General features: G+C 62.9%; 56 protein-coding genes and 1 pseudogene. 21 read left to right on the forward strand and 36 right to left on the reverse strand.

The annotated features are described in order from the left end of the window. A pseudogene (locus QQK95_RS26665) lies at window positions 1-753 on the reverse strand (peptigoglycan-binding protein LysM); the annotation flags it as partial. 142 nt (window positions 754-895) lie between these two features. Between QQK95_RS26665 and QQK95_RS26670 the strand changes: the two are divergent. Continuing rightward, window positions 896-1,507 carry an LOG family protein gene (locus QQK95_RS26670; RefSeq protein WP_284277391.1) on the forward strand — a complete coding sequence of 204 codons (612 nt, stop codon included), beginning with the start codon at window positions 896-898 and terminating at the stop codon, window positions 1,505-1,507. Window positions 1,508-1,542: 35 nt separating this feature from the next. Here the strand turns inward: QQK95_RS26670 and QQK95_RS26675 are convergent, their stop codons facing one another. Then, window positions 1,543-2,193, reverse strand: a complete 651-nt coding sequence (locus QQK95_RS26675) for a LysR family substrate-binding domain-containing protein (protein WP_284277392.1) — start codon at window positions 2,191-2,193, stop codon at window positions 1,543-1,545. A gap of 17 nt (window positions 2,194-2,210) precedes the next feature. Continuing rightward, window positions 2,211-2,426, reverse strand: a complete 216-nt coding sequence (locus tag QQK95_RS33555) for a LysR family transcriptional regulator (RefSeq protein ID WP_284277393.1) — start codon at window positions 2,424-2,426, stop codon at window positions 2,211-2,213. Window positions 2,427-2,536: 110 nt separating this feature from the next. On the opposite strand from QQK95_RS33555, the gene QQK95_RS26685 reads away from it, so the two are divergent. The 4 genes from QQK95_RS26685 to QQK95_RS26700 all read left to right on the forward strand — a co-directional run bounded on the left by QQK95_RS26685 (window position 2,537) and on the right by QQK95_RS26700 (window position 7,579). Continuing rightward, complete coding sequence (locus QQK95_RS26685; protein ID WP_284277394.1) at window positions 2,537-2,827, forward strand: muconolactone Delta-isomerase family protein; 291 nt, start codon at window positions 2,537-2,539, stop codon at window positions 2,825-2,827. A 144-nt stretch (window positions 2,828-2,971) separates the two neighbouring features. Beyond that, window positions 2,972-3,730 (forward strand): glycosyltransferase, encoded by a 759-nt coding sequence (locus QQK95_RS26690; RefSeq protein ID WP_284277395.1) that lies wholly within the window; start codon window positions 2,972-2,974, stop codon window positions 3,728-3,730. Further along, window positions 3,720-6,428 carry a class I SAM-dependent methyltransferase gene (locus QQK95_RS26695; RefSeq protein ID WP_284277396.1) on the forward strand — a complete coding sequence of 903 codons (2,709 nt, stop codon included), beginning with the start codon at window positions 3,720-3,722 and terminating at the stop codon, window positions 6,426-6,428. Before QQK95_RS26690 ends, QQK95_RS26695 begins: the two co-directional genes overlap by 11 nt. 152 nt (window positions 6,429-6,580) lie before the next feature. Beyond that, window positions 6,581-7,579 carry a transporter gene (locus QQK95_RS26700; RefSeq protein WP_284277398.1) on the forward strand — a complete coding sequence of 333 codons (999 nt, stop codon included), beginning with the start codon at window positions 6,581-6,583 and terminating at the stop codon, window positions 7,577-7,579. Here the strand turns inward: QQK95_RS26700 and rarD are convergent. From rarD to cysS, 7 genes are all read right to left on the reverse strand, one after another. Further along, window positions 7,557-8,489: an EamA family transporter RarD gene (gene rarD / locus QQK95_RS26705; RefSeq protein WP_284277399.1), complete on the reverse strand. Its 933-nt coding sequence runs from the start codon at window positions 8,487-8,489 to the stop codon at window positions 7,557-7,559. The two genes, QQK95_RS26700 and rarD, sit on opposite strands and share 23 nt — an antisense overlap. 83 nt (window positions 8,490-8,572) lie before the next feature. After that, the gene (gene cimA, locus QQK95_RS26710; protein ID WP_284277401.1) at window positions 8,573-10,195 is read right to left on the reverse strand and encodes a citramalate synthase; all 1,623 of its coding nucleotides are present in this window, start codon (window positions 10,193-10,195) and stop codon (window positions 8,573-8,575) included. Then, window positions 10,192-11,142, reverse strand: a complete 951-nt coding sequence (gene pip, locus QQK95_RS26715; protein WP_284277402.1) for a prolyl aminopeptidase — start codon at window positions 11,140-11,142, stop codon at window positions 10,192-10,194. Before pip ends, cimA begins: the two co-directional genes overlap by 4 nt. Continuing rightward, window positions 11,139-11,615, reverse strand: coding sequence for a GFA family protein (locus QQK95_RS26720; RefSeq protein ID WP_284277404.1), 477 nt, complete (start codon window positions 11,613-11,615; stop codon window positions 11,139-11,141). Before QQK95_RS26720 ends, pip begins: the two co-directional genes overlap by 4 nt. Continuing rightward, window positions 11,612-12,103: a GFA family protein gene (locus tag QQK95_RS26725; protein WP_284277406.1), complete on the reverse strand. Its 492-nt coding sequence runs from the start codon at window positions 12,101-12,103 to the stop codon at window positions 11,612-11,614. Before QQK95_RS26725 ends, QQK95_RS26720 begins: the two co-directional genes overlap by 4 nt. A 3-nt stretch (window positions 12,104-12,106) precedes the next feature. Continuing rightward, on the reverse strand, window positions 12,107-12,493 hold the full coding sequence (locus QQK95_RS26730) for a VOC family protein (RefSeq protein ID WP_284277407.1): 387 nt from the start codon (window positions 12,491-12,493) through the stop codon (window positions 12,107-12,109). After that, complete coding sequence (gene cysS / locus QQK95_RS26735; protein ID WP_284277408.1) at window positions 12,490-13,923, reverse strand: cysteine--tRNA ligase; 1,434 nt, start codon at window positions 13,921-13,923, stop codon at window positions 12,490-12,492. Before cysS ends, QQK95_RS26730 begins: the two co-directional genes overlap by 4 nt. A gap of 417 nt (window positions 13,924-14,340) precedes the next feature. Between cysS and QQK95_RS26740 the strand changes: the two genes are divergently transcribed. Beyond that, window positions 14,341-14,496 carry a hypothetical protein gene (locus QQK95_RS26740; protein WP_095203266.1) on the forward strand — a complete coding sequence of 52 codons (156 nt, stop codon included), beginning with the start codon at window positions 14,341-14,343 and terminating at the stop codon, window positions 14,494-14,496. Between the two features lie 124 nt (window positions 14,497-14,620). Here the strand turns inward: QQK95_RS26740 and QQK95_RS26745 are convergent, their stop codons facing one another. Beyond that, on the reverse strand, window positions 14,621-15,382 hold the full coding sequence (locus QQK95_RS26745) for an SOS response-associated peptidase (protein ID WP_284277409.1): 762 nt from the start codon (window positions 15,380-15,382) through the stop codon (window positions 14,621-14,623). A 126-nt stretch (window positions 15,383-15,508) separates the two neighbouring features. Here QQK95_RS26745 and QQK95_RS26750 point away from each other — a divergent pair, with 126 nt between their 5' ends. The 4 genes from QQK95_RS26750 to QQK95_RS26765 all read left to right on the forward strand — a co-directional run bounded on the left by QQK95_RS26750 (window position 15,509) and on the right by QQK95_RS26765 (window position 17,859). Then, the gene (locus tag QQK95_RS26750; RefSeq protein ID WP_284277410.1) at window positions 15,509-15,943 is read left to right on the forward strand and encodes an NUDIX hydrolase; all 435 of its coding nucleotides are present in this window, start codon (window positions 15,509-15,511) and stop codon (window positions 15,941-15,943) included. Window positions 15,944-16,005: 62 nt separating this feature from the next. Next, the gene (locus QQK95_RS26755; protein WP_284277411.1) at window positions 16,006-16,383 is read left to right on the forward strand and encodes a TIGR02301 family protein; all 378 of its coding nucleotides are present in this window, start codon (window positions 16,006-16,008) and stop codon (window positions 16,381-16,383) included. Between the two features lie 355 nt (window positions 16,384-16,738). Beyond that, on the forward strand, window positions 16,739-16,996 hold the full coding sequence (locus QQK95_RS26760; RefSeq protein ID WP_008874920.1) for a hypothetical protein: 258 nt from the start codon (window positions 16,739-16,741) through the stop codon (window positions 16,994-16,996). Between the two features lie 71 nt (window positions 16,997-17,067). Beyond that, window positions 17,068-17,859 (forward strand): hypothetical protein, encoded by a 792-nt coding sequence (locus tag QQK95_RS26765; protein ID WP_284277413.1) that lies wholly within the window; start codon window positions 17,068-17,070, stop codon window positions 17,857-17,859. Window positions 17,860-17,894: 35 nt separating this feature from the next. Here the strand turns inward: QQK95_RS26765 and QQK95_RS26770 are convergent, their stop codons facing one another. After that, the gene (locus tag QQK95_RS26770; protein WP_284277414.1) at window positions 17,895-19,226 is read right to left on the reverse strand and encodes a dihydroorotase; all 1,332 of its coding nucleotides are present in this window, start codon (window positions 19,224-19,226) and stop codon (window positions 17,895-17,897) included. A gap of 75 nt (window positions 19,227-19,301) precedes the next feature. On the opposite strand from QQK95_RS26770, the gene ygfZ reads away from it, so the two are divergent. From ygfZ to QQK95_RS26785, 3 genes are all read left to right on the forward strand, one after another. Next, window positions 19,302-20,162: a CAF17-like 4Fe-4S cluster assembly/insertion protein YgfZ gene (gene ygfZ, locus QQK95_RS26775; RefSeq protein ID WP_284277415.1), complete on the forward strand. Its 861-nt coding sequence runs from the start codon at window positions 19,302-19,304 to the stop codon at window positions 20,160-20,162. Continuing rightward, window positions 20,162-20,797 carry an HD family hydrolase gene (locus QQK95_RS26780; RefSeq protein WP_284277416.1) on the forward strand — a complete coding sequence of 212 codons (636 nt, stop codon included), beginning with the start codon at window positions 20,162-20,164 and terminating at the stop codon, window positions 20,795-20,797. The genes ygfZ and QQK95_RS26780 overlap by 1 nt, the downstream gene beginning before the upstream one ends. Before the next feature lie 65 nt (window positions 20,798-20,862). Next, window positions 20,863-23,004, forward strand: a complete 2,142-nt coding sequence (locus QQK95_RS26785) for a putative bifunctional diguanylate cyclase/phosphodiesterase (protein ID WP_284277417.1) — start codon at window positions 20,863-20,865, stop codon at window positions 23,002-23,004. Between the two features lie 40 nt (window positions 23,005-23,044). On the opposite strand, the gene QQK95_RS26790 is transcribed toward QQK95_RS26785, so the two are convergent. After that, complete coding sequence (locus QQK95_RS26790; RefSeq protein WP_284277418.1) at window positions 23,045-23,965, reverse strand: LysR family transcriptional regulator; 921 nt, start codon at window positions 23,963-23,965, stop codon at window positions 23,045-23,047. Between the two features lie 93 nt (window positions 23,966-24,058). On the opposite strand from QQK95_RS26790, the gene QQK95_RS26795 reads away from it, so the two are divergent. Next, a complete protein-coding gene (locus tag QQK95_RS26795) occupies window positions 24,059-24,814 on the forward strand; it encodes an SDR family oxidoreductase (protein WP_284277419.1) in 756 nt (251 codons plus the stop codon). A gap of 59 nt (window positions 24,815-24,873) precedes the next feature. Here the strand turns inward: QQK95_RS26795 and QQK95_RS26800 are convergent, their stop codons facing one another. Continuing rightward, a complete protein-coding gene (locus QQK95_RS26800) occupies window positions 24,874-25,764 on the reverse strand; it encodes a fatty acid desaturase family protein (RefSeq protein WP_284277420.1) in 891 nt (296 codons plus the stop codon). 113 nt (window positions 25,765-25,877) lie between these two features. Here QQK95_RS26800 and QQK95_RS26805 point away from each other — a divergent pair, with 113 nt between their 5' ends. Further along, complete coding sequence (locus tag QQK95_RS26805; protein WP_284277421.1) at window positions 25,878-26,795, forward strand: LysR substrate-binding domain-containing protein; 918 nt, start codon at window positions 25,878-25,880, stop codon at window positions 26,793-26,795. 18 nt (window positions 26,796-26,813) lie between these two features. On the opposite strand, the gene QQK95_RS26810 is transcribed toward QQK95_RS26805, so the two are convergent. The 9 genes from QQK95_RS26810 to QQK95_RS26850 all read right to left on the reverse strand — a co-directional run bounded on the left by QQK95_RS26810 (window position 26,814) and on the right by QQK95_RS26850 (window position 36,350). Next, window positions 26,814-27,086 (reverse strand): DUF3303 domain-containing protein, encoded by a 273-nt coding sequence (locus QQK95_RS26810; RefSeq protein ID WP_095786489.1) that lies wholly within the window; start codon window positions 27,084-27,086, stop codon window positions 26,814-26,816. Between the two features lie 80 nt (window positions 27,087-27,166). Next, the gene (locus QQK95_RS26815) at window positions 27,167-28,630 is read right to left on the reverse strand and encodes a RimK family protein (protein ID WP_284277422.1); all 1,464 of its coding nucleotides are present in this window, start codon (window positions 28,628-28,630) and stop codon (window positions 27,167-27,169) included. Further along, window positions 28,627-29,733: a GNAT family N-acetyltransferase/peptidase C39 family protein gene (locus QQK95_RS26820; RefSeq protein WP_284277423.1), complete on the reverse strand. Its 1,107-nt coding sequence runs from the start codon at window positions 29,731-29,733 to the stop codon at window positions 28,627-28,629. The genes QQK95_RS26815 and QQK95_RS26820 overlap by 4 nt, the downstream gene beginning before the upstream one ends. Window positions 29,734-29,941: 208 nt before the next feature. After that, the gene (locus QQK95_RS26825) at window positions 29,942-30,733 is read right to left on the reverse strand and encodes an anti-sigma factor family protein (RefSeq protein ID WP_284277424.1); all 792 of its coding nucleotides are present in this window, start codon (window positions 30,731-30,733) and stop codon (window positions 29,942-29,944) included. After that, window positions 30,730-31,248: an RNA polymerase sigma factor gene (locus tag QQK95_RS26830; protein WP_284277425.1), complete on the reverse strand. Its 519-nt coding sequence runs from the start codon at window positions 31,246-31,248 to the stop codon at window positions 30,730-30,732. Before QQK95_RS26830 ends, QQK95_RS26825 begins: the two co-directional genes overlap by 4 nt. Before the next feature lie 161 nt (window positions 31,249-31,409). Next, on the reverse strand, window positions 31,410-34,163 hold the full coding sequence (locus QQK95_RS26835) for a DUF2339 domain-containing protein (RefSeq protein WP_284277426.1): 2,754 nt from the start codon (window positions 34,161-34,163) through the stop codon (window positions 31,410-31,412). Window positions 34,164-34,206: 43 nt separating this feature from the next. Beyond that, a complete protein-coding gene (locus QQK95_RS26840) occupies window positions 34,207-34,365 on the reverse strand; it encodes a hypothetical protein (protein WP_284277427.1) in 159 nt (52 codons plus the stop codon). Continuing rightward, entirely contained in the window at window positions 34,362-35,123 is a 762-nt protein-coding gene (gene recO / locus QQK95_RS26845) for a DNA repair protein RecO (RefSeq protein WP_284277428.1), read from the reverse strand. The genes QQK95_RS26840 and recO overlap by 4 nt, the downstream gene beginning before the upstream one ends. Window positions 35,124-35,255: 132 nt before the next feature. Next, window positions 35,256-36,350 carry a porin gene (locus QQK95_RS26850; protein ID WP_284277429.1) on the reverse strand — a complete coding sequence of 365 codons (1,095 nt, stop codon included), beginning with the start codon at window positions 36,348-36,350 and terminating at the stop codon, window positions 35,256-35,258. 713 nt (window positions 36,351-37,063) lie between these two features. Between QQK95_RS26850 and QQK95_RS26855 the strand changes: the two genes are divergently transcribed. Next, entirely contained in the window at window positions 37,064-37,867 is an 804-nt protein-coding gene (locus QQK95_RS26855; RefSeq protein WP_284277430.1) for a CPBP family intramembrane glutamic endopeptidase, read from the forward strand. A gap of 126 nt (window positions 37,868-37,993) precedes the next feature. Then, entirely contained in the window at window positions 37,994-39,499 is a 1,506-nt protein-coding gene (locus tag QQK95_RS26860) for a winged helix-turn-helix domain-containing tetratricopeptide repeat protein (protein WP_284277431.1), read from the forward strand. 208 nt (window positions 39,500-39,707) lie between these two features. Here QQK95_RS26860 and era read toward each other — a convergent pair whose 3' ends face one another. The 9 genes from era to rpoZ form a co-directional block, all read right to left on the reverse strand. Further along, a complete protein-coding gene (gene era, locus QQK95_RS26865) occupies window positions 39,708-40,640 on the reverse strand; it encodes a GTPase Era (RefSeq protein ID WP_284277433.1) in 933 nt (310 codons plus the stop codon). Then, a complete protein-coding gene (gene rnc / locus QQK95_RS26870) occupies window positions 40,625-41,338 on the reverse strand; it encodes a ribonuclease III (protein WP_284277435.1) in 714 nt (237 codons plus the stop codon). The genes era and rnc overlap by 16 nt, the downstream gene beginning before the upstream one ends. A gap of 4 nt (window positions 41,339-41,342) precedes the next feature. Next, window positions 41,343-42,092, reverse strand: a complete 750-nt coding sequence (gene lepB, locus QQK95_RS26875) for a signal peptidase I (protein WP_284277437.1) — start codon at window positions 42,090-42,092, stop codon at window positions 41,343-41,345. A gap of 77 nt (window positions 42,093-42,169) precedes the next feature. After that, window positions 42,170-42,583 (reverse strand): holo-ACP synthase, encoded by a 414-nt coding sequence (gene acpS / locus QQK95_RS26880; RefSeq protein ID WP_284277439.1) that lies wholly within the window; start codon window positions 42,581-42,583, stop codon window positions 42,170-42,172. Further along, window positions 42,580-43,179, reverse strand: a complete 600-nt coding sequence (locus tag QQK95_RS26885) for a DUF2062 domain-containing protein (protein WP_284277441.1) — start codon at window positions 43,177-43,179, stop codon at window positions 42,580-42,582. Before QQK95_RS26885 ends, acpS begins: the two co-directional genes overlap by 4 nt. 263 nt (window positions 43,180-43,442) lie before the next feature. Beyond that, window positions 43,443-43,823, reverse strand: coding sequence for a VOC family protein (locus tag QQK95_RS26890; protein ID WP_284277443.1), 381 nt, complete (start codon window positions 43,821-43,823; stop codon window positions 43,443-43,445). Window positions 43,824-43,836: 13 nt separating this feature from the next. After that, window positions 43,837-44,415, reverse strand: a complete 579-nt coding sequence (pyrE, locus tag QQK95_RS26895) for an orotate phosphoribosyltransferase (protein ID WP_019857195.1) — start codon at window positions 44,413-44,415, stop codon at window positions 43,837-43,839. Between the two features lie 66 nt (window positions 44,416-44,481). Continuing rightward, on the reverse strand, window positions 44,482-46,710 hold the full coding sequence (locus tag QQK95_RS26900) for a RelA/SpoT family protein (protein WP_199642815.1): 2,229 nt from the start codon (window positions 46,708-46,710) through the stop codon (window positions 44,482-44,484). 128 nt (window positions 46,711-46,838) lie between these two features. Further along, window positions 46,839-47,240 (reverse strand): DNA-directed RNA polymerase subunit omega, encoded by a 402-nt coding sequence (gene rpoZ / locus QQK95_RS26905; RefSeq protein WP_284277446.1) that lies wholly within the window; start codon window positions 47,238-47,240, stop codon window positions 46,839-46,841. A 323-nt stretch (window positions 47,241-47,563) separates the two neighbouring features. Between rpoZ and QQK95_RS26910 the strand changes: the two genes are divergently transcribed. Then, complete coding sequence (locus QQK95_RS26910) at window positions 47,564-48,145, forward strand: LabA-like NYN domain-containing protein (RefSeq protein ID WP_010915096.1); 582 nt, start codon at window positions 47,564-47,566, stop codon at window positions 48,143-48,145. A gap of 11 nt (window positions 48,146-48,156) precedes the next feature. Then, window positions 48,157-48,813 carry a uracil-DNA glycosylase gene (locus tag QQK95_RS26915; RefSeq protein WP_284277449.1) on the forward strand — a complete coding sequence of 219 codons (657 nt, stop codon included), beginning with the start codon at window positions 48,157-48,159 and terminating at the stop codon, window positions 48,811-48,813. Between the two features lie 9 nt (window positions 48,814-48,822). Here the strand turns inward: QQK95_RS26915 and QQK95_RS26920 are convergent, their stop codons facing one another. The 3 genes from QQK95_RS26920 to dapA all read right to left on the reverse strand — a co-directional run bounded on the left by QQK95_RS26920 (window position 48,823) and on the right by dapA (window position 51,006). Beyond that, on the reverse strand, window positions 48,823-49,533 hold the full coding sequence (locus tag QQK95_RS26920) for a glycoside hydrolase family 25 protein (RefSeq protein ID WP_284277450.1): 711 nt from the start codon (window positions 49,531-49,533) through the stop codon (window positions 48,823-48,825). Window positions 49,534-49,619: 86 nt separating this feature from the next. Then, the gene (gene smpB / locus QQK95_RS26925) at window positions 49,620-50,099 is read right to left on the reverse strand and encodes an SsrA-binding protein SmpB (RefSeq protein WP_006202221.1); all 480 of its coding nucleotides are present in this window, start codon (window positions 50,097-50,099) and stop codon (window positions 49,620-49,622) included. Between the two features lie 25 nt (window positions 50,100-50,124). Next, window positions 50,125-51,006: a 4-hydroxy-tetrahydrodipicolinate synthase gene (dapA, locus tag QQK95_RS26930; RefSeq protein WP_284277451.1), complete on the reverse strand. Its 882-nt coding sequence runs from the start codon at window positions 51,004-51,006 to the stop codon at window positions 50,125-50,127. Window positions 51,007-51,426: 420 nt separating this feature from the next. Between dapA and QQK95_RS26935 the strand changes: the two genes are divergently transcribed. Together QQK95_RS26935 and QQK95_RS26940 are read left to right on the forward strand one after the other, a co-directional pair. Further along, entirely contained in the window at window positions 51,427-53,457 is a 2,031-nt protein-coding gene (locus QQK95_RS26935) for a lytic transglycosylase domain-containing protein (protein ID WP_284277452.1), read from the forward strand. Window positions 53,458-53,715: 258 nt separating this feature from the next. Beyond that, window positions 53,716-54,636 (forward strand): alpha/beta fold hydrolase, encoded by a 921-nt coding sequence (locus QQK95_RS26940; protein ID WP_284277453.1) that lies wholly within the window; start codon window positions 53,716-53,718, stop codon window positions 54,634-54,636. Between the two features lie 300 nt (window positions 54,637-54,936). On the opposite strand, the gene QQK95_RS26945 is transcribed toward QQK95_RS26940, so the two are convergent. Further along, complete coding sequence (locus QQK95_RS26945; RefSeq protein WP_284277454.1) at window positions 54,937-56,004, reverse strand: tyrosine-type recombinase/integrase; 1,068 nt, start codon at window positions 56,002-56,004, stop codon at window positions 54,937-54,939. Window positions 56,005-56,168: the final 164 nt, after the last annotated feature.

Raw genomic sequence — 56,168 nt, forward strand, 5'->3', positions numbered from 1 at the left:
CGGGGCAGCGGGCGCCGGAGCAGCAGTTGCGGGCGCCTGCGCGGCCGGAGCTGGCGCCGGTGCAGCCGGAGCGGCGGCCTGGTGGCCGGTGGCAGGTGCTGCCGGTTTGGTCTCGGGCGCGGGAACCGTCAGCAGTTCGGACGGCTTGCCCGGCTCTTCGACCATGGCCAGCACCTGGCCGGCGGTATCCTTGGGAACCGAAACGACTGCGGTCTGTACCGAGACGGTCACCACCGTGCCGACGGTCGAATGCAGGGTAATCGTATAGTCGCCAGGCTTCAGCGGATCGTCGAGCACGATGACGAAGGCACCATCGGCACCCGCCACCGTCGAGCCAAGCACCGTCGTGCCGCTCAGGATCTCGACCTTTGAATTGGGCGCCGCATTGCCGGCGATGACGATCGAGCCATTGCTCTCGACGCGCACGACATCGAAAGTCGGCGCGATCGGGCCGGTCGCTGCTGGTGCAGCCGGTACGGGCGCTGCCGGAGCCGTAGCCTCCGTCGCGGGCGCGGCTGGAGCGGTCGCCTGTGGTGCTGCGGCGGGAGCAGCCGGCACTGCCGGCGCTGGCAGCCGTCCTTCCGTGCCGGGATCAGCCGGTTTCGGCGCCTCGGGCGGCGTCAAGGCCGCGACCTTCGCCGGCGGCGTTGGATGAAGATACGGGTCGAGTGCGCCCGATACATAGGCGGTTCCCGCCGCCGCGACGGTCCCACCCGCCGCGAACAGGAACGCCTTCAATGGATTAATTGCCATATTTCCCTACCCCTTAGCCACCTAATGCCGGTCTAGCGTGTTTTGCCAATGCCGACAAGAAAAACGGGCCGTCAAGAAAAAGCCCGGCTTGTCAACCCTTAGGGCTTGACCACGCTTTCAGACCCAATCACCAATCATCCGCATGAACACGATTCGATCCGTCTGCGTCTATTGCGGCTCGTCTCCGGGCCGCAATGAAATCTATGCGAAGGCCGGGCACCTGCTCGGACGCTCGATTGCCAAAGCGGGCCTGCGGCTGGTCTATGGCGGCGGTACCAAAGGCATTATGGGCGCCGTCGCCGAAGGCGCGCTCAAGGCCGGCGGCAAGGTGACCGGCATCATTCCCCGCTTCCTGATCAACAGGGAAGCAACCGAAACCGCGCTCGACCGGCTCGACGAGTTGCTGATCACCGACAACATGCACGAGCGCAAACACAAGATGTTCGAGAAATCCGACGCCTTTGTGGCGCTGCCCGGCGGCATCGGCACAGTCGAGGAAATCGTCGAGATCATGACCTGGGCGCAACTCGGCCATCACCGCAAACCGATCGTCTTCGGCAATATCAACGGATTCTGGGACCCGATGACGGCGTTGCTTGATCACATGACGGCGGAGGGCTTCATCCATACCGCGCAACGGGTCAAGCCGCTGGTCGTCAACGACCCGGAGGCTATCGTCGCCGCCATCATGGTGGCAGGCTCCTCCGTCGACGCCCCGACCGAGGGCGTGCAGTCGGTGATAGACAAGATGTAGGGAATAGGGAATAGGCAGTAGGAAATAGGGCTTGCCTACTGCCCTACTGCCCTCCGCAAATCCCCGATCACCGCGCGCTCATCCTGCCGGCGCCAGGCGAGATAAATCGCCACGCTGCGCTTGAACCAGGGAAGATCGCGGAAGACGACTCCCGGCGGAGCGGCGCTTCGCAAGCTTTCCTGCACCGTCGCCAGGCCCAGTCCGGCGCTGACCAGGCCAAGCGAGGTCAAGGGATCGGCGGTCTCATAGGCGATGTCGGGCACGAAGCCAGCCTCGATGCAGGCGGCCAGGAACTGGCCACGGTTGGTGTCGGCGGGCTGGCGCACCACGGTGATCCATGGGCGTCCGTCGAGATGATGCGGGCCGATGTCGGCGACAGCCGTGAGCGCATCGCCCTCGGGTATCGCCAGGACCAACGGCTCGCGGCGGACCAGCATCGAGGCAATTTCGGGATAGTCGGCCGGTGGCGGCGAATAGACCAGGCCGAGATCGAGGGTGCGCTGGCGCAGGCTTTCCAACTGCGCGGCCGAGCGCAGGCTCATCAGACTGAGATGCAATTGCGGCCGAGCGCGGCGGAATTGCCTGAGCATATCAGCGACCAGGCCGGCATGCACGGCGCCCTCGACATAGCCGATGGCCAGCCGACCGACCGCGCCGCTGGCGAGGCTGCGGCCGAACTCCTCCACGCGCCGCGCATTGGCAATCAGTGCGCGGGCCTCGACGAGGAAGGCGCGGCCCTCGGCATTGAGATGAACCCGCTGCCTTGCCGTTCGAACAGGGTGACGCCGAGTTGCTCCTCGAGCTGCATGATCTGCCGGCTGAGCGGCGATTGCGAGATGTGCAGGATTTCGGCGGCGCGACCGACATTGCCGGTTTCGGCGACCGTGATGAAGTAGCGGAGCTGGCGCAGGTCGAACACTTTTTCTCCGACGGTTTAGTCCTTCTCAGTCTGAACTCTATCCCTAATCAGTCTTGGACAGTCTGACCAGCCGCAGGGATAGTCGGCCATCCCAACCAAAGGAGACCGACATGCAGTTCTTCGCCCTTCTCGCCCGCAACACCGCAAAGTTCAGCGACGCCGACTTTGCGCCGCTTCTGCCCGGCGAGGCCGAACAGCGCCGCACGCTCTACGCCGAGGGCGCGGTGCGCCAGGTCTGGAACCGTGGCGACATTCCCGGCAGCGGCATGATGTTCGAGGCGTCCGACGACGCCGAGGTACGCGGCCATCTCGCCACTTTGCCGCTGATCAAGGCCGGCATGATGGAGATCGCCGCGATCGTGCCGCTCAACCCCTATCCCGGATTTGGGCCGAAGCGCTGAACCGCATCGGACGGCGCGGGCGGCGGCGCTCTCCGCCGGCCGCCGGTCGAGCGGCGATCTGGAGACTGGGGACGCTCCGGCGATTTCCATTTGCGGCGAGTCTCCCGATTGGTTATCGGGGAGATGGGCAAAGGGGAGTTGACGGTGGCGGACAGAAATGGCGGCAATGCGGATCGCGTTCCACGCGCTTCCGCCGTCATGACCGTCTATAAGGACCAGCGCTTTCTCGACGCCGCGGTCAACAGCATCCTGACCCAGGAGTTCGACGATCTCGAGCTCATCGTTGTCGATGACGGAACCGGCCAGGACGCGGTCTTCTTCCGGGAGCTGGCGCTTCGCGATCGGCGCATCCGGCTGGTCATCAATCCGAACAATCTCGGCACCGCCGCCGCCAACCGGGGCATCGAGGCGGCCCGGGGCGAGCTCATCCTGCGCCTCGATACGGACGATATAGCCGAGCCCGCGCATGTCGGTCGACTGGTCGCGGCGCTAGACGAGGACCCCGAACTTGGCCTCGTCGGACATGCGGTGACGCTGATCGACGAGACCGACCGCGTCGTCGGTGTGCAGCACATGCCGGAGACGGATCTGGAGATCCGCCGGACGATCCTGTTACACAACCCCTTCTATCATTCCACGATTGCCTACCGCCGCAGTTGCTTCGAGGCCGCCGGGCACTACAGGATCGATGAACTGGTCTCGCAGGACCATTATCTTTGGTTCGACATGCTGCCTTTGTGGCGGGCGCGAAATCTTACCGAGCCGTTGACGCGCTACCGACTGAACACACTCGGGCTGACCGCGACAAACGCAACGAATGCCCGCAATCGCACGCATCCGATCCGCCAAGCATCATGGGAAGGTGCCGTGTCTGCCGCAAAGAGTGAGAATTATGGATCCTGACTATTCCGCGTGGTTTGCCGGCAAGAGCCTTTCGACCGACTGGGCTTCGCGCTTCTTTCCTGTCTGGGCCACACTGTTCCAGTCGCGACGCGACGAGGCCCTCGACGTTCTGGAAATCGGCTCCTGGGAGGGCCGCTCCGCTATCTTCTTTCTCAACTATTTCGGCAAATGCCGGCTCACCTGTATCGATACGTTCGGCGGCAGTCCTGAACACGCCCTGCGCCATAAATCGAGCGACCAGCTCGCGCATGTCGAGCAGCGCTTCGACAGCAATCTCGCCGCGTTCGGCGAACGGCTCGAGAAGATCAAAAGTCCCTCGTCCCAGGCGTTGGCCCGCCTGATCACAGACGAGCGGCGTTTCGACATCGTCTATGTCGATGGCAGCCATCACAGTGCCGACGTCCAGTCGGATGCCGTGTTCTCCTGGCCGATGGTGCGGGACGGCGGGATCGTCATTTTCGACGATTACGAATGGACGTTGCTTGCCGACGAGGTCGAGCGTCCAAAACTTGGAATCGACAGTTTCCTGTCGGTGCATGCCGGCCAATACCGCGAGCTGTACCGAGGAGAACAAATCATCATCCAGAAGATCGGCGTCGCCAGGAATGAACGCCCGGCAATTCCCTCTCGGTCATCTCCTGTCCCGCGCGAGGAACCCGTCGACAGACCCCAGGCCGAAAGCGACGTCGAGTTCGTACTCATTGCCGAAGCGGGCATTCTCGAAGCACAGGCCCTGCTGCTGTGCGAGAGCATAAGGTGCTTCGCCGGCTCCTATTCGCGATCCCCGATAACGGCGGTTTCGCCCCGAAGCAGCCGTCGTCCCTCGCCGTCGACGATAGAGCGGTTCGAGCAACTGGGCGTGGACTATCTGCCCGTCGAGATCGACAGCTGCTGTCCGCAATATGGTCCGTCGTACCAGATACATTCCCTGGCTCATGCCGAAAGACGGACCGGGCCGCCGATCATCATCCAGCTCGATAGCGATGCGGTATTCATCGCCGAGCCCGACTTTTCGTTAGGCACATTCTCCGCCGCCGCCCGCCCGGTGGACAGCAAGGGGATGTGCACGACAGGTCCTGATGACCCGTTCGACCCCTACTGGAGAGAGCTATGCGCCCTTGCCGGTGTCGACTACGAGCATCTACCCCTCGTGCGCACGAGCGTCACCGGCCAGGCTGTGCGCGCCAGCTACAATGGCGGGCTCGTGGCCGCAAAAAGGGCGAGTGGCCTCTTTCAGCGCACCGAGGACATCTTCAGGAAGCTGATTGCCGCCAATATGAAGCCATGGGCCGGCGCCGAGCCGACCTACAACACCGGGACCGGCATTTTGCAGGGAGAGGCCACCGCCTTCTGGGGCACGAGCCAGGCTGCCTTCTCGCTGGCGGCCGTTGCAGGGAACCATTCCGTGCGGCTTTTACCGGCAACCCATAATTTTCCGCTTCACAACTTCAACCCAGCCACGGCGCCAGACCCGGCCCGGCTGGTTCATATTCACTATCATGGACTGTTCGACGAGGGCTCCGCTGCAGCGAACCCGATCCTGGACGGAACGCTGGCGCTGCCCGCGGGAATACGCGAATGGCTCCGGGCCCGGTTGCCGTTGCGGGAGACCCCGCCTGCGGCCGCTTCGATACCGGGCCGCGCGCGCCATTCCCGGAGAAAAGCGATCCTCGTGCTTGGAATGCACCGCAGCGGGACCTCGATGCTTGCCGGCACCATAGCCGCATTGGGAGCGGCCCATCCCAAAAGGCCATTGCGCGCGGACGGCAACAATCCCAAGGGATACTGGGAAAGCACCCCGCTCAATTTCGCCAACGATGAGCTGCTCGCGGCGGCCGCCTCTTCGTGGCATGACTGGCGGCCACTCGATCCGCAATGGTTGCAATCGCTGGCGGCGGAGCGTCACCGCGACAAGATCAAGGCGATCCTTGCAAGCGAGTTCGGCGAAGAACCGCTGTTTTTCATCAAGGATCCCAGGATCTGCCGGTTCGTTCCGTTCATGTCGTCGATCCTTGCCGAGATCGAGGTCGACCCGGTGGCACTGCTTCCGCTCCGCAACCCCCTCGAGGTCGCTTACTCGCTGCAGCGGCGGGATGGTTTGCCGCTGGCAAAATCCCTTTTGCTCTGGCTCAGGCACGTGATCGAGGCGGAAGTTCATTCGCGACACATGCCACGTTGTTTCATTCGCCACGAACAATTCCTGATCGATTGGCGGCATCATGTCGACCGCGCGGCGGAGATGACCGGTATCGTCTGGCCGACACCCACCGACCTGGCGGAAGCCGAGATAGGGCGTTTCCTGACAGCGGACCTGCACCGTGAACGGGCGACAGTCGGGGAATTACAGAGCCATCCGGATGTGACACCGCTGATCCGCACAGCCTATGAGATTCTATGCGCCATGGCGGACGACGGCGACAGTCAGAAATTGCGCTCCGAGCTGGACCTGATGCGGGCGAGATTCGATGACGCCTGCGCTGTCGTGGGCGCAGCGGCGGCCGCCGAGTCCGACCATTTGCGCGGTGAGCGCGACGCGATCAGCGGCGCCTACCATGAGCTCGACCTCGAACGAAACGCGTTGGTGGATGATCGAGACAATCCCCCTGCCGGGCGCGCCGCACCACTCGCGTCGCGCAATTGGCGACGATTGACAGCCCCATTGCGGTGGCTGCAACGCCCATCCATGCGTCGAAGATGACGGCAGCCGGCGCATCGAGGCCTCTCCCTGCTCGACACACTATGACCGGCTGTCAAGAAACCGTCACACGGAACCGGGTTCGTGCGTGCTAGAAATTGCGATCAGGTGCCGCCGTGCGGCGCCGCGTTCGAAACCTGCATCTGGCACTGCCCATGGATACCGCCCTCGCCCCGGAAGGCACCGACCTGTCGCCTTACCTGCCCGATGAGCACGGGCTGTTTTTCACCTATCATTTCACCACCGAGGGCGTGCGGACCAAGGACGCCGGTGCCGCACACTGGACATGGCGCAGCTACCAGCTGTCGGACATGCGCGCCCGCCATGAGATCGGTGCCGATCAGGCCTTGCCGGCGCCGGTGCGCGAAGGCTTCCTGACCGCAAATCATGGATGCCACATCGACCTTGAGGATGACTGGCTCTATGGCGACCTGCCGGATCTGCGCCATGACTATTCGGCGGAAGCCGGGGGGCTTGGTCATTTCCGCTTCGCCCTCAACGACACCATGCTGGTCGGCGCCCGCAAGCAGCCGCTGCAGTCGGTGGACAACATCCGCAAAGCGATCGAGAACGGATCGCGCAAGTTCCGCTCGCCGGCCGAACTGATCGAGGCGGTCATCGGCCAATCGTTTGACGGCATGGCGGCGGAACTCGCGACAATGGGCGACACGCTCGACGGCATCGAGGATCGCATCGTCTGCGACGCATGGCACAATGAACGGCAGGCGCTGGTCGACGCGCGCCGTCACCTGGTGGTGATCCACCGGCAGATGGCGACGCTGACCAATCTGTTTCGCCATCTCGACCATTCGCATCGCAACGACCTGCCGGATTCGATCAACGACATGGCGGCGCGGCTGTCGCATCGCGCGCAGACGCTGCACTATGATGGCGAGCAGTTGCAGGCCCGCACCCGGCTGCTCCAGGACGAACTGATGGCCAAGCTGACGACGCAGTCGAACCGGCTGCTCTATGTGCTGTCGGTGATGACGGCGGTGTTGCTGCCGATGACCATCATCTCGGGCCTGTTCGGCATGAATGTCGGCGGCTTGCCCCTGGTCGATACGCCGATGGGGTTTTGGGTGGTGACGGCGGTCTCGCTGCTGATCGCCGGCGTGACGTACCTGTTCGTCAGGCGGCTCGGGCAGATGTAGCCGCCGCCCGTCGCGCGGTGACCAGCATCGACCAGGAATACATCGCCAGCGCCGTCCAGATCAGGGCAAAGGCAATGGCTTGCGCCGTGCCGAACGGCTCGTCGAAGATCAGAACCGCGATCAGGAACACCATGGTCGGCGCGATGTATTGCATGATGCCGATGGTGGAGAGGCGCAAAAGCTTGGCGCCGAACGCAAACAAAAGCAGTGGCACCGATGTGACCGGGCCGCAGCCGATCAGCAACGCCGTATCGGCGCCGGTGCTCGATACGATGTGGTCCTGGCCGGTCGCGATCAGGTAGACGATATAGCCGAGAGCCGGCACGGACAGCAAAAGCACTTCGAGCAGAAAGCCCTGGCTTGGGCCGATCGGCAGCGTCTTGCGGAAGAAGCCGTAGGCGGCGAAGGAAAACGCCAGCGCCAGCGACACCCACGGCAGCTTGCCGCCCTCGATCGTCAGCACCGTCACGGCAACCGTCGCCAGCACCACCGCCGCGATCTGCAACCGGTCAAGCTTTTCGCCCAGCAGCACCGCTCCGACCACGACCACCACCAGCGGGTTGATGTAATAGCCAAGCGCGGTCTCGACGGTGCGGTCGACGGCGATCGCCCAGACGTAGATGCCCCAGTTGACCGAAATCAGCGCCGCCGTCAGCGCCGCCATGGCGATGGTGCGAGACGAACGAATTGCCGCCTTGAAGTCCGCCGTGCGGCCGGCCCAGACCAGGACCGCGGCAGCGATCGGCACCGACCAGACGATGCGGTGGGCGATCACCTCGGCGAGCGGCAGATGCGCCACGGCCTTCATGTAGAAAGGCAGCACCCCCCACAAGAGATAGGCGCCCAGCGCCAGCAGAAAGCCGCGACGGGCCTTTGATTCTGCGTCCAGGGCAATTGCTTCGGTGACCATGGGCCAACGCTATGGCCCAGTAATCTTGGCAAGACCATCGCAAAGTTCTGATGGATCAATGGACTTCCGCTGATGGTTCAACCTTATTCGGCGGCAACGAGCCCGGCCATCTCACGGTTCTTCATCAGCTTGTAGATGATTGAATCCATAAGCGCCTGGAACGAGGCGTCGATGATGTTCTCGGAAACCCCGACCGTCCACCAGCGCGCACCAGTGCCGTCATGCGATTCGATCAGGACGCGGGTGATGGCCTCGGTGCCGCCATTGAGGATACGCACCTTGAAGTCGGCGAGCTCGAGGTCGACGATTTCGCTCTGGTATTTGCCGAGATCCTTGCGCAGCGCGATATCAAGCGCGTTGACCGGGCCATGCCCTTCCGCGACCGACATCTTCTCCTCGCCGTCGACCAGCACTTTGACAATCGCTTCGGAGACCGTTTTCAGCTGGCCATTGGCGTCGAAGCGGCGCTCGACCATGCAGCGGAACGAGGTGACGTTGAAGAACTCCGGCAGGCCGTGCAGCATCTTGCGCGCCAACAGCTCGAAGGACGCATCGGCGCCCTCATAGGCATAGCCTTCGGCCTCGCGCTCCTTGACGACGGATATCAGCGCATCGAGCCGGTGATCGTCCCTGGGTACCTCGATGCCGCGCCGTTTCAACTCGGCGAGGAAATTGGCCTTGCCGCCCTGGTCGGAGACCATGACGCGGCGGCGGTTGCCGACGGATTCCGGCGGCACATGCTCATAGGTCGCCGGCTCCTTGGCCAGCGCGGAGGCATGGATGCCGGCCTTGGTGGCGAAAGCCGAGGCGCCGACATAGGGCGCCTGTGCTTCCGGCGCGCGGTTCAGCAATTCATCGAAGGCGCGCGACAGGCGCGAAATGCCGGTCAGCGCCTCGGCCGAAATGCCAGTCTCGAAGCGATCGGCGAAGGCCGGCTTCAGCGCCAGTGTCGGCACGATCGAGATCAAGTTGGCGTTGCCGCAGCGCTCGCCTATGCCGTTCAGCGTGCCCTGGATCTGGCGCACGCCGGCCTCGACGGCGGCAAGAGAATTCGCCACGGCCTGACCCGTGTCGTCATGGGCGTGGATACCCAGATGATCGCCGGGAATGCCTGATGCGACGACCTTGGCGACGATGGCGCGGACTTCCGACGGCTGCGTGCCGCCATTGGTGTCGCACAACACCACCCAGCGCGCTCCGGCATCGTAGGCCGTCTTGGCGCAGGCCAGCGCATAGTCCGGATTGGCTTTGAAGCCATCGAAGAAATGCTCGCAGTCGACCAGTGCTTCCTTGCCAGAAGCGACAGCGGTTTCCACCGAAGTCCTGATCGACTCCAGATTCTCTTCATTGGTGCAGCCGAGCGCGACGCGGACATGATAGTCCCAGCTCTTGGCGACGAAGCAGACGGCGTCGGATTTCGACTGCACAAGCGCCGCAAGGCCGGGGTCGTTAGATGCCGACACCCCTGCCCGCTTGGTCATGCCGAAGGCAACGAACTTGGCGCTTGCCGTGCGTTTCTGCTGGAAGAAGGCCGTGTCGGTCGGATTGGCGCCGGGATAACCGCCCTCGACATAGTCCATGCCGAATTGGTCGAGCAGTTTTGCAATCGCGATCTTGTCCTCGACGGAAAAGTCGATGCCCGGCGTTTGCTGGCCATCGCGCAATGTGGTGTCGAAGAGATAGAGGCGCTCGCGGGTCATGGTCATTTGCCTGCAAATTTGTCCGTCGCGCGGATCAGCCGGTCGAGGATGCCGGGCTCCGAATAGGCATGGCCGGCGCCTTCGATCAGGTGGAAGTCGGCCTTCGGCCAGGCCTTGTGCAGCGCCCAGGCATAGCGCGCCGGACACGGCATGTCGTAGCGGCCATGGACGATGGTGCCGGGGATATCCTTGAGCTTCCAGGCATCGCGCAGAAGCTGCCCCTCCTCCAGCCAGCCGGCGTGGACGAAAAAATGGTTCTCGATGCGGGCGAAGGCGACGGCATAGTCGTCCTCGCCAAACTTGCCGCTGGTTTCCGGTTCCGGCAACAGCGTGATGGTTTCGCCTTCCCACAGGCTCCAGGCGCGCGCCGCTTCCAGCTGCGCCTTGCGGTCCGTGCCGACCAGCCGCTTGCGATAGGCCGCCATCATGTCGCCGCGCTCGGCCTGCGGGATCGGCGCCACGAAACGCTCCCACTTGTCGGGGAACATCTCGGAGACGCCGAACTGATAATACCATTCGAGCTCGGCGCGGGTCAGCGTGTAGATGCCGCGCACCACCAGTTCGCTGACGCGATCAGGATGCGTCTCGGCATAGGCGAGCGCCAGCGTCGAGCCCCAGGAGCCGCCGAACACCAGCCATGTGTCGAAGCCGGCCATTTCGCGCAGCCGCTCGATATCGGCGACGAGATGCCAGGTGGTGTTGGCCTCCAACGAGGCGTTCGGCGTCGATTTTCCGCAGCCGCGCTGATCGAACAGGATGACGTCGTAGAGTTTTGGGTCGAACAGCCGCCGGTGTTTTGGCGAGATGGTGCCGCCCGGCCCGCCATGCAGGAACACGGCCGGCTTGGCGCCCCTGGTGCCGGAACGCTCCCAATAGACCTGATGGCCATCGCCGACGTCGAGCATGCCCGATTCGAACGGTTCGATCTCCGGATAAAGGGTGCGCAAGCTCATAGTTTCAGGCCCTGTTGCGGCCAATTGGCCGTTTCGTGATCGGGGTGCTGGAAGGAGATGATCTGCTCCTGCCTTGCGTAGTAGTCGGGATCGTCGTGGACCGGCGCCTCGAAGATTTTTTCCACCCAGGGCAGCCGGGATGCGTAATTAACCTGGATTTGCGGTGCCAGGTCCGAGCGGTCGTCGAAGGCGCCGATGGCGATCTCCAGCCCGCCAGGCTGGCGGTAGGTCAGCGGCGTGCCGCAGCGGGCGCAAAAACCGCGATCGATGTTGACCGACGACTGGAAATAGCTTGGTTCCTCACGCGTCCATTCGACACCGTCCCTGGGCACCGTCACCAGCGCACCGAAGAACGAGCCGAACTGTTTCTGGCACATGCGGCAATGGCAGATGGACGGGCGCCCGAGCGCCCCCTTGATGCGGAAGCGCACGGCGCCGCACTGGCAGCCGCCGGTTCGGACAGTCTCGGTCATGGTCTTTCCTCCGGCGGCCATTGGTCTGTGTCGTGATCGGGATGCTGATAGGAGACTAGCTCGGCGAGATAGGGAGCAGAACCCATGTCCGCCATCGTATCCTCGCCCGGCAGTTGCGGGATGGAATCCACATAAGGCAGTTTTGCCTCCGTGCCCCACTGGATGGTCGGTGCGATACCAGCCGGATCGTCGAAGGCGGCGATCGCCAGCGCCATGCCGTCGGGCGCCTCGAAGGTCAGCGGCGTGCCGCATTCGGCGCAGAAGCCGCGCCAGGCGGCATTGGAGGAACGAAAACGCTTGGGCTCGCTGCGTGTCCAGTCAACCCTGGCGCCGCGCACCGAGACCAACGGCAGGTAAAAATTGCCGCTCGCCTTCTGGCACATGCGGCAGTGGCAGATCGAGGCGTCACCAAGCGCGCCTTCGACACGGAAGCGCACCGCGCCGCACTGGCAGCCGCCTGTGTAGACCGGCCGGTTGTCAAGGCTCATGGCTCACTCCGCGTCATGGCAGACGGCCTCGACATTGTTGCCGTCGGGATCGAAGACGAAGGCCCCATAATAGTTCGGATGATAGTGCGGGCGCAGGCCCGGCGCGCCATTGTCCTTGCCGCCGGCGGCAAGGGCAGCGGCATGGAAGGCATCGACCTCGGCGCGACTGCGCGCGGTGAAGGCGACGTGCTGATGGGCCTTTTGACCCCCCTTGCCTTCCTGCAGCCAGAACACCGGCCGATCACGGCCGTAGCCACCGACCTTGGCGCCGCCGGTGTATTCCAGCGGCACCATGTACAGCAACGAGCCCCCCAGAGGCGCCATCGCCTTGTCGTAGAAAGCCTTCGAAGCGTCGAAATCGGCAACATCGATGCCGAGATGGTCGATCATCTCTTTACCTCCCAGGTGGTGATGCGTTCGCCGGTGGCCGGATCCTTGCCGTCCTTCAGCTGTACGCCTTGCGCCAGAAGCTCGTCGCGGATGCGGTCGGCTTCGGCCCAGTTCTTGGCTGCGATAAAGGCGAGGCGATCGGCGATCGCCTTGGCAATTTTGTCTACGTCGACCTTGGCGGAGGCGACATCGAAGCCGAGGAACAGCAGTGACGCCTTCAGCGCAGCAGCGGCCTCGTTGCCCTCTTGTGCCTCGCCGGCCAACTGGGTCAGCACCTGGAAGGCGGCATAGGTGGCGAGATCGTCCGACAAGGCATTGATGACCTCCACCGGCAACTGCCCTGCCGCGGGCGCCAGATCCGCAGCGCGTTTCCACTTGCGCAGCGTGTTCTCCGCCTCCTCCAGCTTGCGCACGGAGAAGTCGATCGGCTCGCGGTAGTGCGTCATCAGCATCGCCAGCCGCAGCACCTCGCCCGGCCAGCTGCGGCCGCCGAAGGTCTCGGTCTCCAGCAGCTCATGGATCGAGTAGAAGTTGCCGAGGCTCTTCGACATCTTCTGACCCTCGACCTGCAGGAAGCCATTGTGCATCCAGACATTGGCCATGACCGACGTGCCGTGGGCGCAGCGCGACTGGGCGATCTCGTTCTCATGATGCGGGAAGATGAGGTCGAGGCCACCGCCGTGGATGTCGAACACCTCGCCGAGATAGGCCGCCGACATCGCCGAGCATTCGATGTGCCAGCCCGGCCGGCCCCTGCCCCATGGGCTCTGCCAGCCCGGCTCTTCCGGCGATGACAGCTTCCACAGCACGAAATCGCCGGGGTTCTTCTTGTGCGCATCGACGGCGATGCGCGCGCCGGCCTGCTGCTCGTCGAGATTGCGCTTCGACAATTGCCCGTAGTCCGGCATCGAGGCGGTGTCGAACAGAACTTCGCCTGCCGCGACATAGGCATGGCCACGTTTGATCAGGCTTTGAATCAAGGTGATCATGTCGGCCTTGCCGTCGGCGCGTGGCGCGACGAATTCGGTGGCGCGCGGTTCGACCGTCGGCTCCAGGCAGCCTAGCGTGGCGACATCCCTGTGGAACTGGTCGGCAGTCTTTTCGGTCACTCGCCGAATCGCTTCGTTGAGCGACAGCTTTCCGGCGGAAATTTCGCCGCCGAAATCGCGCAGCGCACGCGCGTTGATCTTGTCGTCGACGTCGGTGATGTTGCGCACATAGGTAACATGCGCCTCGCCATAGAAATGGCGTAGCAGGCGAAACAGTACGTCGAAGACGATGACCGGCCTGGCATTACCGATATGGGCGAAGTCGTAGACGGTCGGGCCGCAGACATACATGCGCACGTTGAGCGCATCGATCGGAACGAAATCCTCTTTCGTGCGCGTCAGCGTGTTGTAGAGGCGCAGGCCCTGCGATGCGTCGGACATTCCATGCCTTCCCGGTTCAGAACTTTTCATCTGGATGGAGCCAGTCCCGCGCCGAAGCGCAAATCAGACTCCAGCCTGCTGGCCGGGGCGTTTGTCCAATCTGGGGAAAGATGAGGCGAAAACGTCCGGACCAGCGCGAGGCTAGCCAATAATGCAAATGCCACAAATGGCGAAAGACGTTTTCATGGGCGGCTTTATCGCCTTGGTCAGTGTTGCCGTCAAGCCGCTGATCCCGAGAAAAGCGCCGTAAAGATTGTCAAACGCGTCGCTCGATCACGCGGAATCAGGCAGTGAAACATTTTATTAAACATGTCGGCACAGTCATGAAACATTCGCCGGCTAGATCACCACGTGTCACGATTTGGTCGGATTCAACGGTCAAACGCGAACACGAAAACGTTATCTGGGAAGAGAAACATGCCTCGAAGCAAGCAGGAAGCCACCCGCGCCAAGCAACCGGCGCTGGCCAGCCACTATCGTGCCATCGGCCCGGCCGCGATCGTCGCCGCCCTTCTTCACACCGCGAAGAAAAAGAAGCCGGCACCGAAGATCGTATCACCCCGCGCTGCCTAAGCAGCACGCGGCCGGCGCCAAAGGGCGCCGGGCATGAGGCGTATGGTCCTCCAGATAGAAGCTTCGATCTCTTGTCTGAGCGTGATCTTTCCCGAAAACCGGGGCCACTTTTCAGGATCGTGCTCTAAAACAACGTCATCTGACTGTCGTCCGCGCCGGACTTCTGGCGCCTGGCCTTCTCGGGCTCCGGCCCGATCTCGCCCCTCTGCTGAATCTCCGGACCGGTGTTGGCGACCTTGTTGACGAGGTCGGAGATGGGAACCGCCTCGAAGACATCGAGTTGCGCCGGCCGCAGCAAGTCGGCGACATCGCGCGGCTCCAGCGTGCGGCAATCCAGCCAGCGGGCGAAATCCCCGGGATCGATGACCACCGGCATCCGATCGTGGATATGGGCGATGTCGGCATTGGCGTTGACCGTCAGGATGGCGCCGGTGTCCATTTCCGAGCCGCCTGGCTCGGCATAGGTCTCGATCAGGCCGGCAAAGGCGATCAGCCCGCCATGCCTGGGCCGGATCCAGTAGGGTTGCCCCTTCTTGCCTCCGCTCTGCCGCCATTCGTAGAAGCCCGACGCTGGCACCAACGCGCGGCGATGGCGCATGGCGGCCTTGAACGAAGCCTTTTCGATTGCCCCTTCCGAGCGCGCGTTGAACAGCAGCGGAAACTCCCTCGTATCCTTGACCCAGGCGGGAATGAGCCCCCAGCGCACCAGCATCGGCTGGCGATCCGGCAAATTGGACCCCGGCGCGCGCGGCACACCGGCGGTCGCCATAAGCACCGGCTGCGTCGGCGCGATGTTGTAGCGCGCCGGAAAATCCTCCAGCTCGGCCAGGCCCAGGAAGGCAGCGGTCTGATCCGGCGTCGCGGTCAAGGCAAAACGTCCGCACATGATCGATTGCTCCTGCCTTTGATGGTTCCGCCAGAACGTGGCGATGGAACAGCCGCACTGCAACCGCTAAAGCTGTCCGATGCTGACCGTCCACAGCGGGCTGCGGCGGTCGAACGGTTGGGAGCCATGAACGATAAACGAAAGATACTGCCAGCAGTCTCGGTGGCCGTGGTGCGTGGTGACACCGTGCTGTTGGTCAAGCGGGCACGGCAACCTTCACAGGGTCTCTACGCCTTTCCCGGCGGCAAGGTCGAGGCCGGCGAGACACTGGAGGATGCCGCCAGGCGCGAGCTGCTGGAAGAGACCGGTTTGCGTGCCACCGGTTTTCGCCCGCTTCGGGAAATCCATATCGACGGCAGGGACGATTCCCACCCGGTCGATTACCGCCTCACGGTCTTCGGCGCTGCCTATGCCGGCGGCGAGGCCGTGGCCAGCGACGATGCCGAGACCGCCGACTTCTACACGCTCCGCGAGATGGCGGCGCTGCCGCTTGCCGGTTCGGTGTTCGCGGTGGCGGAAGATCTGCTTGGCCGACCTGCCGGTTCCCCTGAAAGCCGTTGAATTCCCCAATCGTCCCGCCGGAAACGCCTTGCAGGCGACAAATTGTTTGGCCACATAGACTTATGAGCCGCGCACCTTTTCTTGTCGCTTTGTGCCTTGCCGTCAGTACGTCCCTGGCTGTGCGGCCGGCGTTCAGCGCCGAGTCGCCGTTCGAACCGGGGCTGATGCGGCTGGCGGAGGTGCTGGGCTCGCTGCATTTCCTGCGCAATCTGTGCGGAGAGAAGGGCGACCAGTGGCGTGGCGAAATGGAAAAACTGCTCGATTCGGAAAATCCGGATCCGGAGCGTCGTGCCCGCTTCATCGCCAGCTTCAATCGCGGCTATCGTTCCTTCGGCGGCACCTATACGCAGTGCACCGCTTCAGCCACGGAAGCCATCAGCCGCTACATGAAGGAAGGTGAGACGCTGTCGCGCGATATCGCCTCGCGCTACGGTAACTAGGCGTCCATCAACAGATATCCGAGCGGTCGCTGGTCCTATCAGACAAATCCGGCTTGTAGCGGCCTGTGTCTTGGTGCAATCCTGATGTTGCACTTCTGCAACAACGTTAATCAAACGTTACCGCGAGAATGCGAAATTAACTCAAACTGAAGGTTTTCGCCCCGCAGGCCGGCCTAATCGGCTAAGTTTGATCCGGGTTGAAACGCAGCTTCGCCAGACACAGCCGTCCGCTGTAAAAGACGATCAAAAAAATGTCGTATTTACAGATACTTACTTAGGGCTGCGTGTAAACGGAACAGATCAAGCCTGATCCGCGCTACTGACGGATCGCTGCTTGAAAGGGTGGACATCGCTTATGGAACATGGTGTCAACGACATCGACGCGCTGGTCAGGGAAGAAAAACGCCTGACGGCGGTGGAAAGCCACAGCGAAGCCTGGGCCGAAGGACTTTCGGCCGGCATCGAGCCCGAGATCATTGCCGAGGCGGCGCTTGAGACCGCATTTGGTGAAATGCTGCGCGCCAACGGCGAGACATCAGCCCTTGCCCTGCTCGACCGCATGCGTGAAAAGGTGATTGCTGGCGCCTTCGAACCCGAGCGGCTGCGGCACTGAACCGACATACGGTTCTTTGACGATCGAGTGCCGTTTGGGCATCATGCCCGGGAGCCAAGGAGATACGGGCAGTGAATTTTCCGATGTCAGGCGGGCCGATGGGCTTGGTCCTCTACATCCGTCTCGCCGCTTGCTGTGCCGCGATTGCCTTTGTGACGTGCCTGGCAAGCAGCCGGGCCTATGCGCTGAGCGAGATCCAACGCGAAGAGCTTCCCTCGCCTGTCATACCGTCAGCGGATGATGACGGGTCGTCGCCCGGTGGCGCGATTCCCCTGCCCGACCCGGTGGGAACACCGCCTTCGACCGGCCAGCAGCCGGCCGCTCCGGACGCGGCGGAGCCCGACAGTCCAGCGGATGGCGGCACCAACAGGCCGCGTGTCGATCCCGAGGCGCCCTTGCCCGAGGTGGTCTACGACCTCAGCAAGCTGCCCGAGCCCGTGCGGCGCATGCATGATCTGATCATCGAGGCTTGCAAGAGCGGCGACATTGAGAAGCTCCGGCCCCTGATCGGCAAGGGCGACAGCATGACCCAGCTTTCGCTGGCCGACATCGACGGCGACGCCATCGCCTTCCTCAAAGGACTGTCCGGCGACCCCGACGGCCAGGAGATCCTGGCCATACTGGAGGAAGTGCTCAGCGCCGGCTATGTCCATGTCGACGCCGGAACAGCGCAGGAACTCTATGTCTGGCCGTATTTCTTCGCGCTGCCGCTGGACAAGCTCGACGCCAAGCAGCGGGTCGAACTGTTCAAGATCGTCACCGCCGGCGACTTCGACGACATGAAGCAGTTCGGCGCCTATATCTTCTATCGCGTCGGCATCACGCCCGCCGGCCAGTGGACATTTTTTGTTGCGGGCGATTGAGCGGCTTCCCCTCCCGCAAGGGAGAGTAAGGAAGGCTAAGCAGGCAACGCCTCGGAAAACTCTACCGCCTTGCCCTGCCCGGGCGTCACGATTTCGCCTTCCCACATGACTCGGCGACCGCGAATGATGGTGCCGACCGGCCAGCCGGTAACTTGCCTGCCATCATAAGGCGTCCAGCCTGCCTTCGAGCCGGCCTGCGCATTGGTGATGGTCTCGCGCCGTTTCATGTCGACGATGGTGAAGTCGGCGTCGTAGCCGGCGGCGATGCGGCCTTTTCTGGCCATGCCGAAGATGCGCTGCGGGCCGTGGCTGGAGAGATCGACGAAACGCTGCAGGGTCAGCCGGCCTGCGTTGACGTGGTCGAGCATGATCGGCACCAGCGTCTGCACACCGGTCATGCCCGAGGGCGAGGCTGGATAGGGTTTTGCCTTTTCGGCCAGCGTGTGCGGCGCGTGGTCGGAGCCGAGCACGTCGACGATGCCTTGCGCGATGCCGTGCCAGACGCCATCGCGGTGGCGGGAGGCGCGCACCGGCGGGTTCATCTGGATTAGCGTGCCGAGCCTGAGATAATCGTCGGCGCTCAGCGTCAGATGGTGCGGCGTCGCCTCGCAGGTCGCGACGTCCTTGTGCTGTTCGAGGAACAATATCTCCTCGGCGGTCGAAATGTGCAGGACATGGATGCAGGCGCGAACGTCGCGCGCAATGCGCACCAGCCGTTCGGTGCAACGCAAGGCGGCGATCTCGTCGCGCCAGATCGGATGCGATGACGGGTCGCCCTCGATGCGTTCGCCAAGGCGCTCACGCAGCCGGAATTCGTCCTCGGAATGAAAGGCCGCACGGCGGCGGGTGTTCCGCAGGATCGAGGCGACGCCTTCATCATCCTCGACCAGCAGGTCGCCGGTCGACGAACCCATGAAGACCTTTATGCCCGCGGCGCCCGGCAGCCGCTCGAGTTCGCCGACATCCCTGGCGTTGTCGCGGGTACCGCCGACCCAGAACGCGAAGTCGCAATGCATGCGCCCGCTGCCGCGCCGGACCTTGTCGGCGAGCGTAGCCTCGCTGGTGGTCAATGGGTTGGTGTTGGGCATCTCGAACACCGCGGTGACGCCGCCAAGCACCGCCGCCCGCGAGCCGGTTTCCAGATCTTCCTTGTGCTCCAGTCCCGGCTCGCGAAAATGTACCTGGCTGTCGATGACACCAGGCAGGATGTGCAGGCCGCGGCAGTCGATCGTCTCGCCGGCCGACGCTCGTGAAAGATCGCCGATGGCGGCGACACGCCCACCCTTGACACCTATGTCACGCTGGCCCTCACCATCATGGTTGACCACTGTGCCGCCTGTCAGGATGAGGTCGTAGGTCATGGCCATGCTCTCTTGCGGGGGGAGTGTCAGCGGCTTACGTAATGGCCAACCGTTTTGCAAGATCAGGCTTTTATCCTCCCCATGCCCTTTGCCCTGCTGAAAGACCGCGCGCTCATCTCCGTCTCCGGCCCGGATGCCGAGCACTTTTTGCAAAACATCCTGACCACTGATCTCGATACGCTCGGCGCTGGCGAAGCCAAGCCGGGCGCGCTGTTGACACCGCAAGGCAAGATCCTGTTCGACTTCCTGATCTCGCGTGCCGGCGAAAACGCCTTCCGGTTGGAATGCCGGGCCGACATTTCAGATGATTTCATTCGCCGGCTGATGCTCTACAAGCTTCGCGCCAAGGTCGAGATTGCCAAGTCGGAACAGTCGCTTGTCGCTGTTGCGTGGGGAAAAGAGTCAATCGGCTCAGAAAATGATTCAACCGCGTTTGCCGACAAGCGCTTTGCCAAGGAAAGTGTCACACGCACCTATGCCGGCCTTTCGGACGCCGGCGACATCGCAGCATGGCAAGCCTTCCGCATCGGCCAAGGCATCGCGGAGAGCGGTGCCGATTATGCGTTGGGCGACGCCTTCCCGCATGACGTGCTTCTCGACGAGACCGGCGGCGTCGGCTTCAGGAAAGGCTGCTATGTCGGCCAGGAAGTGGTCTCGCGCATGCAGCATCGCGGCACGGCAAGGCGGCGCGTGCTGATCGTGCAGGCTGGGCTTGCCCTGCCCGCCTCCGGCACCGAACTCACCGTCGAGGGCCGGCCGGTCGGCACGCTCGGCTCGAGCGCCGGCAACATCGGGCTTGCCATTGCCCGCATCGACAGGGTCAAGGCGGCGCTCGACGCCGGCCAGCCGATCCTGGCCGGCGACGTGCCGGTGACGATGGCCATTCCTGCCTGGGCCAAATTCAGTTTTCCGCAGGAAACCGTCAGCGCGGAGGAGGCCTGATGGCGGCGGACCGCGCCGGTGCGCCGCCGCGCGCCTGGCAGCGCATGCTGTCCGGCCGCCGGCTCGACCTGCTCGACCCCTCGCCGCTCGACATCGAGATTTCGGACATTGCCCATGGTCTCGCCCGCGTCGCCCGCTGGAACGGCCAGACCAGCGGCGAGCATGCATTCTCGGTTGCTCAGCATTCGCTGCTGGTCGAAGCCCTGTTCAGCGATCTGGTGCCGCAAGCTTCGGCCACCGATCGGCTCGCGGCGCTGCTGCACGATGCGCCCGAATATGTAATCGGCGACATGATCTCGCCGTTCAAGTCGGTGATGGGCGGCAGCTACAAGGACTGCGAATTGCGCTTGCAGCGCGCCATCCATCTGCGCTTTTCGCTGCCTCCCGAACCGGCCGCGGCGTTGCGCAGGGATATCAAGCGCGCCGACCAGATCGCCGCCTATTTCGAGGCAACGTTGCTTGCCGGCTTCTCGACCGCCGAGGCGACCGAATTCTTCGGCCGTCCGCGCGGTTTCTCCGCCGAGCGTTTCGATTTCACACCACGCTCGGTGACCTGGGCGCAGGATGCCTTCCTGAAGCGGTTTTCGGCACTTGAGAAGTCGCGGCATCCCGTTGCGACGTCGGCGGTAGGGTAGAGAACGCTAAATTAACCGGAAACGGCAACAGTGTGGTGTTCGATCACGCACCGCAGGCGCGCCTCATGCCCGTCGTGGATGTCAAGGATGGTTCGATCCTCCCGGAGCGGGTGGCCGAAGGCGTGGAGCGCTCTCGTCGCATGGAAGATGAGTTGCGCGAACAGAACGAACGCTTTTCAGCCGCTGTCGAGAACATGTCGCACGGGCTGTGCATGTTCGATGCCGATGAACGCATGATCATCTGCAACGGCAACTACATCAACATCTTCTGCCTCGACGCCAAGCTGGTACGACCGGGCATCCGCTTCATCGACATCCTGCGGCACAGCGTCGACATCGGCATCGCCTCGCAAAGCGCCGACGAGCTCTATGCCATCCGCAAACCCTATATCGACCAGGCGAAACCCTCGACCTACGAAGAGACGCTGTCGGATGGTCGCATCATCAACATCTCGCACCGCCCGCTGGCCCTGGGCGGCTGGGTCTCGATCTACGAGGACATCACCGAACAGCGGCGCGCCGAGCAGGACCTGAAGGAGCAGCATCGCCGTTTCGATGCCGCACTCGCCAACATGTCGCAAGGCCTGCTGATGTACGACGCCGATGGCAAGATGATCGTGCGCAACCGGCGTTTTCTGGAGCTCTACAACGTTGCCGCGGCGGACTTTCCGCTTGGAACGACGCATCGCGACGCGCTCGAAAAACTGCTGGAACTCGGCATCTATCAGAAGATCGACGTCGACAGCGAAGTCGCCAAGACCGAGGCCTGCCTGGCGGCGGCAAAAATGCACGAGGCCTACCGTTATCTAACCGACGGGAGGACGATTCTGGTCACGCGCCAGCCGATGAGCGGCGGTGGCTGGGTGGTGACTTTCGACGACGTCACCGAACGTCGACGCACCGAAGAGCGCATGATCCATCTTGCGCATCACGACACGCTGACCGGACTGCCCAACCGCTCGATGTTTCGCGAACGGCTCGACCTGGCGCTGGCGGATGCGGCGGCACCGCCATTGGCGATCTTCTCGCTCGATCTCGACCGCTTCAAGGCGGTCAACGACACCTGGGGACATCCCGCCGGCGACTGGCTGTTGAAATGTGTCGCCGAGAGGCTGCAGCGTTGCCTGCGCAATGAGACAGACGTCGTCGCCCGCTTCGGCGGCGACGAGTTCGTCGTCATGCAGTTCAATTCCAGGGGCATTGCCGATGCTGAAAAACTGGCGAAGCGCATCGTCGAGGCCATCGCAAAACCGTTTCGCGACAAGATCCGGGATATGCATATCGGCATCAGCCTGGGCATTGCTGTTTTCCCCGAAGATGGCAAGGACGCCGATACGCTGCTGAAAAACGCCGATACGGCGCTCTATCGGGCCAAGAGCGAAGGGAGAAACCTCCATCGCTTCTTCGAGCCCGCGATGGACGCCATCGTGCAGGCCCGGCGGGCGCTCGAAGTCGACCTCGAGACGGCGCTGCCGCGCCAGGAGTTCGATCTCGATTTCCAGCCCATCATGAACATCGCCTCCGGCGAGATCATCGGCGCGGAGGCCCTGATGCGCTGGCATTCCCCGGCGCGCGGCACTGTCGCGCCTGACGCGTTCATCCCCGTCGCCGAAGAGACCGGACTGATCGTACCGCTCGGCGAATGGGCGCTCAGGAAGGCCTGCGCGGCAGCGGCCAGCTGGCCTCACGGTATGCGCATCGCGGTCAATGTCTCGGCCGTGCAGCTCAAGAGCGGCGGGTTTGCCCGCAGTGTCATCTCGGCGTTGGCTTTTTCCGGCGTGCCGGCCAGACAACTGGAGCTGGAAATCACCGAAACAGTGCTGATGGACGAGAGCAAAACCGTGTTGAAGACGCTGCGGCAGTTGCGCGATCTTGGCATCCGCATCGCGCTGGACGATTTCGGCACCGGCTATTCCTCGCTCGGGTATCTCAGGCGTTTCCCGGTCGACAAGATCAAGATCGATCGCTCTTTCATCCGCGACATCGGCAATCGCGACACGGCGGCGATCGTCCGTACCATTATCGGGCTCGGCAACGAGCTTGGCATTGTCGTCACCGCCGAGGGCGTCGAGACCGAGGTGCAACTCGACTTGCTGCGCGACAATGGCTGTGAAGAGGCGCAAGGCTATCTGATCGGCGTGCCCTCGAAGGCAGCGGACATCCAGCGTCTGTTGAAGGCGCGTGCGCTACACAGCCAGACCGGCTGATCTATTCGGGGGCAGATCGTCGCGCTCCACGCCGTGCCCTCTATGGATTGATCGGTTGCCAGCTCGGTCTTGACAGGTGGGCAGCCATGAAACCCGCGACGGCTTCGACCTTCGCGGGGCGCGCGCGGGCCGACGGCGTTACGAAATACAGTGCGCCTTTCGGCAAAGTCCAGTCGGTCAGGATCGCTTGCAAACGCCCATCGGCAAGATACTCGCTGGCAATGAACTCCGGCAGCTCGGCGATCGCGATTCCGGCCAGCACGGTCGGAACAAGGGCGTCGGAATTGGTGACCCGCAATGGTCCTGACGGCGTGACAACCTCTTCGTCGCCGGCGGCATTGCTGAAATGCCAGACATCCTGTCGCGGCCGATAGGCATAGCCAAGACAATGATGTGCGTCGAGGTCGCGTGGCGTGCCCGGCCTGCCATGCCTGGCGAGATAGGACGGTGCCGCAACGATGAACGGCGCAATGTTGCACAAGCGCCGGGCAACCAGCGAGGAATCCGGCAATACGGCAATCCGCAGTGCTGCGTCGAACCCCTCGCCGATCAAGTCGACGACGTCGTCACTCAGATGCATATCGATCGACACGTCAGGATAGAGCCTGAAGAATTCAGGAAGCAACGGCGCCACCCACCGCAACCCGAAAGCCATCGGCACTGCCAGACGAACAACGCCGCGCGGACTGGCCGACAGTTCGCGGGCCGCATTCTCGGCGTCCTCCGCATCGCGGTAGAGACGGGACGCACGCTCGGCGAGCCGATGACCGAAATCGGTAAGTGCCAGGCGCCGCGACGTCCGGTTGAAAAGCCGCGCGCCAAGCCGCTCCTCCAGGCGGCTGACACCACGTGACACCGTCGCCACCGACAGGCCGAGCACGCGCGCGGCGGCAGCAAAGGAACGCTCCTCCGCGACCTTGGCGAACATGGCCAAACCTTCAAAATCCGGGGCTTTCGACATCACCAATCTTGCAACGATTGTTTGCAAGCATTGCTATTTCGAAATGATCAACCTGTCCATATGTCTCTGTCACCCACAACAGGAGTGACGAAAATGACAAATAAACTCGAAGGAAAGATCGCCGTGGTTACCGGCGGCAGCAGCGGTATCGGCCTTGGCATTGCCAAGCGCTTCGCCGCCGAAGGCGCGTATGTCTACATCACCGGGCGGCGACAGGGCGAGATCGACAAGGCTGTCGCGGCAATCGGCAAAAACGCCACCGGCATCCAGGCCGACTCGACCAGTTTCACTGATCTTGACCGTCTCTACGCCCAGGTGAAAGCGCATAGCGGCCGGATCGATGTGCTCTCGGTCAATGCCGGCGGCGGCTCCATGCTACCGCTCGGCCAGATAACCGAACAGCACTTTGACGAAACCTTCGACCGCAACGTCAAGGCCGTGCTGTTCACGGTGCAGAAGGCGCTCGCGCTGTTGGCCGACGGTGCCTCGGTGATCCTGACCGGTTCGACCGCCGGCTCAACCGGCGCCGCGGCGTTCAGCGTCTATGGCGCGTCGAAGGCGGCGCTGCGTAATTTTGCCCGCAGCTGGATAATCGACCTGAAGGAACGGCACATCCGCGTCAACATCCTCAGCCCCGGTCCGACCCGTACGACAGGCCTCGCCGAACTTGCCGGACCCGAAGCCGAACAGCAGAAGGGTTTGCTTGATTTCCTTGCCACCCAGGTGCCGATGGGTCGGCTCGGCGACCCTGACGAGATCGGCAAGGCGGCAGTGTTCCTGGCCTCGGAGGATTCCAGCTTTGTCACCGGAGCCGAGCTGTTCGTCGACGGCGGCACCGCACAGGTCTAGCCCGTCATGCCGGTCGCGTCCTCAAGCGGGCGCGACCGGTTGCCGACCGCGCATCATGATCAACGCAGCGTTTCCAGGTACTTCTCATGGAAGCTGACATAGCCGGGCTCGACCACCTTCAGATGCCGCTCGATCAGCGCGTGAAACTGCGGCAGTTGGTGAAACGGCACGCCGGGATAGGCATGATGCTCGGCATGGAACGGCATGTTCCACGCCAGCTTGCGCACCACCCAATTGGTCAGCGTGGTCCTGGTATTCTCCAGCATGTTGGCAACGAACGGACAGCGGCCATGCTCGGCGAGCAGATAGAGGCGCAGAAAGGGCTGACCAAGCAGCGCGGGAATGATCCAGACATAGAAAAGCACGGTGAGCCGGAAAAAGACGGCGAGCAGAATGACGGCCGCATAGAAGGCAATCATGGCGCGCGCCTCGGCCCGCACCTTGGGTCGGCCTTTCGGCGGCACATAGCTCTCCTCGCTGCCGCCAACCGCATTGGCGTAGAGCGTCTTGAGATGGCCCCACCACAGCGGGATGCCGGAAACATGCACGAGGTACTGCCGCAGCGTTTCCGGCTTGGGAAACGCCAGCTCCGGATCGTTTTCGGGGTCCTGGGTGAAGCGGTGATGAGCGAAATGGAAATAGCGGAACCAGTCGGCCGGCAGCCCGAGCGCCAGGCTGCATACCCGCGCCACGGCATCGTTCAGCCACTGCGTGTCGAAGGCCGTGCGATGAACCGTCTCATGCAGCAGCGTGAACAGGAAGACGATCAGGATGCCTTGCGGCAGCATCAGCAACGGCCAAAATGGTACCTTCGCGGCGATCAGCGATCCATTGATCACAATCGCCCCCCAATGGGCGCCGAGCTGAACGAGACCCGCGACGTCGGACTTGGCGGTCAGCCGACTGCGCTCTTCCGGAGTTAGTGACGCGATGACGTCGCGATGGTCCATCGGTTTCGATCCAGGCTGGCGATTTGACGAGCCCCACTCTAGTCGGTGAAAAAGCTTTCCAAAAACGACGATTCCTGCGATTTGGATAAGCTTGTCTTATCTATATGGCGATCATGGTCACATCTCCATCGCTCAAAGGACTTCAGGCTTTCGAGGCTGCGGCGCGCACAGGCAGCTTTGCCGCGGCGGCGGAAGAGCTTTCGGTCTCGGCCGCCGCCGTCAGCCAGCTCATCCGCACCGTCGAGGAACAGATGGGCCGCAAGCTGTTTCATCGGGTCAACCGCAGAGTTGTCCTCACCGAGGCCGGCGTGGAAATGCTGCCGCGGCTGACCATGGCCTTCCAGGAAATCGGCAGTGTCTCGCGCGAACTGGGCGGTGATGCCTTCCGCCCGCGCCTGGTGGTGTCGGTGCCGCCATCCATGGCCATGGGTTGGCTTTCGCAGCGTCTCGCCGGCTTCGTTGCCAGTCATGGCGCGGCCGATATATCGCTGCGCGGCGATGACGACCCGGTGCCGTTCGACCGTGAGCTGATCGACATCAGGCTCTCCTACGGTCCGCATTATCGCGAGCACCCGACCGAGGACATTATCCGGGACGCCGTCTATCCCGTCTGCGCGCCAAGGCTTGCCGGCGCGACCAAGGCGGATGGCGGTCCGCTGCCTGGGCTGCCGCTGATCCAAACCGACTGGGGACCGACCGGCGCCTCGTTTCCGTCCTGGCGCAACTGGTTCGAGGCGGAAGGTGTCCAGCCCGGCCGGGCGGCGCAGCGGGGCCTGTCGGCCAACTCGTCGCGCGCCGCCCTCGACCTTGCCATTTCGGGGCTCGGCGTGGCGCTGGCGCAAGGGATCTATTGTGCCGAAGCGGTGGAGGACGGCAGGCTGGTCCGGCCTGCCGCCGGCGCGATCGCGCTGCGCCAGCCCTATTGCCTGACCACTCCGGAGCGCAGTGCCAGGCGCGATGTGGTGGCGGCGTTCCGCGCTTGGCTGATCGAGGAATGCCGTCGCGCGGTGGGCTCGCCGGCGCTGCGTTGAGCCGTCAAGCTCCCGTGGTCAGAGGTGCCCGCTCAGGGCTGCCACCATGTCCTTGTTCGTCGCCACCGGAACGATCTCGAATTCGACCAGATCAGCCCATTCGATCACCCAGCGCTGCAGCAGCGTGACGTCGTCCGTCTCCACCAGCAGGAAGCAGCGGCTCATATCCGCGGCGATCCAGCTGTGGTGAACGACAAGCTCCTCCGGCTTCAGGCGGCCCCGATCGCGGAAGCGGCGGTATATATCCTTGCGGTCGCAGCCGGTGAAATCCTCGATCACGATGAACTGCATATCTTCCCCCAGTGCAATTCCAGGAAAAGTGTGAAGCGGTTTTCCGCCCGGAATTGCTTCAAAACAAAGAGACGGAACTGTTATCGCCCCGGCCGGTCGAGCCGCTCCAGGAACCACTGTGTCAGCCGCACCCAGACCTCGTCCTTCTCGCCGGAATCTTCCCAGCCATGGTCGAGATTGGGGTTGTCGTTGACCTCGATGACAAAGACGCCGTCCTTGGTCTCCTTGAGGTCGACGCCGTAGAGGCCGTCGCCGATGCAGCGCGCCGCCTTGACCGCGGTCTCGACGACATGCGGCGGCGTTTCCTTCAGCGTGAAGGTCTTGATGCCGCCCTGGTCGGGCTTGCCATTGGCCTTGTGGTTGACAATCTGCCAGTGCTTCTTGGCCATCAGGTAGTGCACGGCAAACAACGGCTGGCCGCCGAGCACGCCGACGCGCCAGTCATATTCGGTCGGAATGAATTTCTGCGCGATGAGGAGGTCGGAATCCTCCAGCCACTCGGTCGCAAGCCGTGTCAGCTCCTCGAGATTCTCGCATTTCTTGACACCGCGCGAGAAGGACGAATCCGGGATCTTCAGCACCAGCGGGAAGCCCAGCGTCTGTGCGGCCAGTTCGAAGTCCGAGGTGCCGGCGATCATCACGGTCGGCGGTACCGGCACCTTGTTGTAGGCCATCAGCTCGTTGAGATAGACCTTGTTGGTGCAACGGATCATCGACAGCGGATCGTCGATGACGGGCATGCCTTCCTGCTGGGCGCGGCGGGCGAAACGATAGGTGTGGTTGGAGATCGAGGTGGTCTCGCGGATGAACAGCGCATCGTAGTTCGCGAGCTTGGCGAGATCCTTCCTGGTGATCGGCTCGATTTCGACCCCCATCTTTTCGGCGATCTTGGCCCAGTAGCGCAGCGAGGAGATTTCCGACGGCGGCAATTCCTCATGCGGATCGACCAGCGTGGCGAAGGTGTAGCGCGCCGGCGTGCGCCCCTTGGTGTCGCGCCATTCGCGGTTGGTATAGGTCTCCAGGCACTGGATGAAGCTCTTTTCCTCGTCCTCGGTCATGCGCGCCAGCGGATGGAAGCCGATCTTGCGGATCGAAGCCCATTCGGCGGTGTCCTTGATATGGACCTCGAGCGCCGGCGCCCGGAACCAGTCGAACAACAGCTTGGCGAAGCGGTCCCAGACCTTGGAGGGGCCGATGCCGAAGAAAATGCACACCTTGGCCGGAAAGGCGCCGCCGAGGTCCTTGCGGCATTTGTTGAGCGCCAGTTCCAGTTCCGGCAGCGCATGCTCGTAGAGTTTGCGTTCGGACAGGTCGATCATCGTCTCGACGGTCGGGATGACCTTGTGGCCGCGCGAGCTCGCCAGCAGCGAGGCATAGTAGCCGCGGCTCTGGTAGCCGTAATTGTTCGACAGGTTGATGACCTTCGGCCGCTGGCCGCGGAACAGCGACGGATGCGCGAGATAGTCGCGATTGGTGATGATCTTGTGCGGTGTCGCCACCTGGTCGAGATCGCTCTGCCTGCCGGTAAGGATGACCCAGGTCATTGTGTGTCGCGCTTCCCCAGAGTGATGGCGGCACGCAGTCCGTCGCGGCCGAACTGCGCCATGTTCATGAAGATGCCGTAGGGCACGGGAATGTTGGCGGCATCAAGGATGGTTTCCTGCCTTTCGTCCTCGACCCAAGGGTCGTGGATCAGAATATGATCGCCGTCATCGCCGATGGCCAGCACCCAATGCGGCACCTTCTTGCCGAACATCAGGAAACCGCTGATCAGCACCAGCACCAGTTTGCCTGCGGCGATCGCAGTTCTGATGTCGTCGATGGTGAACGGGCGATAATTCACCGGGATGCCGTATTGTTCCGCGCGGCGGCGAAAGTCGACCTGGGCCAGTTCCATCACCCGGCGCTTGTCCTCGCTGCGCACCGACTGCAGGAACAGCGCGCCATAGAAGGAAACGAAGATCTCCGCCGCGAGGCCGCTTTCATATCCCGAGACAGCCAGGCCGAATGGTTCGCAGCCGCCCGGCCCCGACATCATGAAGACGGTCGTCGCCTCGCGCCAGAGGCGGATTTCCATCACCGGATCGGGCACGAAGTTCCGGTCGAAATTGGCCATGGCCATCATCAGGCAGCATGGGCCGCAGGTGAACTCGCAGGTCTGCTGGTAGAACGGCACCCTGGTGGCGACCGGAAGGTCGCCGCGCAGGGTTTTCTCATAACGAAGCGCGGTCGCGCCGTCCTCGTAATAGCCAGGCTCGCGGCCAATCTTGCGGTAGCCGGCCTGCTCATAGATGCGGATGGCGCGGCCGTTGTCCTCGCGCACTTCGAGACGCAGCATCATGCGGTCGTGCTCGAAGGCTGCCTCCTCCGCCGCAGTCAAAAGCTGGCGCCCGATGCCGAGCGCGCCGAAAAATGGGCCGACGGCTATGGAATAGAGCCGCGCCACACCACTGCCCTTGCGAAACAGCACGATCGCGTAGCCGGCCACGCGGCCGTCGAGTTCGGCGACCAGCGTCTCGGCGGTCTCGCGCTCGATGAACAGACGAAAGGAGCGACGGGAAATGCGATCGCTCGAAAAAACGGCTTTCTCGATGGCGGCGAGATCATCGACGTCAGACGCGCGGGCCCTACGGATCTCGGCAGGCATGCGACTTGAGAAAACCTCGATTGCGTTGCGGAAACGGCCCCGGTCAAAAGCGTCGCAAACACCAGCCGAAGCGCCGGTATTCATCAAGCGCTATCGCTCCTTGATTAGGGCCGAATTGTGACAGTTTCCGCGCCGGCAAGGAAGCTCGCGGGCTTTGAACAGGATCGCTGTTTGATAGGCCACCGGCTGCGAAACAATTGCGGCCAACTCAGCTTGCGAGACCTGCCAGAAGCTGGCCATAGGCATTCTTGGCCACAACCGCCAATTGCTCGCGCGGCAACGAGCCGACGACGGCACAGCCATAGCCCTTGTCCAGCCAGTAGACGGCCTGAGGGCCGTCCTGCGCCGAAGCATAGGTACCCTTGGCATTCTCCACCGATTCCGCGGTGACGAAGAGGGATATGCGCTCGCCCTTGTCGTCCTCGTAGAGCAGCATCGCGGCCTTGCTGTCGCCGGCCGGCAGCAAGCGGCCGCCAACCAGTTGGAAGCCGTTCGCGGTCAGGTCCGGCGCCACCAGCTTCAGCCCGACCCGGTTGGACAGCCAGGTCTGCAAATGGTCCTTGTCGCTGGCCGGCACTTCCACCGCATGCCGCTTCTCGGCGGCGTATATGACATGGGCGGCAATCGCCTGTTCGGCGAGCCGGTCTTCCGCCGGATCCTCCTGTGCGATGCCGTCAATGCCGGCAAAATAACCGCCAAATCCACCCGTGGCCAAAAGCACCGCCGCGGCAGCGGCAAGCCACCAGCGCGAGCGCGGCACCGCAGCCTTAACCGGCGCTTCGCCGAGCACTACCTTGCGCAAGCGCGCGGGAACAGGTTCATCCAGCACGCCGGCAAAGGCCGAGCGCAACGCCTCCCGGTCGGCTGTGAAGCGGGCGCTCCTGGCCTTCATCTCGGGATTGGCATCGAGCCAGGCATCATAGGCGGCGCGCTCGTCGGGCGGCAGTTCGCCGTCGAGCGCCATATGGATGTCACGTTCTGAAAAATCGCGGCGGATCATTTCTCGACGATCCTTATCGCGCGGCGGCGCGCCGTGTCATCCAGCAAGCCGCGCAGTTCCTCACGCCCGCGCGCGATGCGCGACATCAGCGTGCCGGCGGGCACGCCCAGCATGTTGGCGGCCTCGGCATAGGAAAAGCCTTCGATGGCGACCATCACAAGGGCCGCACGGCGATCGGGGCTGATTGCCTGCAGCGCGTCGATGATCTCACGCGAGGCGATGCCGTCCAACTGCTCTGCCGGCTGGGCAACCGCCTCGCCTGCTTCCAGGGGGAGCATCGCCGCTTCGCCGCGACGATTCACCTTGCGCATCTGGTCGATGAACAAATGATGCATGATCGTAAACAGCCACCTCCTGGGGCTTTCTCCCGTCTGCCAGTTGTCGAGCCGCATGAGTGCGCGCTCGAGGCAGTCCTGGACAAGGTCGTCGGCAGAATCCCGGTCGCGCAAGAGCGAGCGTGCGTAGCGGCGCAGGCGCGGTATCTCGCCAAGGATTGCTGCCTTCTTTTCGTCCATGACCGCTGGTTCTGAAATCGCCCTTGTTGATCCCGATTCAACGCGCCTTCCGGGCGCGACGCAAGCGGCCAGCGCGAAGCGGTCCACCGCCCCGGTCACCCAAGCAATGAGATAACGCTGGCGGGTGCCGGTTTATTCCCGGCTTGATTGAATTCCTGCCGTCATTGTTCGACGACCGGTATCTTCTCCCTCGCGGCCCTGGTCAAAAGTCGCTGGTAGAATAGGCCAATACCGATGAGCACGGCGCCCAGGCCGATGAAGGACAGTGCTCGCAGCACGCCCTCCAGTTCCGACATGTCGAAGAGGAAGACCTTCACCACGGCGATTGCGATCAACGCCGCCGAGGCAATGCGCAGCACCTGCGACTTCAGCCAGACGCCAGCGGTGAGCAATGCCACGCCGATCACCAGCCAGAGCGCCGAATAGGTGTAGGTCTCCAACTGGCCAAGCCCACTCCACAGGCCGATGAACTCACCCTTGAACAGCCGCCTGACTGACAGGGTGGCATAGGCCAGGGCAAGCACGGCCGCCACCACCGCCAACATCTGCGCATACCATTTCGGACGCTTGCCCCTGACATAGAGCGCCAGTCCGCCGGCGGCGACGGCTGGCAGGAGATAGGCGAGGAACAGCAGGTTGAAGATCGGAATCCGGCCAGTCGATTCGTCCGTAAACAGCGGATTGAGCACCACGAAATGCCGGACGGCGATGAGGGCGACCGAAACCACGCCGGCGGCCATCGAACCATAGCGCAGCACCGAGCTTGGCGAGCGCATGTCGATGGCGACCAGGATGGCGCCGGCGCCGATGGCGATCAGCGTGTAGATCGCCTGTTCGGCGAGCGTCATCGCGCCCGTGTCGATGACGCCACCATGCATGGCGTGGCGCACCAGCATGGCAACGGCAAGCAGCGCAAACAGCGCCGCCGCCGCTTCCATGGCGAGGCGCGGCCGGCCATTGGTGGTGCGGGCGAGCTGCCAGGCGGCGAAGCCGAAGGCGAGCGCCGGGACGCCATAGCCCGGCAGCAGCCAGTTGAACACCGGTGTCGTCGACAGGAACTCGGCGCCGACGATGGTCGGATCGAAGGCGACGCGGCCAAGCACGGCGATCACAGCGCCAACCGAAATCCAGCCGAGCACCGGGTAGGAGCGCCAACGCGTGGCCAGCGCGGGCACAATGGCCGCGGCACCAAGCAGAATGGTGGTCCAGCCGGAGTTGAAAGCCATGTGCAGCATCAAGAGGCCGGCGAGCGCCGCACCGACCAGGGCAAAAGACACTGCCACCCCGCCCTTGAGCGAAGGCTCTTCGGCGCGCGCTATCCACTCGCTGCCGGCAGCGAAAACCACGACCAGCAGCGCAGCGACGGCAGCGTAGACAAAGTCGCGGTCGAGATTGCCGAAGGTGAACCAGAGCGCCAGCAGGATGACCAGCGGCACGACGACACCCCATGCCGCCCATGAGGCGGACCGAAGCGAGGAAGATGCCGCGAATTTGCGGGCGGCCCACAGGCCCGCGCCGATGAAGACCAGGCCGAGCGCGATACCGATGCGCGAGGTCAAGGCATTGGACGTGGCCACCGGCAAACCATCGACGCCGAGAGCCCCGGCCGAAAAGTCGGATGCGATCGAGGTTGGCGGGATGATGCCGAGATAGATCATGACCGTCGCCAGTCCGGCGGCATAAAGCAGTGGCAGCGCCTGCGGGCGATAAAGCGCGACGGCCACCATCGCCGCGAGGATCGCGGCGCCTGGCAAGGCGTAGCCGGCCGCGGCGAAGGCCGGGTCGACCGACAGGCCCAGCGCCGAGAAGGCAACGAACAGGCCAGGCACGATGGACGGCCAGTCGAAAGCCCTGGCCGCGATGGATTCATGACGGCGACCGAGCCAGACAAAAGCCAGCACGGCCAGGGTGACGGCGTCGATGAACAGGATGGCTGAGAGGTTCGCGCCCGGCGCATCGGTCATGTAAAGGATGTTCCAGATGCCGGTGCCGAAAAAGGCCGCCGCCATCAGCGCTTTCCAGTCGCGCATGCGGGCGATGACGCCGGTGGCGGCGAGCACGATGGCGAGGTAGCCGAACAACGCCCAGGGATTGGGAGCCTGCGAGGCGATCAACACCGGCGTCACCATGGCGCCGACGAGGCCGATGCCGGCCAGCGCCAGGCCATGAACCAGGGCCGCCGCAATCGTCGCCACGCCGATGGCCCCAAGCAGCGTGAAGGCAAGCGCCGGGCCGATGAAGCCGTAAATGCCATGGGCGGCATAGACCGTGCCGAACAGGATGAAGGCGCCTGCCGCCGTCACGATCGCCGGAATATAGGCGCCGGCAACGCCTTGCACCGGCACTTTGAAGCCGGTGCGGCGAATGAACTCGCCGCCGGCGACCAGCACCAGCCCGAGCACCGCCGCCATGGTGAGCCGGACGCCGGGACCGAAGATGCCGGCCTCGATGGTGTAGCGGATCAGGAACAGGCCACCCAGCGCCAGCGCGATGCCGCCGACCCAGACCGCCCAGCGCGTGCCGAGCGCCGTCTCTATATCCGGCTTGCCGGGAGCCTTTGGGGGCGCAACCGGCTCGACAGGTTCTGCTGCCTTCGGAGCCTCGCCCGCGGACCAGGGGCCGGGCACGGCCTCGGCGGCCGGAGCTTCCGTTTCTGTAGCCGGCGCCTGTGCGACCGGTTCGCTCACCGCCGGCGAGGCGATATCGGCCGCTGCCGCGGGCATCGGCACCGCGTCAACCTTGCCATCGGCCGCCATCTGTTCTGCAGGCTTGGCCACCGCCGGCACGGCACCTGACAGGACGAGACTGCGCAGCGCGCCAAGCTCGCGCTCGACAAGGCCGATGCGGCTCTGCTGACGCGAAATGATGACGAACAAGGCGATGATGGCGACAAGGCCGATCAGGCTTTCAAACATGGCGGTTCCCCCAAACCAGGCCAGTTTTCACTGACGTTTCATCTCACTGACATTCAAATGCGGCGGCCAAACGGCTGGAAAACTCAATGTGCCGCCAGATCGGCGGCTGGAAATATCGAACATGTCGGTGCTGAAAGCCAGCAGCTTGCCTCCAAGGCGGAGCGGCGAGACCAACCCAGCCTGCATAGACGACTTCGCTCATGCGGCATTGTCTCCGGCGATGGCCTTGCGCGTCGCATGATGCTTTCGCAAAGCGGCGAGAAAGCCGGCGCGGGCGTCGGGTTGTTCGATACCGCGCGGCTCATAGACATGCCGGGTAAAGAAGAAGCCGGTGAGCCGGAAGGCATCCTCGATCGCAGCCGGATCGCCGCGCAGGCCGGAGCCGCGCTGCAAAAAGGCCGGTAGCGCCAGCATCTTGTCGCGCCATGGCAAGCCTGCTTCGCGCGACACCGCGCGGCCCGACTTCGGCGAGACATAGGCCAGATCCTGCCTTGAGCCGGTGGCGGCGCATTGGCTGAGATCGAGGCCGAAGCCGAGTTCATCGAGGATCAGAAGCTCGAAGCGCGCCACCAGTTCGCCGGCAGCATCGGCGTCGCCGAGATGGACGATCATCACGGCGAGCGCTTCGTAAAGGCCGCCATGGGCGTCACGCTCGGGCAACAGGCGCAAATGCGCGGCCATGGTCTGCAGGCCGTAGACGGCGACGGCGCTGTCCATCAGCCTGGCGGCATTCATTTCGATCGCCTCGGCCTGGAATGTGCCGAGATGCTCGTCAAGGCGCGCCCGCCACAAGAGATCGACGCGATTGCCGGGCTGGAGAACGGGTTGCTGCTTGCGCGAACGGCCGCCGCGCACGAGACCGAGATGGCGGCCATGCGCACGGGTCATCACCTCGAGGATGGCGCTGGTTTCGCCATGCTTGCGGGTGCCGAGAATGATTCCCTCGTCGCGCCATTCCATGCTCTCAGCTTTTCACCGATCGGGCGGCGAAATCAAGGTATGGCCTGGCGCCTGGGCCGGCTCTCGCACCAACGCATAAAAAAACCACCCGCAGCATATGCTGCGGGCGGCCTGGTAAGGTCATTCGATCGGTTAGAACGAGCGCTGGAAGCGGACGATGCCGCCGACGCCATCCTTGAACTTGTCGTCGAAATTTTTGAAGTAATCGACTTCGGCCGTGATCGTGTAGCCGGGGACGATGGTGTAGGCAACGTTCGCGGCAACCGCGAAGTCTTTGAAGTCAGTATAGGAGACCTGGGCGTTGAGCTGGACCTTCTTGTTGACGTTGTAGCTGCCGCCGCCCCAAACGGCGAAATTGCCCGTCCACGGCTTGTAGAAGTTGGTCGCCTTGTTGTCGTCGGTGCCGTAGCCGCCCATAACGAAGAGCGTCAGGTCCGAAGTCGCCTTGACATCAAGGCGTACCTTGCCGGCCCATTCTTCCCAATTGCTGTTGTAGGCGCCAACCGCGGTGATCGCACCCCAGTCGCCCTTGTACTTCAGGCCGCCCACGACATGCGGAACGTAGCTGTCGATGGTCTCGGAGCCCGAACCTTCTTCAAGCGAGGCCACCGCCGAGAAGCCGTTGCCAGCATCGAAGTAGTAGCTGATCAGGTTGGTGTCCTTGAGGCCGTAAGGAATGATCGTGTCCTGGACGACGTTGCCTGCGTAGCCGATGAACGAGTCATAGACCGTTTCGTCCTTACCGACGCGCAAACCACCGAGCTGGATCCAGGCGAAATGCAGATCGGCAGCCTTGTTGCCGGCCTCGCTGTCAATGGCGAAGCCATCGGCGCCCTTGGCCGTGGTTACGCTGCCGAAGTTAAAGCGCGTCTCGGTGTAGGTCTTCAACGTGCCGAGTTCGGTTTCCTGGCCAGTCCATGTCTTCAGCGTGAAGCGCGCATTCTTGTTCCAGGTGTCGTTGACGCCACCGTCCATCGAGTCGATCGCCTTGGTGCCGTCCAGCACGCGATTGCCATCGCCGAAGCTAGCGTCGTAGCGGATGTAGCCGCCGATGCGCAGGCAGGTTTCAGTGCCTGGGATGTAGAAGTAGCCGGCGCCGTAGACGTCGCAGATCTTGACGTATTCGGCTGGTTCCGGTTCGGCGACGACGACAGCGTCCGCGGCGCGAGCGCCGGAGACCGCGATCAGGGCCGCGGCTGAGCCGAGAAGGAGGCTCTTGATGTTCATTTTCTGACCTCTCCAGTCATAGTTTAAATGGCTTCGGATTTGTGGCTGGCGGATATGTTTTCCCGCCTCACCCCCACAACGAAAAAGGCGCGCACCGCGTCCCCTTTTCGCGGCGAACATACCCATCAAGCTCCCGCCTTCAATGACAGTTTTGGAAATAACGGCGATTCCGATAACAGTTTTATGCTGTGTTGCACAAATAACACTGGAAGTGGCACAATCGGAACAACGTCATGAAATAAATATATATGCCGGAAATTTCTCGGCTAACTAAATTCTCAAGGTATGGTATTTTGAGAAAACTGCTGGAAATGCCAATATAAGCCAAATTTTTCGAATATATCCTAATTATCCCCACGAAAATGACCATGGTAATCCATCATCTTTTGAGGGTACGCCGGTGCTGCTCCGATCCCCGCGCAGCCGATCGGCTTTGCGGGGGCACGCCAAAAATCGCCTGAAATGCTGCCGCATTGATGATTGCGTGACGGAGCAGACCGGGCACGGCAATCAGAATCGACCCGCCACAAAATCAGAAATCTTTCAGAAAGCGCTCGGGATTTTTGGCCGCCAAGACGCCAAAAGCCCCCGGTCAGCCGATGTGGTCGACACAGCCCGCTGAACAATTCGGCCGGCTCGTTCCAGAGGCATGTCGACCGATCGGGCCGTCCGGCGACCTCTCATAGACCCCCTGCCCGCTGAGAGGACTTGAGATGACTTTCTTGTTGAGCCTGGTGCGCAGGCACCAGCTGACCGCCTTCTTTTCATTGACGATTGGCCTGACCTGGCTGGCCTTCATACCGTTCTACCTGTCGAATGGTGACAGCATTCCGTGGTTCACGTTCGGTCCGATGGTCTCGGGTTTCATCGTCGCGGCTGTCTCCGGCGGCTGGAGTTCGGTCAAGGCCATCCTCGGCGCGATGGTGACGTGGCGGGTTCGTCCGATATGGTACGTGGTGGCGTTCGGCCTGCCGTTCGCAACGCAGTTGACCTCCATCCTGATCAATCCGCTGTTTGGCGCCGCGGCGCCGGTCTGGAGCAATGTCCCGGCCCTGTCCGAGATGCTGCCAATCATCGCTCTCTATGCGATTTTCAGCGGCCCGCTCGGCGAAGAGCCGGGGTGGCGCGGTTTTGCGACGCCACGTCTGCTTGCTAGTCAGTCGGCACTCGCCGGCAGCCTGATTCTCGGCGTGATCTGGGCCATCTGGCATTTTCCGCTCGGCCTGGTCGGCGATCTCAGCCTGTACAGCACGATCAACGTCGTCCTGGCAGGTGTGGTGTTCACCTGGCTTTATCAGAACACCGGCAGCGTGCTTCTTGCCATCATCATGCATGTCACGCACCAGAACAGCGTACGCTTCCTGGGCAAGGTGTTCACCGGCGGCGACTATGTGCAGCAGCAATGGATCGCCGTGGCGATCTGGGCAATCGTCGCGGTCGCCATCGTCGCCTACTACGGCACCGAAAGCTTCGTCCGGCGACCAAGGACGCAACTCGCCGTGGCTGGCGCGCTCTAGGCCGCAAGGAGCGCGGTGTCCGAAGCCGGGCGCCGCACCTTTTCGTCCGCCGCTGGACACGGCTCTTGACCCAGCCCGTCAGCCGTAGGCCAATGCCGGCATGGCTTCCACGGAGCAGGCCTTTTGATGGCGGTCTTGGCCACCGACCAGATTTTTCAATTCGGCGGTTTCACGCTCGATCTGGGCAAGGGCACGCTCAGCCGGGCCGGCCATCCGGCCTTTCTGCGGCCGAAGGCCTATACGTTGCTGACGCACCTCGCTCGCAACATCGGCCGCGTGGTGCCGAAATCGGAACTGATGGACACGGTCTGGCAGGGCGTTTTTGTCACCGAGGATTCGCTGACGCAATCGGTGCGCGAAATCCGCAAGGTACTCGGCGAAGAGTTGGTGCGAACGGTGTCGAAGCGTGGCTATATGCTGGTGCCTGAGACTGAAGCGGTGCCCGAATCTGGAGCACAGCCGATCGTGGCGGTGCTCAGATTCCGCAACGACAGCGCCGATCCGGTCAACGACGCGATAGTCGACGGATTTGCAGAAGACATCATCAACGGCCTCGCCCGCTTCGGCACGGTGACGGTGCTGGCGCGCAACTCAAGCTTTTCATTTGCGTCCCATTCGCCCACCGAATGGCCGGCCATCCGCTCGCGCATCGGTGCCGACTATCTTGTCGAGGGCTCGGTACGGCGGCAGGCGGACCGCATCGTCGCCGCGGTCAATCTCGTCGATGCCGCCAGCGCCACCCAGATCTGGGGCGATCGCTATCAGGCCGAAGCTGCCGGGCTGTTCGCCATCCAGCAGGACATTGTCGAGGAGATCGTCGGCCGGCTGGTGGTGCGGGTCAACAATGCGGGGCTGCAGCGCGCCGCGCGACGACCGGTAACCAGCCTGGCCGCCTATGAGTTGGTGCTGCACGGCGTCGCCTTGCTGCGCGACCCGGCGCAGAGCGACTTGCAAGGAGCGGCAGCCCTGTTCGAGGCCGCTATAGCCAAGGATCCGGCCTATGGCCTTGCCCATACCTATCTGGCGCTGTCGTATGTGCTGAACAGCGAATTCGGACCCACCAGCGATGCCGTGCTGGCGAAAGCCCGCGACCTTGCCGACAAGGGCATTGCGCTGTCCCCCGATCAGGCAACCGCACACCGCATCCAGTCGCTGGTGCGGCTCAGCCTGCGCGACCACGAGGCGGCCGAGCATCATCTGCGGATCGCGCTTCAGCTCAATCCAGGCGACGCCGAATGCATCGGGCAGATGGGGCATCTACTGACCATGCGCGGGCGGGCGCTTGAGGCGCTTGCCTGGCTGGCGCGCGCGATCAGGATCGATCCGCTCAATCCGCACTGGTACCAGTACGATCGATCGCTGGCGCTCTACATGCTGGGTGAGTACCGGCCGGCCGCCGAGGCGCTGGAACTGGCGACGCGGCCGACGCCATGGATCCGAACGCGACTTGCCGCCTGCTATGCGCAGCTCGGCAACATGGAAGCGGCAAGGCGCCAGGCCGCGCTGATCAACGCCGATGGCTCCGATTTCTCGCCGGTCGAGTATGCGAGGTCTGTCGTTCCGTTCGAAAGCAGGGCCGACGCGGAGCATCTCGCCAATGGCGTGTTGCTGGCGCTTGGACCGCCGCGGTAGTCCGATGTTCCTTTCCATGTGCAGGCGGCAACGCTTGGCAGCCGCACGGTCATCTCGTCGCCAAGATAGAAGGTTCAGTTTTCCTGTCCGACCAGTTCAACCGGCCTGACCGCTGCCATTGGGGGCAAGATCCTGCCACTGGGGGATTGTGTGTAACCAACCGGCAGGCCAAAGCCGCGTCGATGGCAGGCTTGCTATCCATGGGCCGCTAGTGCGGGAATTCCAGCCCCATCTCGCGGTAGCGCTCGGGATCGTCGCCCCAGTTCTCGCGCACCTTGACGAACAGGAAGAGGTGCACCTTCTGCTCGAGGATGCCCGCGATCTCCATGCGCGCCGCCTGGCCAATGGCGCGGATGGTTTCGCCCTTGTGGCCGAGCACGATCTTCTTCTGGCTGTCGCGCTCGACATAGATGGTCTGGTCGATGCGCACCGAGCCATCCGGCTTCTCTTCCCATTTCTCGGTCTCGATATGCGAGGAATAGGGCAGTTCCTGATGCAGCCGCAGATACAGTTTTTCGCGGGTGATCTCGGCCGCCAGCTGGCGCATCGGCAGGTCGGAAATCTGGTCTTCCGGATAGTACCACGGGCCGGCCGGCAGGGCCTGCGCCAGATAATCGAGCAGGTCCTTGCAGCCGGAGCCGGTCAGCGCGGAGACCATGAAGGTGCGCTTGAACGGCACTTTCTCGTTCGCCGCCGCAGACAGGGCCAGAAGCGTCTCATGCTTGACCCGATCGACCTTGTTGAGGATCAGCGCCATTGGCTGGTGCACATCCTTCAGCCGCTCGAGGATGGCATCGGCATCACCCCTTATGCCGCGTTCGGCATCGATCAACAAAAGCACGATATCGGCATCCTTGGCGCCGCCCCAGGCGGTGGTCACCATCGCGGTGTCGAGGCGCCGCTTGGGCTTGAAGATGCCGGGCGTATCGACGAAGACGATCTGCGCATTGTCATGCGTGGCGATGCCGCGCACGATGGCACGCGTCGTCTGCACCTTATGGGTGACGATCGACACCTTGGCGCCGACCAACTGGTTGACCAGCGTCGACTTGCCGGCATTCGGCGCGCCGATCAGCGCGACGAAGCCGGAATGCGTGGTGGGGGTTTCAGCAGTTTCAATATCGGTCATGCCGCGTTCCATACACCTTCGCGTAGCAGAAGGGCAGCCGCGGCTGCCTGCTCCGCTTCACGTTTGGAACGGCCGCTTCCGGTCGCCGGCTGAAAAGCGCCGACCCTGACGCTGACGGTGAACAGCGGATCGTGGTCCGGCCCCTCGCGGCTGTCGATCTGATAGGCCGGAACCGCACTCGCCGCCTGGTGCGCCCATTCCTGCAATTCGGTCTTGGCGTCGCGGCGTGCCGCGCCGGAAGCCTGCGAACGCGGCTGCCAGTATTTGTGAATGAAGGCGCGTGCCGCCTCCAGCCCGCCGTCGAGATAGAGCACAGCGATGAGCGATTCCAAGGCATCGGCGCGCAGATTGACGCGCTTGCGCCCCTCGAGCCCGCGCACATCCGATCCGGCGCGGATCAGCTCCGGCAGCCCGATATGTTCGGCGATCTCGGAAAGCGCCTCGGCATTGACCAGCGCGTTGAGCCGCAGCGACAATTCGCCTTCCGCCGCATCGGGAAACGCCGCCAGCAGCATATCGGCAACGACCAGGCCGAGAACCCGGTCGCCGAGAAATTCGAAACGCTCGTAATCGGTGCCGGCATTGGCCCCGCGTGCGCTGGCATGTGTCAGCGCGCGCTGCAGACGCTGGCGGTCGGCAAAGGCATGGCCCGTGCGTTCCACCAGCGCTTCGGCGAGAGCATCGGCGGTCAGCCGTTTTGTTGCCGCCATGATCCTAATTGACGAAATGGAATAGGCGCGAAACGCGCATCAGCGACGGCCATTTCCAGATTTCGAGAGGGCTGGCCTTGCCGGCTATCGAGAAGAAGACAAGGTTGGCGCGGCCAACCAGGTTCTCGGCGGGAACGTAGCCGACGGTGAACCGGCTGTCGGCGGAATTGTCCCTGTTGTCACCCATCATGAAAAAATGGCCGGGCGGCACGTCGAATTCACGCGTGTTGTCGCCGATCGAATTCGGATTGAGGTCGAGCGTATCGTAGCTGACGCCGTTTGGCAGGGTTTCCCGGTAGACGTCGATCGGCTGAGGCATTTCGGTGATATCGGGATTGTCGATCTGGCCGGTTTTCACGCGCGGCACGCCGACGCCGTTGATGAACAGCTGGCCATTCTTCATCTGGATCTTGTCGCCGGGCAGGCCGACCACGCGCTTGATGTAATCGACGGACGGATCCGGCGGGAACTTGAACACCACCACGTCGCCGCGCTTGGGCTCGGAACCCCAGATGCGGCCCGAGAAGATGTCAGGCCCGAAAGGCAGGGAATAGCGTGAATAGCCGTAGGACCATTTGGTGACGAACAGATAGTCGCCTTCCAGAAGCGTCGGCCGCATCGATCCCGACGGGATCGAAAAGGGTTGGAACAACAGCGTGCGGATGACCAGGGCGAGCAAAAGCGCCTGGACGATGACGCTGACGGTTTCGCCAAGCCCGCCGGATTTCTTCTGGGATTTTTCAGCCACGCTCATGTCGTCCTCGATTGTGCGTTGGATGTATAGAGTCTCGGCGCGCCCTGGGCAACGTCAATGCCGGCCGTCAGATGCAATCAATGTGGCGCTTGTTCGACGGGCAACGCCTCGATGATCACAAAGGCTTGAGCGAGCGGAAAATCATCCGTGATGGTGAGGTGGATCGCCGCCCGATGCCCCTGGGGCAGGATTTTTTCAAGCCGCGCCAGCGCTCCGCCGGTCAGCGCCATTGTCGGCGCGCCGCTGGGCAGGTTGACGACGCCCATGTCGCGCCAGAACACACCTTGCGCCAGACCCGTTCCCAACGCCTTGGCGCAGGCCTCCTTGGCGGCGAAGCGCTTGGCGTAGGAAGCGGCGCGGGCACGCCGGTTTTCCGAACGCGCCTGTTCGACCTCGGTATAGATCCTCTGGACGAACCGCTGGCCGTGACGCTCCAACGAGTTCTCGATGCGCCTGATGTCGATCAGATCGCTGCCGATGCCGATGATCATCGCGTGGCGGAACCAATGCTTGCTCCGGGATGGGGCGGCTGCTCACGGCGGTTTGCGCGCTCGGCCAGCCGCTTGCGCCTCTGCTCGCGGAAGACATTCATGCCCCAGCGCGTGACACCGTAGAACAGGAGACCGAACACCAGCCCGAGCGGCACCGCGCCGATCAGCATGGGTTCCAGAATGGGATGCCAAAGCTTCGCGAAGGAAAGCGTGTGCAGCATCTCGCCCAGATGCGCCGGCGGGCCATGCGCCGGCAGGCGATCGTGCAGGATGAGCTTGCCGGTTTCCCAGGACGCGCCCCACAAAATGGGAAAAGTCAGTGGATTGCCGAAGAAAACAGCACCCAGTGCCGCCGCTACCAGATTGCCGGCGATCACCCAACACAGAACGGCGGCAATGATGAAGTGGAAGCCCACGGGAAAGAACGACGCGAAAACACCAGCCGCGACCCCGGCGGCCACCGCATGCGGCGTGGCCTTCAGACGCAGGATGCGCTTGGAGAAATACTGCAGCGAGCGCGAGAACGACCGGCGCGGCCACAGATAGGTGCGCACACGCTCCAAAAGACCATCAGGCTTGCGGCGACGAAAAAGCACTCTCTTCCTATTCCCGATACTTTACAGCTTGCATGCCGGCTGTCTCCAGCCGGGCTTCAACCGCCACATCTTGCGCTTCGCGGCCACCCAAAGGCAATCGCGACTTAGATATAGCCATACGCAACCCCGACAACAACCGAAGGCTACCTGTACAGCGGCCGCGTCGCCATAATCTTTGGTAAGATTCACGTCTTCAACACCGGACAATCGCGGCGAATTTGAGAACGGCTTCGGCTTATTGTCGCAGCCGGATGCCTGAGCCGCTACCGCAAGTACTGGCTGACTTCGACAAGATTGGCGTCCGGATCGCGGAAATAGACAGACATCATCGGACCTCGCGCCCCGATGCGTTCCACCGGTCCCAGTTCGAGCGCAACGCCATTGGCTTCGAGACGGGCGCGGATTTCGTCGAGCGGCCGCTCGGTGATCAGGCAGAAATCGCCTGACCCTGGGGTCGGCGCCTTCGCCTTGGGCTCGAAGGTCCGGCTGATCTCGTGGACATTGATCTTCTGGCTGCCAAAAGCCAGCGCTGTCGGCCGGCCCGGCGTGTCGATGCGCTCAAAGCCCAGCACGCGCTGGTAAAAGGCGCAGGTCGCTTCGAGCGACGCCACCGTCAACACGAAATGATCGATCCCGACGATCACTTCGGCCTCCTCGTCAAATGTTGCGGCTGCCAGGCTTGACCGCAGGTATCGCGGCAAGCTCCGGCGGCAGCCGGTCCGGCGGGTAGGCTGGAACCTCATATTCGGCGAGCGCGATCAGCGGCACGCCGACATGGGTCTTGCCGGCGGAACGGTCGATGATGCAGGCAGCCGCAACCACCTCGGCGCCAAGCTCGCGCAGGCACTCGATGGTTTCGCGGATCGAAAGGCCGGTGGTGACGATATCCTCGACGATGACGACGCGCGCACCCCTGGCGATCTCGAAGCGGCGCAGGCGGAACTCGCCCCCTTCCCGCTCGACCCAGATCGCCGGCACGCCGAGATGGCGCGAGGTTTCGTAAGCCGGGATCAGGCCGCCAATCGCCGGGCCGACGACATAGTCGATCTTGCCCGGCACCGCTGCCCGGATCTTTTCGGCCAGCGCCTTGCACAGCCGTTCGGTCTTGTCGGCGTGCATGAAAACCCGTGCCTTCTGCAGGAAGACAGGACTGCGCAGGCCCGACGTCAGGATGAAATGCCCCTCCAGAACAGCGCCCGCCTCGCGGAAAATGCCCAGCACTTCATCGGTCTTCATCTGCGCCCCTTTTGAATTGACCCCGATCTTGCCCGAAAACCGGTTCCCACTTTTCGGGATCAGGGTCTAGCCATTCACACGCCGTGCGTCGCTGACGCTCGAATTGTCCTTGAGCTGCGACAGCAGCCGGTTGAGATGCTTGAGATCCCAGACCTCGAGATCGATCAGCATTTCGGTAAAGTCGGGCGCCGTGCGCACCATCGACAGCGTATGGATGTTGGCGTCGTTGGACGCAACGACCTGGGCGATATCGGCGAGCGAGCCCGGCGCGTTGATGGCGGTGACCGAGACACGCGCGGGGAAGCGCTCCTTGGTGCGCTCGTCGATGTCCCAGCGCACATCGATCCAGCGCTCGGGCTGGTCGTCGAAAGCCTGGAGCGCCGGCGACTGGATCGGATAGATGGTGATGCCGGTGCCCGGCTGCACGATACCGACGATGCGGTCGCCCGGCACAGCACCCTCCGGCGCGAAGCGCACCGGCAGGTCGCCGCGCACGCCGCGGATCGGCACGGCGCCATCGCGAGGCTGGTCCTTGTCCTTGCGCGCGGCGCGGCCCGGAATCTGGAACAGCATGCCGGCGGCATTGCGGATCTTCGACCAGCCCTCCTCGCGCTGCTTGGGCGCGGCCGGCGTGACACGCTCGTCCTTGTAGTCGGGGAAGACCGCCTTCATGACGTCGGTGGAGGCAAGTTCGCCACGGCCGACGGACGCCAGCACGTCCTCGATGTCCTTGCGCGCCAGCCGGTGCAGCACCGGCTTCAGGCTTTCCTTGGTGAAGGTCTTGCCGGCCCGCTCGAAGGCGCGTTCGAGAATACGCGCGCCGAGGCCGGAATACTGCTTGCGAATGGCGTTCTTGGTGGCCCGGCGGATGGCAGCGCGCGCCTTGCCGGTGACAACGACCGATTCCCAGGCGGCCGGCGGCACTTGCGCCTTGGAGCGGATGATCTCGACCTCGTCGCCGTTCTTCAGTTCCGTCATCAGCGGCATGATGCGACCATTGACCTTGGCGCCGACGCAGGTGTCGCCGACATCGGTGTGCACCGCATAGGCGAAATCGATGGGCGTGGCGCCGCGCGGCAAGGCGATCAGCATGCCTTTGGGCGTGAAGCAGAACACCTGGTCCTGGAAAAGTTCCAGCTTGGTGTTTTCGAGGAAATCCTCGGGATTGTCGCCTTCGGCGAGTTGCTCGATGGTGCGCCGCAGCCAGGCATAGGCATTGGTCTCCTTCGAGATCGCATGGCCGGCACCGTTCGTCTTGCCGCCGGTGTCCTTGTAGATCGAGTGCGCCGCGACGCCGTATTCGGCGATCTTGTTCATCTCACGGGTGCGGATCTGCAGCTCGACGCGCTGGCGCGAGGGGCCGACGATGGTGGTGTGGATCGAACGGTAGTCGTTCTGCTTCGGTGTCGAGATGTAGTCCTTGAAGCGGCCGGGCACCATTGACCATGTGGTGTGGATGGCGCCGAGCGCGCGGTAGCAGTCCTCGACCGTATCGACGACGACGCGGAAGCCGAAAATGTCGGACAACTGCTCGAAGGACAGCGCCTTGGCCTCCATCTTGCGGAACACCGACCAGGGCTTCTTCTGCCGGCTCTTCACGCCGGCGTTGATGGCGTGCTTTTCAAACAGCGCCGACAGCGCCTTTTCAATGTCGGTCAGCACGCCCTTGTTGCGCTCGAAGATCTCGGCAAGCCGGGCGGTGACGGCGCGATAGGCTTCCGGATTGATGTAGCGGAAGGCGATCTCCTCCAGCTCCTCGCGCATGCCTTGCATGCCCATGCGCCCGGCCAGCGGCGCATAGATGTCCATCGTCTCCTCGGCAATGCGCAGGCGCTTGGCCTCGGGCATGTGGTCGAGGGTGCGCATGTTGTGCAGGCGGTCGGCGAGCTTGACCAGCAGCACGCGCACGTCTTCCGAGATTGCCAGCAGCAGCTTGCGCAGGTTCTCCGCCTGCTCTGCCTTCTTGGAGACGAGATCCAGCTTCTTCAGCTTGGTCAGACCCTCGACCAGCTTGCCCATTTCGGGGCCGAACAGATCGTCGATCTCGGCCCGCGTCGCCGTCGTGTCCTCGATGGTGTCGTGCAGCAAGGCGACGGCGATCGTTGCCTCGTCCATGTGCATTTCGGTGAGGATGGCGGCGACTTCGAGCGGATGCGAGAAATAGGGATCGCCGGAAGCGCGCTTCTGGTGGCCATGCTTCTGCATGGCATAGACGTAGGCCTTGTTGAGCAACGCCTCGTTGACGTCAGGCTTGTAGCGCTGGACGCGCTCGACAAGCTCATACTGACGCATCATGGGCGGAATCTCTCAGCGATGAAATGAATCATGCGCCGCACTGCTGTACGGCGCATGTCATAGATAGCCACGAAACTGCCGGGACGGAAGTGCCGGAAACGTGTTCCGGGCAGGTCCAGAAAACTCTCTTAGTAGTCGTCGCTCTTTTCCGGCGGAACCAGACCCTCGATGCCGGCCAGCAGATCTTCCTCGGTCATGCGATCGAAGGTGATGTTGTCCTCGGCGTCGTCGGTTTCGGTGGCCGCGACAGCGCCGCCGGTCTGGTCGGCGATCACCTCGCTATCAGCCTCGGGCTCATCGACCTCGACATGCTTCTGCAGCGAATGGATCAGATCTTCCTTGAGATCGTCGGGCGACAGCGTCTCGTCGGCGATCTCGCGCAGTGCGATGACCGGGTTCTTGTCGTTGTCGCGAGGAACGGTGATCTGCGCGCCCTGGCTGATCTGGCGAGCACGGTGGCCGGCCAAAAGCACCAGCTCGAAGCGGTTGTCGACCTTGTCGATGCAATCTTCAACGGTTACGCGGGCCATGGACTGCCCCTTTCATGCCTGGATTTGATGGAAAACAGGCGCGGTCCATAACCCGAACGCCGCCAAAATACAAGCATCATGGCATTGGCGGGACTATTAGGCGCTCAATCCCCTGCCCGAACGCCGGATTTGGCAAAACCGGGCCGTGTCCTTCATTCGACGCCGCGATCACAATTGCTTGCATTGCCCCATCATGCCTTGGATTGCCACCAAACTGGCGTTATCTCGGATGGACAAGGTCAGCCGGTTTATTATGAGCCTGACCGATAGTCGCTACCGCATTTCGTTTAGACGGCCGCATTTTTCGAAAAGGAATATTTTCCATGTTCGACCCTCGTGAAAAAATCGCCCTGTTCATCGACGGTGCCAATCTCTACGCCACCTCGCGGGCGCTCGGCTTCGACATCGACTATCGCAAGCTCCTGTCGAGCTTCCAGAAGCGCGGCTATCTCTTGCGCGCCTATTATTACACGGCGCTGGTCGAGGATCAGGAATACTCCTCGATCCGCCCGCTGATCGACTGGCTCGACTACAACGGCTTCAAGGTGGTGACCAAGCCGGCCAAGGAGTTCACCGACTCGACCGGCCGCCGCAAGATCAAGGGCAATATGGACATCGAACTGACGGTCGATGCGCTGGAGCTCGCCGATGTCGTCGACCACTATGTCATCTTCTCCGGCGACGGCGATTTCCGCACGCTGGTCGAGGCGCTGCAGCGGCGCGGCCGCAAGGTGTCGATCGTCTCGACCATGGCCTCGCAGCCGCCGATGATCTCGGACGATCTGCGCCGCCAGGCCGATCATTTCATCGACCTGACGACGCTGAAGAACGAAGTCGGCCGCGATCCGTCCGAGCGGCCCGTGCGCCGGCCAGAACCGGCTGAAGTCGACGAGGACGACTACTGAGGCCGGTCACCTTGACCGCCCTCCCCGCTTCCGAACCGAACCGTGACTGTCCGCTCTGCCCGCGACTGAATGATTTCATTGCGCAGTGGCGGCAGCGCGAGCCGTCCTGGTTCAACGCGCCGGTGCCGACCTTCCTGCCGCCGCAGGGCGAGGATACCGTCCAGCTTCTGATCGTCGGGCTGGCGCCAGGCCTGCGCGGCGCCAACCGCACCGGCCGCCCCTTCACCGGCGACTACGCTGGCGACCTGCTCTACTCGACGCTGATCGCGCACGGCTTTGCACGCGGTGAGTTCAAGGCGCGGCCCGATGACGGGCTGGAACTTGTCGGCACGGCAATCACCAATGCGGTGCGCTGCGTGCCCCCGGAGAACAAGCCGGTCGGCGCCGAAATCTCCACTTGCCGCAGCTTCCTGGTGCCGACGATTGCGCGCTTTCCCAAGCTGCGCGCCGTGCTGGCGCTTGGGTCGATCGCGCATCAGTCGACCGTGCGGGCGCTCGGCGGGCGCGTCGCCGCCTATCCGTTCAAGCATGGCGGGCAGTTGCCGGCCGGTGGCATCACGCTGTTTTCCAGCTATCACTGCTCGCGCTACAACACCAATACCGGCGTCTTGACGGAGGAAATGTTCGTCAACGTGTTCGGCGAGATCGCGACGTTCCTGCGGAAATAGATTCCCCCCTCAAGGCACCGGAGCAAGCAGCGCCGCCAATTTCTCCGGCCCGCCCTGTAGAACGTTCAGGTCCACGTCACCCTCGATACCGTCCACGCGCCCCCGGTTGTGGTACTGCCAATAGACCCAGTCGTGGCGGTCTGGTTCCACCAGCAGCGAGCGAAGCCAGAGCGGGCGGGCGGCGATCCGCCCGGCATAGGCGGCCTCTGCCTCATCGGTCAGATAGACGATCGCCGTCTTGCCGAACGCCGCCTCGACAGGTCCAAGGAAAGCCTGGAGTTCGGCATTCAACTGTTCGGGCGATGGCCGCTGCGGACAGTTGCCGCCGAATTCGACATCGACCACCGGCGGCAGCAAGGGCTGATCGTGCGGCACCGCCGAGATGAAATTCTTCGCCTGGTCGGCGCCCGGCCGGCAGAAGGTGAAAAAATGATAGGCGCCAACGGCGATGCCGGCCGCGCGGGCCTCGAGCAGATTGGTGGCAAAGGCGCGATCGACATGATCGCCCCCTTCGGTCGCCTTGATGATTGCGAAGGCGACATCGTCGGCGGCAACGCGCCGCCAGTCGATCTGGCCTTGATGATGCGAAACGTCGATGCCTCTGACCGGATATTTGTTACGGTCGGGAGAATAGGTGTGAAAGTAGAAGAAACCGCCGGCCACGGCCATGGCCGCAAAAACCAGGCTCATCGATCCCCAGAGGATGATCCGGTTCTTCAAAGCGATCCCCTCTGGTATCCGCCGGTTGCGCTTGCCCGAAATTTGGAAGCCAACCTGGCTTTTCGAGGGCTACCGCCTGATGTCTCTCACCCACGCTCCTTCAGGAGCCGGCCCTTCTCACGCGACCAGTCGCGCTGTTTTTCGGTCTCGCGCTTGTCGTGCAATTTCTTGCCGCGGCCGACGGCGAGCAACAGCTTGGCGCGGCCCTGGTCGTTGAAATAGATCTTCAGCGGCACCAGCGTCATGCCTTCGCGGTCGACGCTCTGCGACAGCTTGGCCATCTCGCGCTTGTTGAGCAGGAGTTTGCGGCGCCGCCTGGGCTCATGGTTGAAGCGGTTGGCCTGCAGATATTCGGGCAGATAGGAATTGATCAGCCAGATCTCGCCGCCTTCGACCGAGGCATAGCTGTCCTGGATATTGGCCTGGCCCTGGCGCAGCGACTTGACCTCGGTGCCGGTCAGCACCAAGCCGGCCTCGATCGTGTCGAGCACCTCATAGGAAAACCGCGCCTTGCGGTTTTCCGCAACGGTCTTGTTGTTGGGATCGGCTTTTCTGACTTGATTCATGATGTGGAGAGGTGGCGCCTCATCCTCAATTAATCAAGCCGGCGTGCTTCATGGCCGCATCGATCTTTTCGGCGGTCGACTGTTCGACCGTAACCAGCGGCGACCGAAGCACGTTCTCGACCTTGCCGAGCTTCGACAGCGCGTATTTGGCACCGGACACGCCGGGCTCGATGAAGATTGCCTTGTGCAGCGGCAAGAGACGATCCTGCAATTCCAGCGCCTTGGCGCTGTCGCCGGAAAGCGTCGCCTCCTGGAATTCGGCACACAGCCGCGGCGCGACATTCGATGTCACCGAAATGCAGCCAACCCCGCCATGGGCGTTGAAGCCGAGCGCCGAGGCGTCCTCGCCGGAAAGCTGGATGAAATCCTTGCCGCAGGTCATGCGCTGCTCGGACACACGCTCGACCTTGCCGGTCGCGTCCTTGACGCCGACGATGTTCTTGAAGTCGTGCGCCAGCCGGCCCATCGTCTCCGGCATCATGTCGATCACCGAACGTGGCGGGATGTTGTAGATGATGATCGGCAACTTGGTCGCCCTGGCCACGGCGGCGAAATGCTCGTAGAGGCCGCGCTGCGTCGGCTTGTTGTAATAGGGCGTGACGACGAGAGCGGCGTCGGCGCCGGCCTTTTCGGCATATTGAACGAGGCCAACGGCTTCCGCGGTGTTGTTGGAACCGGCGCCGGCGACGACCGGAGCGCGGCCCTTGGCCACCTCGATGCAGACCTTGACGACATGGCGATGCTCATCGTGCGACAGCGTCGGCGACTCGCCGGTCGTGCCAACCGGAACCAACCCTGTCGTGCCTTCCCCGAGTTGCCATTCGACAAATGCGCGAAAGGCTTTCTCGTCGAAACGCCCGCTCTGTTCGAACGGTGTCACGAGCGCAGTAAGCGAGCCTCTCAGCATGTCGTCCAACTCCTTGGGACTTGTTTGTTTATGCACGCCGTTGTCCCAAAACCGGTATCCACTTTTGGGCGACATGCATCTTTTGGTTTATGCATGTCTTTGTCCCAAAACCGGTATCCACTTTTGGGCGACATGCATCTTTTGGTTTATGCATGTCTTTGTCCCAAAACCGGTATCCACTTTTGGGCGACATGCATCGGTGTCTTGTCGATCAGTTTGTCGTGCGCGCCTTCTAACCGAAAGCGAAGCGGCGCACCATAGTCTCGACATGGTTGCGCGGCAAGCATTGCCATGGTGCCAGCAAGCGCAATTCGAACGGCCTCGATAACTCTTTGTTTACGAGCCCTTCACGACCTAAGTTTAGGCTTCGAGGCATCTTCGCCTGCTGGTATGATGCTGAACCAAGGAAGACACGAGACCATGCCGACCCGTCGGCCCCACCTCTTCGCGCTGCTTGGCGCCATCGCCGCGCTGATGCCAGGCGTGGCGATCAGCGGCAGCGTGGACGCGCGGGTCACCTCGGCGATCCCGATGCCGAGCCCGCAGGACAGTGCGCAGCAGGCGCCCTCGCCCAACGTCGCGCTTTTGAAAACCGGGCTCGACGCATTGGCCGCCGGCGATATTCCCAGGGCTCGTGGTGTGCGCGATGCGCTTCCCGCTCAATCGCTCGACCAGCACATACTGGCCTGGGCGATCGCACTTTACGGTGGCGACAAGGTTCCGAGCGGCGACATCGCCGCCGCCGCGAAGATGCTTCCCAATTGGCCGGGCACCATTGCCTTGCGCAAGAACAGCGAGCGGGCGCTCTATCGAGAAAACCCCGCCCCCGACATCGTCATCGCGGCGTTCGATGGCAGCCAGCCGCAGACATTCGAAGGCGTCATGGTTCTCGCCCGCGCCTATGTGGCGACGGGCAATGTCAAGGCCGCACGCTCGGTGCTGTCGCCGTTCTGGCGCACCGCGATCCTTGAAGCCAAGGACGAGACGGCGCTGATAAAGGAATTCGGCGGTCTGATCCCCGCCGCCGACCACCGTTTTCGCATGGACCGCATGTTCTATGCCGACCGGGTGAATTCCGCACTGCGCATTGCCGGCCTTGCCGGCGCCCAGCAGTTTGCCGAGGCCTGGGCCGCGGCCGGCAGAGGGGACAAGAATGCGTTGAAACTGCTGAAGGCCGTCCCGGCATCCCAACGTTCTGCCGGCTATTTCTTCGCGCAGGCCGAATATCTGCGCAAGCAGGAGGATTTTGCCGGCGCTGCCGCCGTCGTGATGAAGGCGCCGACGGACCGCGAGGCTCTGGTCGATCCGGACGCCTGGTGGGTCGAGCGCCGGGTGCTGTCGCGCGAACTGGTCGACCAGGGCGACATGAAGACGGCGTACAAGATCGTCGCCACGCATGCAGCCGAAAGTGCCGCCAATGCAGCCGAGGCCGAGTTCCATGCCGGCTGGTATGCGTTGCGCGGTCTCAACGACCCCAAGCTCGCCGCAACGCATTTTTCGCGCATCGCCGACCTCGCGCAGGGACCGATGACCCTTTCGCGTGCCTATTACTGGCTCGGCCGTGCCGCGGAAGTCGGCGGCCCGGGCAATGCCAAGGACTATTTTGGCCGCGCCGCCACTTACGGCACGACCTTTTACGGCCAGCTTGCCGCCGAACGGGTCGGCCGGCAGGCGCTCAACATCGTCTATCCCACGCCAAGTGCCGCCGACCGGCAGAATTTTGCCGGCCGTGAGGCTGTCAGCGCGATCAAGCGGCTGCAGGAGGCAGGCTATGACCGCTATGCCGAGACACTCTATCGCGACCTTGCCGGCCAGATGACCAGCCCGGGCGAACTGGCGCTGCTCGCAGTCCTTGCCGAAAAGCAGGGCAACCATTTCATGGCGCTGAAGGTCGGCAAGATCGCCGGCGCGCGTGGCATCGATGTCGGCGCGCTGTCACACCCGCTCGGCGTCATCCCTGAATCGGCCAATATTTCCGGCTCGGGCAAGGCGCTGGCCTATGCGATTGCCCGTCAGGAGAGCGAATTCAACATCGGCGCCGTATCCAGCGCCGGCGCGCGCGGGCTGCTGCAGCTGATGCCGGGAACCGCCAAGCAACTGGCGAAGAGGGCCGGATTGCAGTTTTCGCAGGCGCGGCTGACCACCGACGCCGGCTACAATGCGACACTCGGTTCGGCCTTCCTCGGCGAGCAGCTCGATCGCTTCAACGGCTCCTATGTGCTGACCTTTGCCGGCTACAATGCCGGGCCCAATCGGGCCAGCCAGTGGGTGACGAAATACGGCGACCCGCGCGGCAAGGACATCGATGCGGTGGTGGACTGGATCGAGCGGATTCCTTACACGGAAACAAGAAGTTACGTGCAGCGCGTGATGGAGAATTACGAAGTCTACAAGATGCGGATTTCCGGCAAATACGACATCGTCGGCGACCTGGTGAACGGGCGCGGTTGAGGTCCTCCTTCCCTTCTCCCCTTGCGGGAGAAGGTGTCGCCCAAGGCGACGGATGAAGGGGCCAGGGAACGCCAACGCCTCACTCCGTCACGCTCCCCTCATCCGTCTCGGCGCTGCGCGCCGACCCATCGCCCTGGGCGAATCACACGCCTCGCCCGCCCTTTGCCCCCCACAAGGGGAGAAGGGAATGCCTTCATTTGACGCTCCTCGCCCTCGCCTGTAGCAGTCAGGGAAGCAGTGGGAAGGAACCGTGTCCAGATGTCGAACACCGAAGGCTTTTGCGACTTCTTCTACGCCGCGCCAGATGGGCTGAGACTGCATGCGCGCGTCTATGGCGAGGCGAAGTCCGGACACTGGCCTGTGGTCTGCCTGCCTGGCCTGACCCGCAACGCACGGGACTTTCATGAGCTGGCGCTTTATCTTTCGACGCGATCCCCGGCGGCGCGCAAAGTGGTTGCCTTCGACTATCGCGGGCGTGGGCAGTCGGCCCACGATCCCGATGTCAGCCACTACAATGTCGGCGTCGAGGCTGGCGACATCCTTGCCGGGCTGGCCGCACTCGGCATAGAGGAGGCCGCTTTCATCGGCACCTCGCGCGGCGGGCTGATCATCCATGTGCTTGGCGCGCTGCGGGCGGCCGTGCTGAAAGCCATTGTTCTCAACGACATCGGCCCGGTGATCGAGCCGGCCGGCCTTGCCCATATCCAGTCCTATCTCGAACGCGCGCCGAAGCCGAAAACTTTCGCCCAGGCGGCGGATGCCCAACGCAGCGTGCACGCCAAGGATTTTCCCACACTCACCGACGCCGACTGGACGCGCATGGTGGGGGCGCTCTATCGCGAGACGGATCAGGGGCTGTTGCCGGATTTTGATCCGAGACTGGTCGATACCGTCGCCAATCTCGACCTGTCGCAGCCATTGCCGGCGTTGTGGCCGCAGTTCGAGGCGTTGGCGGCTATTCCCCTGCTCGCCGTGCGTGGCGCCAATTCCAGGCTGTTGTCGCCTGGAACTCTGGAGCAGATGCGCCAGCGCCATCCGATGATGGAAATGATCACCGTCGAGAGCCAGGGCCATGCCCCTTTCCTCGAAACCGGCAGCTTGCCCGACTCAATTGGCGTATTTCTCGACAGCGCAGAACAGCAGAGCCGTTCAGAGCACCCTTCGGGAAGGTTCAAATAGGCCTGACTTCATGAACCGATTGGCTTTTCGTCCGCTTCTCACCTTCCCGTACGGAGCCGAGGAGAAAACAGCGGGCCTTTGCATCGCTGACAATTGGCCAATCATCGATGAAAGCTCTGCTTATATGCCGAGCCGAAGACGGGGACTGGCCGCAACTTTCTCAACCCGTCCTGCAACGCCGGCGATTGCGAGACCAGCGATCATAGCGCCCTCTCCCCATCACTAGTACGGGGAGAGGATGTCGTCAGGCAGGCGAGCGGCAGTGCCGACTCGCGCGGCCAATTGGCAAGCTGCCCCGAGCTAATTTGCCTTAGAGCCTTTACCGGGGGCCTTTGCCGCTTCGCTCTTCGATTTGCGCGCCGGCTTCGAGGCCGAAGGTGTGGTCAGCGGCGATGAAAATACGGAGCTTTCAACGCTGTTGGCCGCCCCAGAACTCCGAGGTGTCTCGAGCACGGTGACACAGCCGTCGAGATCATTGGTGGCAAGATGCGCGTAGCGCATGGTCATCGACAAGGTCTGATGGCCGAGCCACATTTGCACGCGCCTGATGTCGATTCCGCCCTGGACAAGACGCGAAGCACAGGTGTGGCGCAATATGTGCGGTACCACCTGATCGTCTGCTCCAAGACCGACTTCAGCCTTCGCATCGTTCCAGATCGCACGATATTGCGCCTGGCTGAGCTTGGTGAACGGACCTTTGGGCCGGCGGCCTTCGGTCGGAGGCAGCTTGATGACCTCCTTGACCCGTTCGGTCATCGGAATGGTGCGACTGCGGCCGGATTTGGTGATCCAGAAGGAGACGCGATGTTCCTGGATATCGTTCCAGATCAACCCGAGGGCTTCGCCGAGACGGCAGCCGCTATCGACCAGGAAGACGGAAAGCCTGTAGGCATCCTCGCTGCGGCTCCTGATGGCGGCGAACAGCCTTGCCTCTTCGTCCCTCTCGAGGAAGCGAATCCGTCCCGCCCGCTCCTTCTGGCGGCGAAACTCGGGCAGGCTGTGGATATCTCCCATCTTGTAAGCCTTGCGCAGCAGTTTGCTGAGGGCAGCCATCTTTCGATTGATGGTTGCGTTGCTGTTGCCGCGCTGGCGCAAGGTGCCGATAAGGTTATCAAGGGTAGTTTGGTCAAAGGCGCTGAAACGCTCCCCAAGGAGAATCTCGTCTATCTCGCCGATGAACGAGCTGACATTGTATTTATGCCGCCCATCATCCCACAATATATCCCGATATGCTGAAAAAAGATCTCCAACCCGATATGACTTTACTTCTCTTATCTTGTTATAAGTGTATTTTATCTTTGAATTCTGAGAAGAAAACATCGAAAACGGATCTGAGGGACTACCCTCTTGAATCGCTTCGTTGGTCATAATCCGTCACGCCCCCCGAGTGAATAGGTCAGCCCTATCCGCTGGAAAGCGTCCTTTCAAGAGATTAAATCACGCGATTGTGATCTCATCCACCTTTCGGCGGATCCCACGAAACCACTCCGCGGACTTGTTCAGCTACCGATTCCCCCTGTTCCTTCGTTTGC

Origin of the sequence: Mesorhizobium huakuii (genome assembly GCF_030160235.1) — a bacterium.
GTDB classification, from domain to species: domain Bacteria; phylum Pseudomonadota; class Alphaproteobacteria; order Rhizobiales; family Rhizobiaceae; genus Mesorhizobium; species Mesorhizobium huakuii.

Coding starts and splice junctions, on each gene's coding strand:
- QQK95_RS26820 (WP_284277423.1), bottom strand. CDS start 29,733: ATGCCTGCCGAGATCCGTAGGGCCCGCGCGTCTGACGTCGATGATCTC.
- QQK95_RS26940 (WP_284277453.1), top strand. CDS start 53,716: ATGTCGAACACCGAAGGCTTTTGCGACTTCTTCTACGCCGCGCCAGAT.
- pyrE (WP_019857195.1), bottom strand. CDS start 44,415: ATGAAGACCGATGAAGTGCTGGGCATTTTCCGCGAGGCGGGCGCTGTT.
- QQK95_RS26695 (WP_284277396.1), top strand. CDS start 3,720: ATGGATCCTGACTATTCCGCGTGGTTTGCCGGCAAGAGCCTTTCGACC.
- QQK95_RS26685 (WP_284277394.1), top strand. CDS start 2,537: ATGCAGTTCTTCGCCCTTCTCGCCCGCAACACCGCAAAGTTCAGCGAC.
- QQK95_RS26935 (WP_284277452.1), top strand. CDS start 51,427: ATGCCGACCCGTCGGCCCCACCTCTTCGCGCTGCTTGGCGCCATCGCC.
- QQK95_RS26790 (WP_284277418.1), bottom strand. CDS start 23,965: ATGTCGAAAGCCCCGGATTTTGAAGGTTTGGCCATGTTCGCCAAGGTC.
- rpoZ (WP_284277446.1), bottom strand. CDS start 47,240: ATGGCCCGCGTAACCGTTGAAGATTGCATCGACAAGGTCGACAACCGC.
- QQK95_RS26720 (WP_284277404.1), bottom strand. CDS start 11,615: ATGACCGAGACTGTCCGAACCGGCGGCTGCCAGTGCGGCGCCGTGCGC.
- QQK95_RS26810 (WP_095786489.1), bottom strand. CDS start 27,086: ATGCAGTTCATCGTGATCGAGGATTTCACCGGCTGCGACCGCAAGGAT.
- lepB (WP_284277437.1), bottom strand. CDS start 42,092: ATGAGCGTGGCTGAAAAATCCCAGAAGAAATCCGGCGGGCTTGGCGAA.
- QQK95_RS26780 (WP_284277416.1), top strand. CDS start 20,162: ATGGCGGCGGACCGCGCCGGTGCGCCGCCGCGCGCCTGGCAGCGCATG.
- QQK95_RS26805 (WP_284277421.1), top strand. CDS start 25,878: ATGGTCACATCTCCATCGCTCAAAGGACTTCAGGCTTTCGAGGCTGCG.
- QQK95_RS26740 (WP_095203266.1), top strand. CDS start 14,341: ATGCCTCGAAGCAAGCAGGAAGCCACCCGCGCCAAGCAACCGGCGCTG.
- QQK95_RS26760 (WP_008874920.1), top strand. CDS start 16,739: ATGGAACATGGTGTCAACGACATCGACGCGCTGGTCAGGGAAGAAAAA.
- QQK95_RS26835 (WP_284277426.1), bottom strand. CDS start 34,163: ATGTTTGAAAGCCTGATCGGCCTTGTCGCCATCATCGCCTTGTTCGTC.
- recO (WP_284277428.1), bottom strand. CDS start 35,123: ATGGAATGGCGCGACGAGGGAATCATTCTCGGCACCCGCAAGCATGGC.
- acpS (WP_284277439.1), bottom strand. CDS start 42,583: ATGATCATCGGCATCGGCAGCGATCTGATCGACATCAGGCGCATCGAG.
- QQK95_RS26825 (WP_284277424.1), bottom strand. CDS start 30,733: ATGATCCGCCGCGATTTTTCAGAACGTGACATCCATATGGCGCTCGAC.
- QQK95_RS26750 (WP_284277410.1), top strand. CDS start 15,509: ATGAACGATAAACGAAAGATACTGCCAGCAGTCTCGGTGGCCGTGGTG.
- QQK95_RS26910 (WP_010915096.1), top strand. CDS start 47,564: ATGTTCGACCCTCGTGAAAAAATCGCCCTGTTCATCGACGGTGCCAAT.
- QQK95_RS26815 (WP_284277422.1), bottom strand. CDS start 28,630: ATGACCTGGGTCATCCTTACCGGCAGGCAGAGCGATCTCGACCAGGTG.
- QQK95_RS26700 (WP_284277398.1), top strand. CDS start 6,581: ATGGATACCGCCCTCGCCCCGGAAGGCACCGACCTGTCGCCTTACCTG.
- QQK95_RS26670 (WP_284277391.1), top strand. CDS start 896: ATGAACACGATTCGATCCGTCTGCGTCTATTGCGGCTCGTCTCCGGGC.
- cimA (WP_284277401.1), bottom strand. CDS start 10,195: ATGACCATGACCCGCGAGCGCCTCTATCTCTTCGACACCACATTGCGC.
- QQK95_RS26770 (WP_284277414.1), bottom strand. CDS start 19,226: ATGGCCATGACCTACGACCTCATCCTGACAGGCGGCACAGTGGTCAAC.
- QQK95_RS26725 (WP_284277406.1), bottom strand. CDS start 12,103: ATGAGCCTTGACAACCGGCCGGTCTACACAGGCGGCTGCCAGTGCGGC.
- smpB (WP_006202221.1), bottom strand. CDS start 50,099: ATGAATCAAGTCAGAAAAGCCGATCCCAACAACAAGACCGTTGCGGAA.
- QQK95_RS26745 (WP_284277409.1), bottom strand. CDS start 15,382: ATGTGCGGACGTTTTGCCTTGACCGCGACGCCGGATCAGACCGCTGCC.
- QQK95_RS26850 (WP_284277429.1), bottom strand. CDS start 36,350: ATGAACATCAAGAGCCTCCTTCTCGGCTCAGCCGCGGCCCTGATCGCG.
- QQK95_RS26755 (WP_284277411.1), top strand. CDS start 16,006: ATGAGCCGCGCACCTTTTCTTGTCGCTTTGTGCCTTGCCGTCAGTACG.
- QQK95_RS26830 (WP_284277425.1), bottom strand. CDS start 31,248: ATGGACGAAAAGAAGGCAGCAATCCTTGGCGAGATACCGCGCCTGCGC.
- QQK95_RS26945 (WP_284277454.1), bottom strand. CDS start 56,004: ATGACCAACGAAGCGATTCAAGAGGGTAGTCCCTCAGATCCGTTTTCG.
- ygfZ (WP_284277415.1), top strand. CDS start 19,302: ATGCCCTTTGCCCTGCTGAAAGACCGCGCGCTCATCTCCGTCTCCGGC.
- QQK95_RS26900 (WP_199642815.1), bottom strand. CDS start 46,710: ATGATGCGTCAGTATGAGCTTGTCGAGCGCGTCCAGCGCTACAAGCCT.
- rnc (WP_284277435.1), bottom strand. CDS start 41,338: ATGGCGGCAACAAAACGGCTGACCGCCGATGCTCTCGCCGAAGCGCTG.
- QQK95_RS26795 (WP_284277419.1), top strand. CDS start 24,059: ATGACAAATAAACTCGAAGGAAAGATCGCCGTGGTTACCGGCGGCAGC.
- QQK95_RS26840 (WP_284277427.1), bottom strand. CDS start 34,365: ATGAGCGAAGTCGTCTATGCAGGCTGGGTTGGTCTCGCCGCTCCGCCT.
- QQK95_RS26785 (WP_284277417.1), top strand. CDS start 20,863: ATGCCCGTCGTGGATGTCAAGGATGGTTCGATCCTCCCGGAGCGGGTG.
- QQK95_RS26730 (WP_284277407.1), bottom strand. CDS start 12,493: ATGATCGACCATCTCGGCATCGATGTTGCCGATTTCGACGCTTCGAAG.
- era (WP_284277433.1), bottom strand. CDS start 40,640: ATGGAACGCGGCATGACCGATATTGAAACTGCTGAAACCCCCACCACG.
- pip (WP_284277402.1), bottom strand. CDS start 11,142: ATGAGCTTGCGCACCCTTTATCCGGAGATCGAACCGTTCGAATCGGGC.
- rarD (WP_284277399.1), bottom strand. CDS start 8,489: ATGGTCACCGAAGCAATTGCCCTGGACGCAGAATCAAAGGCCCGTCGC.
- QQK95_RS26800 (WP_284277420.1), bottom strand. CDS start 25,764: ATGGACCATCGCGACGTCATCGCGTCACTAACTCCGGAAGAGCGCAGT.
- dapA (WP_284277451.1), bottom strand. CDS start 51,006: ATGCTGAGAGGCTCGCTTACTGCGCTCGTGACACCGTTCGAACAGAGC.
- cysS (WP_284277408.1), bottom strand. CDS start 13,923: ATGTCCGACGCATCGCAGGGCCTGCGCCTCTACAACACGCTGACGCGC.
- QQK95_RS26860 (WP_284277431.1), top strand. CDS start 37,994: ATGGCGGTCTTGGCCACCGACCAGATTTTTCAATTCGGCGGTTTCACG.
- QQK95_RS26855 (WP_284277430.1), top strand. CDS start 37,064: ATGACTTTCTTGTTGAGCCTGGTGCGCAGGCACCAGCTGACCGCCTTC.